We start from the raw sequence: 57,671 nt of genomic DNA on the forward strand, positions 1-57,671 counted from the left end.
CTCCAACATGGCGTTACGAGTCGCCTCTGGAATTTCAATGAAAGCCTCGTAAGTTTGCGGCTCTGCCAGAGACTGCCAACGCACATAAATCAAACGAGGCACATCGGCGCGCCAGACGTGTTTCCCTGCCCCACTGCCAGGTCGCTTCGGCCACCCTGTTGGGTTACCCCTGAGATTCGGTGGGGTCTGGATAGCTGCCACGCCACTCATGGCGCGTCCAAATACCCGGCCTTTGACATCGAGTACATTGGCGGTCTCGATCCAGACCTCCATGTAATTGGGCGCCAGAAAACCCAGACGCCATGCGTCATACGGCAGCTCTGCACCATAGTCATTAACGTGGGTGCACCCGCAGAGAATAAAGCCAAGTGCGCATACCAAAAGCGTATTGAGCTTATTGATTGCCGTGGGCAAGCCGCTGGCTGGCGATAGCTCGTTACCAGGAGTCATAGGGGATGCCGAACTTGTCGATGTATGCCCGCGACTCCGGCTCTAGCTCCAATGCATATTGACCGTTAGTCCGTCCCAAATCTGGACCTTTCTCAACTATCCGGCCCTGCACGCGGCTGACTTCAATCGGATCAATGCAAACACCCATTAGCCAGGTTTTGACCACTCCACCCGGAGCCAATCCCATGACCAGATTCTTCCTGTAATCATCGATCCATACCCGGCTGGTATCGCAATAGGTTCTCCCACCCTCAAGCATTGAGCGTTGTATCGACTCAGGAATATCAATAAAAGCCTCGTAAGTTTGAGGCTCCGCGAGAGACTGCCAACGCACATAAATCAGACGAGGCACATCGGCGCGCCAGAGGTGTTTTCCCTTACCATCTCCCGGTCGTTTCGGCCACCCTCTTGGGTCACCCCTTAAATTGGGCGGAGTTTGAATAGCTGCCACGCCACTCATGGCGCGTCCGAATACCCGGCCTTTGACATCGAGCACATTGGAGGTCTCGATCCAGACCTCCATGTAGTTGGGCGCCAGAAAGCCCAGACGCCATGCGTCATACGGTAGCTCTGCACCATAGTCATTAACGTGGGTGCACCCACAGAGAATAAAGGCAAGTGCGCATCCCAAAAGCGCGTTGAGCTTATTGATTGCCACGGGCAAGCCGCTGGCTGGCGATAGCTCGTTACCAGGAGTCATAGGGGATGCCGAACTTATCGATGTATGCCTGAGACTCCGGCTCAAGCTCCAGTGCATATCGACCGTTAGTCCGTCCCAGATCTGGACCTTTCTCAACTATCCGACCCTGCACGCGGCTGACTTCAATCGGATCCAGACACAATCCTCTGATCCAGGTTTTCGCTATTCCGCCCGGCGCAAGGCCAATGACCAGAAGCTCGCGGTGGTCCGTGATCCATTCTTTCGTCCCCCTGCAATACGTATTCTGTTTGACCTCCAACATGGCGTTACGAGTCGCCTCTGGAATCTCAATGAAAGCCTCGTAAGTTTGCGGCTCTGCCAGGGACTGCCAACGCACATAAATCAAACGAGGCACATCGGCGCGCCAGACGTGTTTCCCTGCCCCACTGCCAGGTCGCTTCGGCCACCCTGTTGGGTTACCCCTGAGATTCGGTGGGGTCTGGATAGCTGCCACGCCACTCATGGCGCGTCCGAATACCCGGCCTTTGACATCGAGCACATTGGCGGTTTCGATCCAGACCTCCATGTAATTGGGCGCCAGAAAACCCAGACGCCATGCGTCATACGGTAGCTCTGCACCATAGTCATTAACGCGGGTGCACCCGCAGAGAATAACGGCGAGTACAGATCCCAAAAGCGTATTGAGCTTATTGATTGCCACGGGCAAGCCGCTGGCTGGCGATAGCTCGTTACCAGGAGTCATAGGGGATGCCGAACTTGTCGATGTATGCCCGCGACTCCGGCTCTAGCTCCAATGCATATTGACCGTTAGTCCGTCCCAAATCTGGACCTTTCTCAACTATCCGGCCCTGCACGCGGCTGACTTCAATCGGATCCAGACACAATCCTCTGATCCAGGTTTTCGCTATTCCGCCCGGCGCAAGGCCAATGACCAGAAGCTCACGGTGGTCCGTGATCCATTCTTTCGTGCCCCTGCAATACGTGTTCTGTTTGATCTCCAACATGGCGTTACGAGTCGCCTCTGGAATCTCAATGAAAGCCTCGTAAGTTTGCGGCTCTGCCAGGGACTGCCAACGCACATAAATCAAACGAGGCACATCGGCGCGCCAGACATACTTCCCCGCTCCATCCCCCGGTCGCTTGGGCCAACCTCTTGGGTTGCCTCTGAAATTCGGTGGGGTCTGGATAGCTGCCACGCCACTCATGGCGCGTCCGAATACCCGGCCTTTGACATCGAGCACATTGGCGGTTTCGATCCAGACCTCCATGTAATTGGGCGCCAGAAAACCCAGACGCCATGCGTCATACGGTAGCTCTGCACCATATTCATTAACGTGGGTGCACCCACAGAGAATAACGGCGAGTACAGATCCCAAAAGCGCGTTGAGCTTATTGATTGCCATGAATAATCCGTCGGTGATCATCAGCAGGCCGGTTGATGAACAGCGCTCTTATGTCCGTTCTGTGCCGGTCCTTCAACGCATTCCAATTCGCGGAGAGGTGTATGTAACGGCGGAGTAGCAGAGCCTCCTCAGAAGTGGTCAAGTCTGGCGCAGCGGTCTGCCCGAGCGCGTACGCCTGCAGTTTCTCGGCGATCACCGTCAACTCGGCAGGCAGCGCCAATGGGGAGGTTTGCGGGATTTCTTTGAAGGGTGCGTTATGTCGTAATCCCAGCGCGCGCATAACCCTCAAGTAGACCTTCGACAAATCCCCCTGCACCTCACGCTCAAGTGTGCTCATGACATACACCCGCTTGTAGGCGGGCATCTGATGATCCCGTGTACGCGCTTCATCCTCCGACCAGATGTGCATCTGCGGTTCGATGCCTTGTTCGATCAAGCGCCTGACCAGGGGGCCGACACTTTGCTGAGACCGGGAAACGGCCAGCGCGCGGTCGTTGGGCGTGGCCTTGCGTTCGACGCTGCTAGTGGGTTTTGCCACCAGCAATCGTTCGCGCATGCGCGGCCGGTAGCCACCGCCGATATCCGAGTGCGCACCGGGCAGCACGATGTCGTTCTCGGTGCGGATGAGGGCAAAATTCAGACGATGTTCGTCTCGGGCCACCAGTTGCACGATGTGCCGTGCGCAGCCTGTGGGCAATCCGAGGTCGAGGCCGGCGTTGCGCGCATTGCCGGGGCTGAAGTCCAACTGCAAGGGCGTGACGATGGCGGGCACGGTGTCGAAAAGGCCAATGAAGTTCAGGTGGACATCATGCTGAATGCGCCAGCCGAATCCCTCGACGAGTAGGGATGCATCGGCGGGCCAGGCTTTGGCCAGCAGGCTGTTCGCGCCTTTTCGTATGTCGTTGGCGAAATGACGGGCAGCTGCAGCGCCACGGCTGAAGCCGAATACATCAACTTCAAAACGGCGAATAGTGACCGCAGGGTTGTTATCTGTGAAGACCTTCAGACGCTTCAGAATCAACGATGGACTCTGTTCAACCCGAGCCACAACCCCGTTTTTCCCCGTTCCGGTGCCTTGCCCCCACAAGTCGTCCGCTCCGCCACTGACAGTTCCGATCCCATCCAGATACACCTTCAGGGCCGCTTCATCAGCTTCCGGCTCGATCGAAATGGCTGAGTGGTCCTTATACAAGTCATACAACCGCGCCACATTCGACGTGTCATTCCCATAACTGCTGTCCGGCGCACTTCCATCCAGGCCATAACCCTGTTCGAGACAGAACCGCTGAATGGCCTCGGACTCATGCTCCAGCCCGACATCCCGCGCCATGCAGCCTGCCACGGCGTCGCTGTTGGACTGGTTGTTGCCGGTACCGTCGAAGAATACGCCGAGCCTTAAGGTAATCACCTGCTCCAGCTCGACCTCTTCCTCTTCCTCCTCGATGTCGTCAGCCAAAGGGGACTGGCGGTGTGGCGGCTGCGTCGAGTTCGGCCCGGTCGGCGGGACATACGTCGAGCGGTGGGCAGCGCCTGGGACCGAGGGAGATGCATCGCCGTTGAAGTCGTAGGTGGCGTCCAAGAACGACGGCAACAGACGGGCCCTGCACAGGCACGGCACAATGCTATGAAGAGTCCCGGCCACTCGTCTGCCAAGGTCTTGCATGTGCGGGATGCCGCCGATGATGTTGAAGGTTTTACCGGTCGCCCCACAGGTCACCCGGTCCCCCTCGCGCGCCAGTGCAATGCCGCGGATGTTGAATCTTCCGTCGCCTTCGAGGACGACGCCGCCGCAGGTGGTTCGATCACCCGGACGAATGAAATGTCCTTTACTCACCTGTTCCAGTCCTTTGAGGCCAATCGAAGGGGTTGACGCACCCGGTATACCGTCAGCGAACGGGGAACCTGTTCGATGAACGTGCACTGCTGCAGGTTGGGTAGAAGATCCTCAGCGAGCGGGACCTCATCCCGAACGATGAAACGGAGGCTGACGGTTTTGGTGTGGATGATCTAACCGCCGTTTCTACCGTTTGGACGAGCATGATGGTGCGCGAGAGGAACGGCGTATGCCGGAACGTCCGACCGAGGAAGTCGGACGCGTGTGAAAATTGATTGGCCGTTTTCCTACAACAGCGGGCGACCGATAACGCCCGATCTGTGGGCAATGCGTCAGCACACGATACGCATTCCAAAGGTCATGCCACTCAGGCGGGTCAAAGCGCAAGGCGGAGAGTCAGGTAAGTCGGTGGTGATTGACACACCGCCCTGGCTGCGGAGGCGCCTCCAGCGTCTTCCACGAAATGTGCGTCGTACCGGGATTTATCTGGACGTGCGATCTGCTATGGGCCGGTTCCCATAAGGTTGGCGGGCTGTGGAAAACGACCGCCACTTTTAATCCACCACGCTGAACTCCACCCGCGCCGTCTGCCCGCTTTCGTCGAGCACGCTCAGTTGGTAGCGGCCCAGTCGGTTGAAGGTGTGGGTGTAGCTGTCTTGGTTGGCGGTGTCGCCCATCGGCGCGCCGTCGATGAACCACCAACGACGCCCGGTGCCGCCCAGTGCCGACAGTTTCAGTCGCAATTGCTGCTGGCTGCCGGTGGGCAATCGGAGTTGATCGCCTTCGCGCACACCAACGATGGAGATTGGAGCGGCCAGGTTCAAGCCTTGCGGTGGGCAAGCAGGGTCGATGGCAGGTAAGCGGGCCTCGCGGCGTTCGCTTTTCGGCAACCACGGTTCCAGCGGGGCGGGCCACAGCGCGATGTTGCGGGGTTGCGCTTGCGGGCAACCGGCGCCGACCCGCAGCCCCTTGTCATTGACCCAGACCGTTTCCAACAGCCCCAATCCCAACGGCTGCTCGGTGGCCTGCAGGGTCGGCGGGGTGGTGCCGTCGAGTGTCCAGGCGAAGCGCTGACGCCGACAATTGGGGTCGGTCTTGCTCAGGGTTTGGCCCAGCGGCCAGCAGATCGCGGCCACGCCAACACTGAGCGGCACGGCTTGCACAGGCGGCAGGATGTTGCGCTGGGCATCGCGATTCACCAACAGATCATGCACCTGCAACATCAGCGGCGCCGCCGAGGCCAGACCGAACTGCCCCGGCACCGGCGTACCGTCAGGCCTGCCGATCCAGACGCCGATGAGGAACCGCGGCCCGACGCCAATCGACCACGCATCACGGAAGCCATAGCTGGTGCCCGTTTTCCACGCTAGCTGAGGGCGCTGCACCAGCTCGGCGTGGGGGTCCAGATCGGGCCGCGACTGGCCGCTGAGAATTCGCCGAATGATCCAGGCCGCACCGCGCGACATCATCGGTCGGTCACGCAGCCGATCGTCCGGTTGCAGGCGGATGTCCGCGCTACGACCTCCTCGCGCGAAGGCGCTGTAGCCGCCCACCAGATCCTCCAGCCGACTGCCCGCGCCACCGAGGATCAACGCCAGGTTCGGTTCAGCCAGCGGCGGCAGGGTCAGCGGCACCCCGCCGTTGCGCAACTCGGCGGCGAAGCGTTTCGGGCCGTACGCCTCCAACAGTTGCACGGCGGGCAGATTGAGCGACATCGACAACGCCGAACTGGCCGCCACGGCGCCGTTGAAACCAGAGGAAAAATTCCCCGGCCGGTAGTCGCCATAGCGTCGCGGCACGTCTTGCAGCAACGACTCAGAGTGGATCAGCCCGGCGTCCATCGCCTTGCCATAGAGAAAGGGTTTCAGCGTCGAGCCGGGGGAACGTAGCGCAGTGACCATATCAACGTGCCCGAAGCGTTTGTCATCGCCAATGTCCACCGAACCAACATAGGCGCGCACGGCCATGTTCTCGGCCTCGACCACCAGAATCGCCGCCGATGTGCGCTCCGGCAAACGCGCACGCCAGCCCATCAGCAGGTCTTCGAGACGCCTCTGCAACCCGGCATCCAGCGTGGTGCGAATCAGCGGCGGGCTGTTCGGTCGGTTCAAACGCCTCGCCAGCAGCGGCGCAAGGCTGGGCTCTTGACGTGGGGCGAGGACCAGCGGTTCTTCCAAGGCTTCATCGACTGACTGCTGCGGCCATTGGCCGAACTCGGCGAGGCGCCTCAGGACCTTGTCGCGAGCCGCTTGCGCACGGTGAGGATGACGATCGGGACGCAGGCGGCTCGGCGCCTGCGGCAACACAGCCAACAGCGCGGCATCGGCACGGGTCAGTTGCTGCGGCGACTTGCCGAGGTACGCCCAACTGGCCGCCGCGACCCCTTGCAACGTGCCACCAAAGGGCGCGCGATTGAGGTACAAGCCGAGGATTTCTTGCTTTGACAGATGCCATTCCAGCTGCAGCGTTCGCCATAACTGACGCAGCTTGCCGGGCAAGGTTCGGGCGTGAGGGTCGAGCAAACGCGCCACCTGCATCGACAGCGTGCTGCCTCCCGAGACGACGCGACCGCCGCTGAGGTTCTGCCACGTCGCCCGCACCAGCGCCATGGGGTTCACGCCGGGGTGCTGATAAAACCAGCGATCCTCATACGTCAACAGCGCTTCGAGGTAATAGGGCGAGACCTGATCCACGGTGACCGGGTAGCGCCACACGCCATTGGCATCGGCGAAGCGCCACAGTGGCGTGCCGTCTTCGGCCAGCACCACGCGGGCGAGGTCGTCTTTGGGCAGGGGCAACGGCCAGATGCGATCAGCAAGCCAGAGCAACACAATGAGCACGATCAGGCTAAACAACAGCCCTCGGACTATGCACACAACCTGTGGGAGCGAGCTTGCGCGCGAAAGCGTCGTATCCTTCGCCTCAAACGTCACTGGAGCACCCAATCGCGAGCAAGCTCGCTCCCACAGGGTTTTGCGGCGCTCTGGAGGATTTCCGCGCGTCATGCCATAGAGCCTTTATGCTTCAGGGAACTCACCCTGCCAATCGACAGCCAAAGCGAACACTCCCTTATCCGTTTCATCCTCTTCATCAGGAAGCAGACATGCAGGTAGAAAGCGTTTTCGAATGGCTGGGCCAGGTCATCGGGGCGGTGATCCGCTTCGTCGTCGACGGGTTGAGTTGGCTGTTCAACATGTTCACTCATGCCGGTGGCAATTTCGTCGACGGATTGTCGCGCACGCTGGGGATGGACACTTCATTGATCAGCATCGTCGCCCTGATCATCGGCCTGATGCTGCTGTATTCGGCGATCCGCGCCTTCATGCGCGCCTCGATCATCATGGGCATCATCTGGCTGTTTCTGGGGTTGTGGTTGTTGAGCTGGATTATTCATTGAGCCAGCGTCGCCGCCAGCGCCATGTGGGAGCCGCCTGGGTGGCGAATGCGTCGGGGCAGTGCCGATGATATCGACTGACACTGCACTTTCGCCCCCAAGGCGGCTCACACAATCAATGTCCCCTCACTTCTTCGCTTTCACCACCAACTGCGCAGGCGCGTCGCCCAGTGCTTGCCAGTTCGGCCGGTACATCGATTCGACCTGCGGCGGCGGCACGCGATACGTGCCCGGCGTCACCGCCCGCGACAGGTACAGCAGGTGCACCGTGTTGAAGCCTTGCAGGTCCACCGCAGCCACGTAGCGATCGCCCCGGAATTCCTGGTGTTTCAACCCGGCGTTTTCCATCGACTCGCGCCACTGCTTCACCGACTCGCTGGCGTCTTCCAGACTGGCGGCACTCTGCGCGAGGTTTTGGTTTTCGATTTCCAGGCCCGCGGGCAACAGGTCGACCACCAGTGCATCCGGCACGCGCTCTTTGGATTTCAGCTCCAGGTGCACCAAGACCAGCTCGCCGCTCTTCAGCGCATTGAGGTTCAGCGCCTCGCCGTCCATGCCGAGGTATTCACGACGGATCGCCAGGTTCTCGCCACCGGCCACTGGCGGCTGCGACGGGTAACCGGAAATCGTCATCTGCTGATACAGCGTGGCATCGCCGGTGTTTTGAACCGTCAACGGCGACGCCAGCACCGAGCTGTCGAGCTTCACCCCCGGCTGGTCGTTGCTCAGTTCGCGGTTGTTGCTGCCGCTGTTCAAGGTGGCCGCCCACTTCGCCTCGGGTTTGCCGAGCAGATCACGCCCGGCGAGGAACAGCGAATTACGCTCTTGGGTCGACAGATAGCGACTGGCCGCGACCTGATCGGACAGCGCGAACAGCCGCTCTTCAACCTTGTCCGACGCCAGTTTGTTCTCTTCCAGCAACGACAGAATCAGCGCCTGATCGCGCAACGGGCTGCCGTAATCAGCCAGCCAGTCGTTGGCCTTGCGACCGGCCGCGAGGCCTGCCAGCAACGCCTGATCGGCACGAGGCTTGTCGCCCATTTTTTCCAGCGCGATGGACAGCTGCACCAGCGGCAGACCGGAACGCGCATCGCTGCGTCGGTCGAACAGGCTGCGCAACGCCCCCAACGGCGCCTGCTGACTGCGCGACAACACAAGGCCCGCATAGGCCTGCACGGCAAAACGCGTGTGGTCGGCGTTTTCGCTGTAATTGACCTCGATCTGATTGCGCTCCTGCAGGTAACGCAGCAGACGTTCGTTGGCCTTCTTCAGCGCATCCGGCGGCACGGCAAAGCCTTGATCGCGTGCGCGCAGCAGGAAGTCGGTGACGTACGCCGTCAGCCAATACTCTTCCTCGCCGTCCGCGCCCCACAGGCCGAAGCTGCCGTTGTAGCGCTGCATGCCCAGCAGACGCTCGATGCCGATCTCGATCTTGCGTTTGCGCTCGGCGTCCGATTCGCCTTCCAGGCCCAGCCGTTTGAGGGTCGCGGCGTCGGCGTAGAGCGATGGATACAGCCCGCTGGTGGTCTGTTCCAGGCAGCCATACGGATAGGCCTTGAGCGCGCGAATCTGCTCGCCGAGGTTCAGCGGCGGACGGCTCGACACGGCCAACAGCGCTTCGCGCCCCGCCGGTTCGAAGGCGTCGAGCACGCCCTCCGGCAGACTCCACGTCTGATCCTTGAGCACGGCGCGGTACTGCCGCAGCATCGCCGGGTACGCCGGACGCACACCGATGGTCCACTCGCGGCTGAACGCAGGCAGGCTCTCGCCCGGCAAGTCCAGACCGTTGACCGTGACTCGAACCACGCCTTTGCCGAAACCGCCCTGAGCCTTCACCGGAATCTGCAGCGTGGTGCGCTGGCCCTGATTGAGGCTGATCGCCTTCGTGCCCTCCCCTTCGCCCAGGCTCAACTGGCCCTCAGCGGTGACTTGCACGTTGAGCTTCTGCGCCTTGCCGGAGAGGTTCGACAGGTCCAGCGCCACTTTGGTCTGGTCGCCACCGGCGAGGAAGCGCGGCGCCGACAGCTCGGCAATCAGCGGCGCCGCCACGACGGTTTTTGCTTCGGCCATGCCATAGCGCTCATCGGTCCAGGCTTGCGCCATGATCCGCAATTCGCCGTTGAAATCCGGAATATCAACGCTGACTTCGGCGTCGCCTTGCTCGTTCAAGGTCACCGGCGCACTTTGCAGGGCGACGATGGTGACGCTGGTTTCCGGACGCTTGCCGCCTTTGGCCAACGCCGCGTCGCCACCGAAGGCAAGGCTGGCCAGACGATTACGCCCCGCCTCAATCAACTGCCCATAAACATCGAGCTGATCGGCGCCGTATTCCTTGCGCCCGAACAGGCTGGCGAACGGGTCCGGCGTTGGGTATTCGGTGATGTTGAGGATGCCGACGTCCACCGCTGCCACCAGCACATGCACGTCTTTCGGAATCGAGCCGTCGGCGTTCCTGGCGTTGACCTTGAGTTTGAGTGGCTGCTTGGGGCGCATCTTCTCAGGCGCCGTGACTGTCAGCGCCAGCTTGCGTTGCGAGCGGTCCAGCGGCAGGTGCAGCACGCCGACCGCGCGTTTCGGCGTGACATTGGCCTTGCGTTCGCCAGGACGAATCACCAGCGCGCTGACGTACAGATCATGGCGCGCCCATTTCTTGTCCACCGGCACGTCGAAGGTTTTGCCCTCGGCCGGCACGTCGATCTCCTGCCACCACAGCGGTCCTTCGCTGGATTCCACCAGCAGATAGCCCTTGCCCGCCGAAGGCGGTGTGACGGTGACCTTGGCCGTGTCGCCATCGGCATAGGCCGGTTTGTCCAACGCGAGCTTGACCTGATCGGGACGCACCGCTCCGCCCTCGGCGTTGTCCTGCCAGCGGTAACCGGCCCAGAAACGCAGGCTGCTGACGATGCCGGTGGCCGGATCTTCGACCTCGACGCGGTACGGGCCCCATTCAACCGGGAAGCTGACCTTGGCGGTGGAATCCTTCTTCACGCTCAGGGTTTCTTCGGACAGGTTCAGGTACTTCTCGTTGTAGTGATAGCTCCAGCCATCGCTCTCCGAGTAGTTCCAGTAGTAGTCGCGGCGTTCGCGGATCAGCCGGACCTTGAGGTTGTCAGCCGCCAGCTTGTGGCCTTCGGCGTCGGCCATCAGGACCTCGAATTCCACCGGGCCATCGCCATCAGTGGCTTCGCCGTCGAACAGGCCACGCAGGCCGGGCATTGCGTCCGCAGGCCAGACCGGCTGGGCCAAACGACGGGTGATAGGCCGCCCGCCCGACTCTTGCAGGCTGGCTTGCAACACCAATTGCAGCGGAGACCGGGCCTTGGCCCATTGGCTGTCGATGCTCAGGTCGAGCTGACCATTGGCATCGAGGGTGCTGTCTTCGATTTCCAGATCCTGCTTCAGATCCTCTTCTGTGATCGAACCGAATTGATACCCCGGCAATCCCGGCACCGCTTCGCGCAACGGCCGCACATAGAGTTGGCCGGTCAGGCGATTGCCCGACGCAGGGGCGCCATAGAGGTAGCGGCCATTGATGGAAATGTCGAACGGCGCGTCCGGCGCCAAAGGCGTTTCGTTGCCCTTGAGTTCGAGTGCCATGCGTTCGGGGAGGAAATCCTCGACCTGGACTTCGTACAGCTGCGGCTTGCCGTCGCCCAGGTCAAAGACCAATTGCCAACGTCCGGTCGGGGATTCGTCCGACAGTTGCAGTTGATATTGGTAGAGCCCACTGGCGTCGGCGTCCCACACGAATTTGCGGCTGACCTGCTCGTCCGGGCGGCGCACTTCCACGCTGATTGGCTGAGGGTTCACACGCTTGCCATCGTTGTCGCGCAGCAGACCGTTGAGCAGCACGACCTCGCCGGGACGATACAGGTCACGCGGACCGAAGATGAAGAACTGCAACGGGTGAGCCTGTGGCCCGGTGATGTCGAACTCGGCGAGGTCCAGCGCCGCACTGTTCAAGCGCAACATGCTGGTCTGTTCAGCTTGTTTGGCCAGTAGCACTTGCGCCTTGGCGGGCAGCGGCAATTCGGCGTGACCGGCATTGTCGGTCTTGCCCTGGCCGACCACACGGCCCTTGTCGTCGTACAGTTCCACGTCGACGCCACTCAGCGCCTTGCCGCCTTCGAGTGCTTGAGTGAAGACGTCCAGGCGATTGCTGTAGCGGTGCGCGGAAAGACCGATGTCACTGAGGGTGAACAGCGTCGCTGGCTGCGAATAGTTGTAGGTCCCCGAGGCGCGCATCACAGCCAGGTAAACGCCCGGCTCTTGCAGCTGCTTGAGCCCGGCGATTGGCAGCAGCACGGTTTCACGGGTGTTGCGCGCAGGGTTCAGGTCGAAACGGCCGCCGTAGACCAGATCGGCCATGGGCAGTAGCTCCTTGGACTCATAGCTTTGCAGGCTCGACGAACCTTCCCACGCATTGAGGAACTCGGGCAGCGAATCGGGCTTGATGCGGAAGAATTCGACGTCGACCTTGTCGACGTTGAGCGCAATCACCGGCAGACCTTCGGCCAGACGAGTCGGCAGCAGGCTGCCACGGCTGGCGAAACCGACCGTGGCTTGCAGGTCGGAGGTTTCCAGCCGCGCGGAATATTCAGCGGCCAGGGTGTTGTTGTTCACCGCCAGCAGACCGGGGTCGATGGTCAGCACCAACTTGCGCTTTGGCTCAAGATGGCGAAGGCGCAGCTCCATGAGGTTGTCCGACAGTTCCCACGCGCCATCGACCTTGCCGTTGACGCTGTCGACCAGATGCACTTTCTCGGCAAATTTCTGGTCGGGGTTCAGCGGCACGGAAAAACTCAGCGACAGCGTGCTGGCGCCGTCGAGCTGAACTTCCGAAACGTCCACCACGGTCAGCTCACGTCCGGCGTAGCGTTTGCTCAACCCAGGCAGGTCGACCGCAGGTTTGGGTTTGCCCGTGTCCACCGCCGCCGCTTGAGGCGTGGCAGGTTGCGCAGGGGCAGGCGCGGGTTTATCGGAGGTGGAGGAATCGCAGGCACCGAGCAGTACCAGCGCGCAGGCCAGGAACAATCCTTTGTTAAGCATGAGGCACTCATTGGCAGCAATTGGGGTGAGGAGCAGCAGTTATAGCACTGCAATCATGGACGTACAGCGCGGCGCCGAGATAGACCGTGGGTTTGTGCGTTTGTTCGCAGGCCGCAAAATCACTCTCCGGTAGAAGTCGTACGCAAACTCTGCGGGAGTGAGCTTGCTCTCGAACGTTGACTTCCAGACGCAGAGACGGGCCGCGTCGCAATCGCCAATTCGTGAGCAAGCTCACTCCCACCGTTGAATCTGCGCTGTTTCTGCCGAATCGTTACAATGCCGCCCTTCCCGCTCACTGAATCCATAGAGCCTCCATGTCTCATTTCCTCTCCGACTGGCGTCAGCGCGTCACCCATCGACAGGTGTGGGCGCTGGCGGCGCCGATGATTTTGTCGAACCTCTCCGTGCCGCTGGTCTCGCTGGTGGACAGCACAGTGATCGGGCATTTGCCCCATGCCCACCAGCTCGGCGCGGTGGCGGTCGGCGGTACGCTTTACAGCTTTCTGGCCTGGGCGATGGGTTTTCTGCGCATGGGCACGACGGGGTTTGCAGCGCAGGCCGCAGGACGTAGAGACGGTACGGCGTTGCGTCAGGTGCTGTTGCAAGGCCTGTTGCTCGCGCTCGGGTTCTCTGTGTTGCTGGGGCTGATCGGCTTGCCGTTCCAGCACCTGGCGTTGCAGATCATGCAACCCTCCCCTGACCTCAACGATTTGACCCAAGACTTCTTTCACACTCGCCTGCTGGGCCTCCCCGCCGCGCTGGCGAGCTATGCGCTGGTAGGCTGGTTTCTCGGTTTGCAAAACGCGCGGGCGCCGCTGGCGATTCTGCTGACGACCAATCTGGTGAACATCGCGCTGAATCTGTGGTTCGTCCTCGGGCTGGAGTGGGGTGTCGTCGGCTGCGCCCGTGCTTCGGTGATGGCGGAGTGGATCGGCGCGCTGCTAGGACTGGCGCTGACCCGCAAAGGCCTTCGCGATTACCCCGGCCAACTGATCCTCTCGGCGCTCAAACGCTGGCACAGCTGGCGACCGCTGCTGGGGGTCAACCGGGACATTTTCATTCGTAGCCTGGTGCTGCAATCGGTGTTTTTCCTGATCACGGTACAAGGCGCACGATTGGGCGATGCCACGGTGGCCGCCAACGCGCTGCTGCTCAACGGCCTGCTGCTGACCGCCAACGCCCTGGACGGCCTCGCCCATGCAGTGGAGGCGCTGTGCGGCCACGCGATCGGCGCCCGCGACCGGGAAGCCCTGCGACGCTCGCTGAACGTGGCCACCGGATGGTCGTTGATTTGCAGTGTGGCGTTTGCAGTGTTCTTTCTCCTGGCGGGGCATCTGTTCATCGAGATGCAGACCGACATCATGGAAGTCCGCGAGATTGCTTTCGTTTACCTGCCTTACCTGGCCGTACTGCCTTTGGTCGCGGTCTGGAGCTACTTGCTCGACGGCCTGTTCATCGGCGCCACCCGCGCCACCGAAATGCGCAACGCGATGGTCGTCACCGCGCTCATTTCCGCGCCCTTTGCATGGCTGGCCCACGGGTTTGGCAACCACGGGCTGTGGGTGGCATTTCTGCTGTTCATGGCATTGCGGGCCTTGACGCTGGGGGTGATTGCGCGGCGATTGAATCGCACAGGGGGCTGGTTTGTTTAGCCCACCCCAACATTCCTTTGTGGAGACGAGCAGTCAGTTGTCTTGTCCGTGAACGAACGCCACCACCTCATCCAACACCGGCGCCAACCCGCGCATGGGTCGGGAGAACGTCGCTACCAACGTCGCGTGGCCTGGCTTGGAGAAATACAGTTCACGCACGGGCACACCCTGCCGCCTCAGCCGTTCGGCCATACCGCCGGTGTTGCGCCGGGGATTGACGACGGTGTCGTCCTTCGCCGCTATTAACAAAGCAGGCGGCGACGCGGCGCTGACATGGTTGATGGGCTGTGAATCGGGCGGCGAATTCGGGAAGTAAAACACCGGCTTCACCTCCGGGTTCTCGATCGGCAGAAAATCGTACGGCCCTGCCAGGCCGATCCAGCCGCTCAGCATCGACGGCTTCATGTCCACAGTGGCCAGCCATTTCGGGGCCAGCGCCAGCATCGCTGCGTTGTAGGCCCCTGCACTGTGCCCCATCACATAAAGCCGGGAGGGATCGCCGCGGTACTCGTGAATGTGCTGGTGAGTCCAGCCCACTGCCTTGGCACTGTCATCGAGAAAACCCTGGTAATGCACCTGTGGATAAAGTCGATAATCCGCCAGCACCGCAACGATGCCGCGGGACGCGAGCGCCTCGCCGACGAAGCTGTAATCGCTGCGTGAGCCGCTGTTCCAGCTGCCGCCGTAAAAGAACACCACCACCGGCGCATCAGCGGCTGCATCGATTGGGGTGTAAATATCCAGCCGATTGCGCGGGTCCGGGCCGTAGCTCACGTCTGCGGTTTTGCTGAAGGTGCCCCCTGGCGTAAATGCATTGAGCACCTTCAGCGGCGAACAGCCCAGCAGAACGCCCAGCAGCCCAGCGGCAAGCAACAGTCGAAATACGGTTTTGATCATCAGGCTCGCCATAGCGTGGAACAGAGTGGGTAAACCTTACGACTCCAGCCCATTCATCGAATTCAGAAGGTTATCGACACCCTTCTCACCCTCTGCTTCGGCGATGGAACACAGCATCACCTTCAGCCCGCTCAGCGTCACGCTTTTCGAATCGATGGTGACGAGGCTGCTGCCCACCCTGAAGTGCATTTCATGGTGCGCGGCCATGCGCATGATGAACCGATCATCAATGGAAAATTCAGGGGAGTCGCCGAGAAACGCCGAAGTGTCGATCCGGGTGGTCAGCACCCGGCGCGGCAGCGAGGCAGGGTCGGGGCGAGCGCGTGGGTTGATGTCCGGGTCCCATAGCCGGTCGCTGATGTAAGGCAGATTGGGATTGCCATCGCGGAAACTCACCACCACTTCCATGCCGCCCCACCAGGCCTGCTCACGCTGGGTCAGCGCCAGGTCGATGGGAATCCAGCAGTCATTGAAACGCGCACCATCGCCCTGATTACTCCATTCGAAACGCACCTTGAGCCGGCCACGCGCATCGCGCCGCGCAGGTTCGAACAAGCCCCCCACGACGCAGGCCCGCTGCATGCACATCTTCGGTGCCAGCGGCGGTATTCGGGCTTGCAGGCTGTGGCTCGGCTCCTGAACCGCGACTTCGAACGGCTCGCTGACCATGCCTTCCGGCAGTTCCTCGGTGAAGACCACGACATGCCCGGACCGGGTGTGCAGAAAGTGATAGTGCATGCTCTCCTCTTCGCACAGGCGCTGGACCAGTTGCAGGTCGCTCTCGCAATACTGCGCACAGTAATCGCGCTCGGCGCAGGGCTGCTTGCGATGCCAGAAAAAGCCCGACTCGTCGATGCCGTGCTCACTCAGCACCTGCGTGATGATCTGCTCGGCGCACATTCCTTGAAAGATCCGCTGGTTGTGCCGATAGGCCATCAGCCCGAGCCGGGGCCCCACCGTGATCAGGTAGCGCGCAGGCGTCCGTTGCGAGAGGTCGCTGGAAGCGCGCTCGGTGGCACTGCGCATGATGGTCTGGATATGGCCGTGAATCCCTGTCGTCGATCCGGCGGGGTACAGAAAGCACGCGCTGAACAGCAAATCATGAACATCCAGCGAACCGACCGGGCTAAAAATTTCCAGTTGAAAACTGTAGGGACGGTCGGCGGATTCCTGCCCTTCGCAGGTCAATACCTCGAATGTGCGTTTGGGGCGGCTGATGTCCAGACGCAGGTGGGGCATGTCATTGAAAAGGTGCATGGCGCGGGGATTCCTCAGCGAGCGGTTTCAGGCGGCCGGGGATTCTGTAACAGAAGATGCGTCAAGTAGAGGGGGTAAATGCAGAACAGGAAATGACCTACAGCAAGGGACAGCAGGCTGTCGGGAATATGTAGGAGAGTGTCGGGTTATGCGCAATCAGAGACATTTTTCGAAGGCCGAGCCGCAGGCAAATGCGGAGGATCAGACAGCCAGTTGGCTGCTGGTTCAACGCATTCGCCCGCAATCCGGCGCAGGGTTCGCGACTCGTTGCCTTACGACGACAGGTACGAAGACCGGGTCAGCCCCAGACGCAACGCGTCCAGGTACAGCGTGCGCTCGCGCGGGCTGATCTGCGCGCTGGCGACTTTGTCGCGGTAGTGCGTCATCAGTTCTTCGGGAGACAGGTGCACGTAGCGCAGCATGTCTTCGATGGTGTCGTGGGTTTCGATCCCGGCCGAATACGCACTGCCGTCCTGATTCTGATAGATGTTCACCGAATCGGTGTCACCGAACAGGTTGTGCATGTCGCCGAGGATTTCCTGATACGCGCCGACAAGGAACACACCCAACAGATAATCTTCGCCTTCGTTCAGTGCATGAACCGGCAGGCTGGTTTCGATGCTCTGCTCGTCCACGTACTGATTGATCTTGCCGTCGGAGTCGCAGGTCAGGTCTTGCAGCACGGCACGACGCAGCGGCTCTTCATCCAGACGGTGCAGTGGAATGATCGGCAGCACCTGATCGATCGCCCAGGTGTCCGGCAGGCTCTGGAACACTGAGAAATTGCAGATGTATTTGTCAGCCAGTTTGTCGTTGAGCTCGTCCAGCACCTGACGATGAGAACGCTGACGGGCTTTCAGCGAGTTGTGCAGACGGCGGCAAACGGCGAAATAGCACTGCTCGCCCAAGGCTTTCTGGGCCAACGTGATCTTGCCGTCCGAATACTGGCTGGCGATGTCGCTCATGTAATGCGTGGCGCGCCAGTAGGTTTCGGTGACCATTTCGATGTCGGTCGGGCCGAGCAGGTCAACCAGCCATTGCAGGGTTTCCGGCAGGCTTTCTTTGTCTTCGATCAACGGCACTTCATCGTTATGACGTTCGACGTCGGTGACCTGAATCACCAGCATCGCGTGGTGAGCGGTCAGCGAACGGCCGCTTTCCGAGAAGATGTGCGGATGCGGCAGGCTCTGCGCGTCACAGAATTCCTTGAGCATGCCGACCACGACACCGGCGTAATCGTCCATGTCGTAGTTGATCGAACTGGCGTTGCGGGAATGCGTGCCGTCGTAGTCAACGCCCAGACCGCCGCCCACATCGATGTGATCCACCGGCAGGCCGAGGTTGCGCAGCTCGCCATAGTAACGAATCGCCTCCTTGAAACCGTGCTGGTAGTCGGCCAGGTTGGCGATCTGCGAGCCCATGTGGAAGTGCAGCAGGCGGATGCCCTGGTCCAGACCGGCTTTGGTGAAGCGATCCACCACCGACAGCAGTTGCGCAGCAGAGAGACCGAACTTGGACTTCTCGCCCCCCGTGTCGGCCCATTTGCTCGACGCCAACGACGACAGGCGAACCCGCAGGCCCACTTGAGGTGCGACTTTCAGTTCGGCGGCTTCTTCGATGACCAGTTCGACTTCGGATTCTTTCTCGATGACGATGAAGACGTTATGGCCGAGCTTCTGGCCCATCAGCGCCAGGCGAATGAATTCGCGGTCCTTATAACCGTTGCAGACGATGGTGCCGCCTTTCGGCGCCAGCGCCAGCACGGCCATCAGCTCAGGCTTGGAGCCCGCTTCCAGACCGATGGAGACATTCTGCGTCGCGATGATGTTTTCCACCACCGCTTCCTGCTGGTTCACTTTGATCGGGTACAGCGCGGTGTATTGGCTCTGGTATTCCAGACGCGCGATGTTTTCGTCGAACGCGCCCGTCAGTTGACGCACGCGGTCTTGCAGGATGTCCGGGAAACGCACCAGCAACGGCAGGGACAACCCGCTCTTGCGCAACTCGTCGACCTGCTCGAAAAGGTCGATGGGCGAACTGCCCGGGCCGTTGGGACGGACTTCGACACGGCCGGCTTCGTTGATTGCAAAATAACCAGCCCCCCAATGGCGGATCCCATAGACACTGCGGCTGTCCGCCACGGTCCATTGGCTACCATCGTCTTTGCGTGTGCGTCGTACGGACATTGAAGTCCCCTATATAAAAGTCATGGAGCCCCGGCCTGACCGGCTGGGCGCAGTGTATAGAGTGGAAATGACGGTTTGGCGCCAGCCCGCATGGCTCAGTAGACCCATGGCACGGACCAGAGTTTGTTCAGTGCGTTGTCTTTGGTCGCCACCCGACCGGAAGCGAACCGGCAGAGGTGCGAAAGGGCTGTTCAACCGCCCGACTTTTTCGCCTTGAAACCCTGTTTGACCAGTTCCGCCAGCAGCGTTTCTACGTGATCGCCCTGAATCTCGATCACGCCATCCTTGAGCACACCGCCGGTTCCGCATCGACGCTTGAGCGTCGTCGCCAGTTCCTTGAGTGCATCCTCGGCCAACGGCACGCCGGTGATGGTCGTCACGGTCTTGCCGCCGCGGCCTTTGCTCTCGCGGCGCACACGGGCGATACCATCCCCTTCCGGGATCGCGGATGTCTTGCAGGTACAGGCATCGACAGGCTGGCGACAGTCCGGACAATGACGGCCGGCGTCGGTCGAAAACACCAAGCCACCCAGGGCGGCGAAGGATGCGGCTTTTTTGGCCACTGGGAATCCTCTTCTTGAGGACCAAAGTCTGGTCGGCGATACCGACCGCGAAGCCCCACTCAGGCAGGGGCAGCGCAACCGGACCATGGAGACAGTCCGGCTTGAAAAGTCGCGCAGTGTAACGGCAAAAAGCGCAGATGCTAAGTGCCAATATGCGCCAATTTACGGAACATTTGCGACGCCGCTCAAATAGCGCTTCAACGCTGCCAGAGAGTCCGGGCAGTAAGGCTTTTCAGCCGTTTCGCGCAACACCTGTTCGATGCCGATGAAACGCGCTTCCAGAACTTCTTCCGGTTGCAGTTTCAACGGCCCGTCCCAGATCGCCGAGAACACTGCACACCAAAGTCGATTGCCCGGCTGATCAAAGAAAAACGATTCATGGGGAGTCAGTTCGACCCCCGCCACACCGAGTTCCTCTTCCAGCTCGCGCGCAGCGGATTCGACGTAGCTTTCGTCAGCCTGAACCATGCCACCGGCGGCCACGTCCCAAAAACCGGGATAAATGGCTTTGCTCAAGGTACGGCGGTGGACGCACAGCTCGCCGGAAGAGTTGAACAGCAGGATGTACGTTCCCCGGCCGATCAGACCGCGCTCGCGCAATTCGGCGCGGGGCAGCGAGCCCAGTAGCCGATCCTGACGATCGACCCAGGCGATGCGCTCGGCATCGGAAGCCGCGCGGTGCGCGACTTCGTTTTCAGAGACCGACACCGATCAACCCTGAGACAGCAACTGGCGCAGGTCGATGACCGCTGCGTTGGCCCGCGACAGGTAGTTGGCCATGACCAGCGAGTGGTTGGCGAACACCCCAAAAGGGCTGCCGTTGAGAATCACCGGGCTCCACATCGGCTCTTGCGAGGCTTCCAGCTCGCGAATGATCTGGCGCACGCTCACGGTAGCGTTCTTCTTGGCCAGCACATCGGCGAAATCCACTTCGATAGCGCGCAGCAAGTGAGACAACGCCCAGGCCTGACCACGGGCTTCATAGAAGACGTTATCGATCTGCATCCACGGGGTTTCGACGATTTCTTCGTCCACTTGCGGCACTTCACCCGGCTTGACGGTCACGGTGGACTGCGCTTCGGTTTTTAGCGTGCTGTTAAGTTTCACGCGGCCAACGCTGGCAGACAGGCGCTGCGACAACGAGCCCAGACGCGTACCAACGTCGCCCAGCCAGTTATTCAGGTTGTCGGCTCGGGTGTAAAACAGCGCGCCCTTTTGATTCGGGTCGGACAAACGCGCCTGATAACGGCTCAGGGCAGCAATGCCTTCGCGGTATTGAGACTCACTGGACGGAAGCACCCAACTCTTGTTGTCGAAGTTGAACAACGGCTCGGCGCGGGCCAGATCGCCGTCTTCGGCCGACTGAGACTGCGACCGGGCGAAATCCTTACGCAGCGCGCGGCTCAAGTCGCGAACCTGGACCAGCACGCCGTACTCCCAGCTCGGGGTATTGTCCAGCCAGAGACCAGGCGGAAAGCGGTCGTTGGAAATGTACCCGCCCGGTTTATCGAGGAGGGTCGAGGCGACAGTCTTGAGGGTTTCGACGGTGGTGTAGCCAATCACCATCTGCTTGCCTTCGCGTTCGGCCGCGGCCTGGGCCTGTTGCTGAACCGGAAACAAAGGCGGCTCGCTGCTCCACCAGATGCCGAGCGCCACGGTCACGACCAGATAGATACCGACCACAGCGCCCACCGCACGGCTGAACAACAATCCGCTCAAGTACCCACGAGACCTGCGAGGCGTGCGCGACTCCTTGCCCATCGGCTTCTCGTCAACCCGCTCGTTCGCGCCCGCAGCGCCCGAGCGCTTCTTCCAATCCAGCATGGCCTTGTCCTTTCAATCACGGAATTCAGTGCTTCTGACCGCAACCTTACAGCAAGGTGCGTTTGTCAGGAACGCGAAGGATGGCCCAAATGCGCAATCGGCGGGTCCGTGAGCGGCAATGTGTTTGGCTTCAATCTGGCGTGCTGAGAAACGCCTCATCCATTCCCCTATATCCGCGCCTGAGCCTTGGCACGCATTTGGCTTGCAAGGACAGAAACTTGACGTGAATAAATGACAACAAAATGACTTACGGCACACTTGCAGGGGACGAGTAGTGCTAGCATAGCGCCAGCATTTTTCTCAGGGTTTCCCCTAGAAGTAGTCAGGACATGACCGAACCAGAAGATCCGAGCCGCGATCGGCTCAAGCACCATTTCGCGCAGCGCGTCATCCACCAGGCACGTCAGATCCTGGAGGTCTGGCAGCGCTTGCAGCAGAGCGAATGGACAGCTGCGGATCTGGAAGAACTCAGCGAATCCAACCAGCGTCTGCTGCGGTTCGCCGAACGTTTCGAACAGGAAGAACATGCGCATCTGGCGCGCGGTATCGCCCAGTCGTTGTTGGAAGTCGAAGCCAATCGAGGGCGGCTCAGCAGCGCGCTGATCACCGACCTTAACCGCCTGATGCAGCGCCTTTCCCGCACCGGTTTGCGCCATGGGGATCGGCTCGAGAACACATCACTGCCACCGCTGCGCAAACCCATCTACGTTGTGCTGCAGGATCACGACCGCGCCGAACGCCTGGCCAAACAGTTGGAATTCTTCGGTTTGAGCGCCCAGTCCCTCGAAAAACCACATGCGTTTCACACCGCGTTGGCCGAGCGTCTGCCCGCCGCCGTGGTGATGGACGTGGATTTTGGTGGCATGGGCGAAGGGCTGAAACTTGCGGCCAAGATGCAGGAAGGCCTGGAACAGAAACTGCCGCTGCTGTTTTTCAGTCATCACGAGACCGATACGCCAACACGACTGGCCGCCGTGCGCGCCGGGGGCGAGGAGTTTCTGACCGGTACGCTTGAGGCGTCCAGCCTGCTGGAAAAGATCGAGATCCTGACGCGAGTCGCGCAATACGATCCCTATAAAGTGCTGATCATCGACGACTCCCGCGCCCAGGCCACCCACACCGAACGGTTGCTCAACAATGCGGGCATCGTGACGCGCACGTTGTTGGACCCGATCCAGACGATGTCCGAGCTGGCTGAATTTCAACCGGACCTGATCATCCTTGACATGTACATGCCCGGCTGCACAGGTACCGAGCTGGCCAAAGTGATTCGCCACAACGATCGCTACGTGAGCGTGCCGATCATCTACCTGTCCGCCGAGGACGATCTGGATAAACAGCTGGATGCGATGAGCGAGGGCGGCGATGACTTTCTGACCAAGCCGATCAAGCCGCGGCATTTGATCACGACCGTCCGTAACCGCGCCGCCCGGGCTCGCAACCTGAAGGCCCGGATGGTCCGCGACAGCCTGACCGGCCTGTACAACCACACACACATTTTGCAATTGCTGGAAGATTGCAGTTTCCGTGCGCGCCGGGAAAACAAGCCGCTGAGCTTCGTGATGCTGGACATCGACCACTTCAAGAAAGTCAACGACGGCCATGGCCACCCCATGGGCGACCGGGTGATCAAGAGCCTCGCGCTGTTCCTCAAACAACGTTTGCGCAAGACCGATTACATCGGCCGTTACGGCGGCGAAGAATTCGCGGTGGTCATGCCCGATACCGACCTCAAATCCGCCTTCGGCGTACTGGACGAAATCCGCCGCCGCTTCGCGGAGATCCACTACCCTGCGCAACCGGTGGACCTGTTCTGTACGTTCAGTGCAGGCGTCGTGGAACTGGAAGACGGCGACGATGCGCTGACGCTGGCATCTCAGGCAGACAATGCGCTGTACCGTGCGAAAAAGGCAGGGCGCAATCAGGTCCACACGTTGCGGGAAGACATCATGCAGGCGAAGCGGCATTCGCCCATGGATGTCGTGAACTGAGGGCGGGACGGACCTTCGCTCGACCGGCGCGCAAGGGTGAGAAGGCATGTGCGCGAGGGGCCGAGTGAGGATGCCTGATCATTTGGAATGCTCAGGCGGCCAAGGCGCTCAGCACTCCGAGCGCGGCGAAGCAAAGAGCGGCTGTGACTAACGGCACCACCGCTAGCAACTTCAGGCCCTTGGGAAAATAAGCCACATCTTTCGGATCCAGAAGCCCGCGCCTTATCCAGAATTGAGAAAAGAGCAAACATCCGGCGACATTTCCAAACCGCGCCAACCGACCGTAGTAACCCGTGCCCAGAAGACGCAGATTAATATCCCTGATGTATTTGCTTCGAATTAAATATGCCTCCATTTTTTCCAGTTTGAAGTGCGATGCGTATAAACCGATGCAACTGTTGACGATGAACACTGCTAACACGACAAAACCTACTATCTGACTGGTTTCCATCTTCATTCTTCAAATGTCGAGAAAAGCACCGACCCCGCATCCGCCCCAAAAGGACTCAACGCTTTCCCCCCACCGATAGCACCCGCCACACTCCCGACAACAACGCAGCCAACGGTAATTGCGCCGCTTGATGCAAGGCCAAGCCCAAGACAAATCCCACCGGCAGCTCCCCCACCCAGCCACGCTCCACCAGCAGCCCCCGCGATGCCGGCCGCCGCCCTCCCACTCTCCACGTACTTCGCCCTAGTGCAAACATCCTCCCTCCCCAGCGAGCACGCCTCCTGAATCTCCAGCGCTGCCACTCCAACATCCAGCGCAACGCCTACATAAGTGCCTCGACTCAACACCTTGGCCGTCGCGGAAATCCGCCTCACGTTGTACGCGTACCCCCTCAACTCCCCGGTGTGCAGGAAGCGTTTGGTGGAGATGCCGAGGATGTCCTTGATCTTGCCTTGGTTGCCGAGCCCGGAACCCAGGCGGCCGATGTTCTGCAAACGGGTCTCAATCTTTGTAAACAGCACCTGCCGCTGAGCGAAGAACTGGTCGTTAGTGAGGGCGCCTGATCGCCAGCGCTGCATCGGGTTTTCGACTGCCTTCAGCAGTTTTTCCAGTTCTCGTAAATGCGCGCTCCACGCGCCGGTGGTACTGCCAATACCGATGGACCCGTAGCCCATGATGCTTTGCAGGACGTCGTAATTCTGGACCATGACCCGCTGCTGTGCGGGTCATGGCCCACCATCGACAGGCGGACATCGCTTGCCAGCATCATCAGCTCGTTTTCTTCAGGTGTGCACAAGTGTGACGGTCCATCCGTCATCACCACGACCTGGCCGGGCAGGATCGGATGAGGGCGAAGGTGGGCGTTGAGCTGGTCGAATTTCGCGCGAGCGCTGGCGGGCACTTTCAGCGTGTAATCCCGGAACTGGTAATAGTCTCGAACTTCGTCATTGATGAACGCATAAGGCCTGGACAATGGGCTCCCTCCTCCGGTGTGGGCTTGAAGGAGAGTGAGCGGGAATGGCGGTGCTGTCAGTAAACAAACCGTTCAATCCGGCCCGACTACGACATATTCAGAAAGGGCCTACAGCCTGCTGGACCATCTTCTTAATCACCCGAGGTGTCGACGGGATCAGCGGCTCAACGCGCGCCTGCATCCCTGCACACCCTGCGTTATCATGCGCCGACTTTTGTGATGCGAGACTGCCATGCGCCGGCTGCTTTGTCTGATGTTGCTGCTCCTTGCCCTGCCTGCTTTCAGCGCGAGCCTACTGGACAGTCGGCCTGGCTCGGGGCTGGGAAGTCCGGCGCTGGGCAACAGCTCCTCATTGGGCAGTTCCAGCCTCGACAACAGCAAGGATTTCCTGCCCGTTAGCCAGGCGTTCCAGTTGAACCTCATCGACACGTCAGCTGACTCGATCAAGCTGCAATTCGTCGCTGCCGAAGGCTACTACCTGTATCGCCACCGTTTTCAGTTCCGTACCGAGCCCGCGGACATGGGCCTGGGCGCGGCGCAGCTGCCAGAAGGCGAGAAGAAACACGACGAATATTTTGGCGACGTCGAGGTGTACCACGGCATTCTCGATATCAATCTGCCGCGCAAGGCGAATGACGCGCGGCCCTTTACGTTAGTCGTGACCTATCAAGGCTGTGCCGATAAAGGTCTTTGTTACCCTCCGGAAACCCAGCGCTTGAGCGTTGGCGAAGCGGCATCGGTCGCCGACGTTTCGGCATCGCCGAGCGCCGCAACCCAGAGGTCTTTCAGCTGGGAACAACTCGCGCTGTTCTTCCTCGCGGGCATCGGTCTGACCTTCACGCCATGCGTACTGCCCATGCTGCCGATCCTCTCCGGCGTCGTGTTGCGTGGGCAGATTGGCGGGCTGCGGGGGTTTTCACTTTCCTTGGCGTACGTGCTGCCGATGGCGATTTGCTTTGCAGCGCTCGGCGCACTGATGGGGATGTTCGGCGCCAGCCTCAATCTCCAGGCGCGGCTTCAATCGGCGTGGGTGCTGGTGCCGTTTGCGCTGTTCTTTGTGGTATTCGCCATCGCCATGTTCGGCGCGTTCGAACTGCGCCTGCCGCGCGTCTTGAATGACCGACTCGACCGCATCGCGGGCAACACGCAAGGCGGTTCGTTGTGGGGCGCGGCGGTGCTGGGCGTAGTGTCGAGCTTGTTGGTGTCGCCCTGCGTATCGGCGCCATTAGCGGGCGCCCTTCTTTATATAAGTGCCAGCGGCGACACACTGGGCGGCGCGCTGAAATTGTTCGCCCTCGGCTTGGGCATGGGCGCTCCGCTGGTATTGGTTGCCACGGGCGGCGCGGCCTGGCTGCCGAAAAGCGGTCCTTGGCTGGTCACGGTCAAGAACGCGATTGGGGTATTGCTGCTGGCGCTGGCCATCGGCCTGTTGAGCCGCGTGATTCCGGGCGAAGCCACGCTGCTGCTGTTTGGGCTGTTGTGGGCAGGGGTCGCGCTGTTTCTCGGCGCGCTGGAGTTCACGATCAAGTCCACGCGGGAGCGGCTCGCGCAGTTACTGGGGCTTTTCTTGCTGGTCTACGCGCTCGCCTGCTGGTACGGGGCGTTCAGCGGCCAGACCGATCCGCTTCGACCACTGGGACGTACGCCCCCTGCGCAGATCAAAGGCCGGGAAAGTGGTCAATCCACGCAGGCGTGGCAGACCGTGACCGATGTATCCGCGCTGAAGCAGATCCTCGCCGATGCAAAAAACGCCGAAAAACCGGTGTTGGTGGATTGGTACGCGGACTGGTGCATCAGCTGCAAAGTCATCGAGCATGAGGTGCTGCCTGATCCGAAAATCGTCGGTCAACTCAAGGGTTTTCGTCTGATCCGCTTCGACATGACCGACAGCAACGCCGAGCAACGCGCATTGCTCGACACTTACAAGCTGTTTGGCCCTCCCGCTCTGCTGTTTTTCGGAAAAGACGGGAACGAGCTGACAAATGTGCGTGTTGTCGGCGAAACCAACGTACAAGCGTTCTCTGAGCTGCTTTCTAGAGCTAATGACCAAATTTAGCCGCTGAGTCACAAACTTTGCGCGAACATCGGTCATCGTGCTGTCATTGTCGATATCTGGGCTGGTAACTGGACAGTCCAATGCGCTTTCCGGCATAGTCGCTCCGCATCAACGGCTTGCACTGGCTTGTGAGCGTCGACACTGCACACAACAAGGAACACACGATGGCGACCTTTCTGGTTCTTCACGGACCTAACCTGAACTTGCTGGGCACCCGCGAACCGGGGATCTACGGCTCGATCACGTTGGCCAACATCAACCAGGATCTGGAACAGCGCGCGCGCGAAGCCGGCCACCATTTGATGTACCTGCAAAGCAATGCCGAGTACGAGTTGATCGACCGCATTCACGCTGCTCGCGATGAAGGCGTGGATTTCATCCTGATCAATCCGGCTGCTTTCACTCACACAAGTGTCGCAATACGTGACGCGTTGCTGGGAGTGAGCATCCCATTCATCGAAGTGCACCTCTCGAACGTGCACAAGCGCGAACCTTTCCGCCATCACTCCTACTTTTCAGATGTCGCTGTAGGTGTGATCTGCGGCCTTGGCGCCAGCGGTTACCGACTGGCCCTGGAGGCTGCCCTGGAACAACTGGCCACCCGTTCAAAGGCATGACCGGCACAGTCTCGCACTGAGCCCCATGACCTGAACCGGCTACCGAATACCCCTGACCGTCCCCTTGGGAGTTGATGATTAATGGATATCCGTAAAGTCAAGAAACTGATCGAATTGCTGGAAGAGTCCGGCATCGACGAATTGGAAATCCGTGAAGGCGAAGAGTCCGTACGAATCAGCCGTCACAGCAAGACTCCAGCACAGCAGTACTATGCGCCGGCCCCGGTTGCAGCCCCTGCCGCCGCCCCTGCTCCAGCCGCCGCACCGGCCGCTGCCGCCGAAACCCCGTCAGCACCGAAACTAAACGGCGCTGTGGCCCGTTCGCCGATGGTCGGCACGTTCTATCGCAAGGCATCGCCTACTTCGCCAGCCTTCGTTGAAGTCGGCCAGACCGTGAAGAAAGGCGACACCCTGTGCATCGTCGAAGCGATGAAAATGATGAACCACATCGAAGCCGAAACCAGCGGCGTGATCGAGTCCATCCTCGTCGAAGACGGCCAGCCGGTTGAGTATGACCAGCCGCTGTTCACCATCGTTTGAACCGCGGAGTGCCTTTGATGACGAATCCTGCGAAGTTGGAAAAAGTGCTGATCGCCAACCGCGGTGAAATCGCTCTGCGGATTCTGCGCGCCTGCAAAGAGCTGGACATCAAGACCGTCGCCGTTTACTCCAAGGCTGACAAGGAGCTGATGCATCTGGGTCTGGCCGACGAATCCGTCTGCATCGGTCCGGCATCGGCCTCTCAGTCCTACCTGCACATCCCGGCGATCATCGCGGCAGCCGAAGTGACCGGCGCCACGGCCATCCACCCGGGCTATGGCTTCCTGGCGGAAAACGCCGATTTCGCCGAGCAGGTCGAAAAATCCGGTTTTGCGTTCATCGGCCCCAACGCTGACACCATTCGCCTGATGGGCGACAAGGTTTCAGCCAAGGACGCGATGATCCAGGCGGGCGTTCCGACCGTGCCGGGCTCCGACGGCCCGCTGCCGGAAGACGAACAAGAAGCCCTGCGCATCGGCCGTGAAGTCGGTTATCCAGTGATCATCAAAGCCGCTGGCGGCGGTGGTGGTCGTGGCATGCGTGTCGTGCACAAGGAAGAGGATCTCATTTCCTCGGCCAAGCTGACGCGTTCGGAAGCAGGTGCCGCCTTCGGCAACCCGATGGTGTATCTGGAGAAGTTCCTGACCAACCCGCGCCACGTCGAAGTGCAAGTGCTGTCCGACGGCCAGGGCCAGGCGATTCACTTGGGCGACCGCGATTGCTCGCTGCAACGCCGTCACCAGAAGGTGCTTGAAGAGGCGCCGGCTCCCGGCATCGACGAAAAAGCGCGCGCTGAAGTGCTGGCTCGCTGCGTCAAGGCCTGTATCGATATCGGCTATCGCGGCGCGGGTACGTTCGAATTCCTGTATGAAAATGGTGCGTTCTATTTCATCGAAATGAACACCCGCGTTCAGGTCGAGCACCCTGTTTCGGAAATGGTCACGGGTATCGACATCGTCAAGGAGATGCTGAGCATCGCCGCTGGCAACAAATTGTCGTACACCCAGGACGACGTGAAGATCCACGGTCACGCGCTCGAGTGCCGGATCAACGCCGAAGACCCGAAAACCTTCATGCCGAGCCCGGGCACGGTCAAGCATTTCCACGCTCCAGGCGGCAACGGCGTTCGCGTCGATTCGCACCTGTACAGTGGCTATGCCGTTCCGCCGAACTACGACTCGCTGATCGGCAAGCTGATCACGTGGGGCGCGACCCGCGACGAGGCCATGGCTCGGATGCGCAACGCCCTGGACGAAATCGTGGTCGACGGGATCAAGACCAACATCCCGCTGCACCGTGACCTGACCCGTGATGAAGGCTTCTGCAAAGGCGGCGTCAACATTCACTACCTGGAACACAAATTGGCCGCCGAGAAACACTGATCGGTCAGATTGTGCGTCACAACGACAAAGCCGCTCTCGAGCGGCTTTGTCGTTTTTTTTATGCCGCCGCAGATCCCCTCCTGTGGAAGATTCGATGCTCCCGGCAAACCGCATTCGCCAGCACGCTGGCTCCCACAAGGCTCATGCATAGGTCATAAACGTTGCACCGACGTCGCATCCGTGGGAGCCGGCTTGCTGGCGAATGTGGCGGATCATTCGACACATCAGCGTCTGATCCATTGCATTCGCCAGCACGCCGGCTCCCACAAGGGTCATGCATAGGTCGTAAAATCTGCACCGACGTCGCATCCGTGGGAGCCGGCTTGCTGGCGAATCTGGCGGATCATTCAACACATCAGCGTCTGATCCATTGCATTCGCCAGCAAGCCGGCTCCTACGGCCTTCGGCAAGAATCAAAAGCAGCGCTATGCCCACACCCTCTTTGTTGTTTCCCCCCGAACCCCGTAAACTTGCCGGTCTTTCGCGGCGCTGTGCCGCCCTGACATTTTTCAATTCGAAGGTAATCCGCCATGCCTTGGCTGCAAGTCCGTCTCGCCATCAGCCCAGAACAAGCCGAAACCTACGAAGACGCGCTTCTTGAAGTCGGTGCCGTGTCCGTGACCTTCATGGACGCCGAAGACCAGCCCATCTTCGAACCTGAACTGAACACCACGCCGCTGTGGTCTCACACGCATTTGCTCGCACTGTTCGAAGCCGACACCGACGCGAATCAAGTCCTGGCTCACCTCACCCTGCTCACCGGTGCGCCATTGCCTGAACACACCCACGAAGTGATCGAAGATCAGGATTGGGAACGCAGCTGGATGGACAATTTCCAACCCATGCGTTTTGGTCGGCGGCTGTGGATCGTGCCGAGCTGGCATGCAGCGCCCGAGCCGGACGCGGTCAATTTGCTGCTCGATCCCGGCCTGGCCTTCGGCACCGGCACCCACCCGACCACCGCCTTGTGCCTCGAATGGCTGGACGGCCAGGACCTGACCGACGCCAATGTGCTGGATTTCGGCTGCGGCTCGGGCATCCTCGCGATCGCCGCCCTGCTGTTGGGCGCGAAACATGCAGTGGGTACCGACATCGACGTGCAGGCACTCGAGGCTTCGCGCGACAACGCCGGACGCAACCAAGTCCCGGCTGAAAAATTTCCCTTGTACCTGCCTGAAGATTTGCCAAAAGAGCCAGCTGACGTATTGGTGGCTAATATTCTGGCTGGACCGTTGGTTTCCCTGGCACCGCAGCTGGCGACCCTGGTCAAACCCGGTGGCCGTCTGGCGTTGTCCGGCATTCTGGCTGAGCAAGGCGAAGAAGTGGCAGCTGCGTACGCTGACACGTTCGAGCTGGACCCGATCGCCCATCGCGACGGCTGGGTCCGGATCACCGGTCGCCGTCGCTAACGGCCATTGATCACACCCCTTTTAGGCGCTCGCTAACCCCCGGATACCCGCATGACCGACAGTTTCGTCACTCAGTGCCCCCACTGCCAGACCAGTTTCCGCGTCAGCCACGCTCAACTGAGCGTTGCCCGAGGCATGGTTCGCTGCGGCTCCTGCCTGCAAGTGTTCAACGCTGCGAAACAACTGTTGGAAAAAAGCGCCGAGGCCCGAGCCGCCGGCCAGCCTGCAGCAGAGCCCGTCCTACAGCCCCAGGCGCCAGAGCCCCCTCCGCCAACACCGGCGCCCACGCCGGCGGTTGAAATCCTCGCCCCTCAATCCGTGGTCGTCGCCCAACCTGCGCCACTGCCAGTCCAGAGCGAACGTCGCGCGGTAGACCTCGACAGTCTTGACCTCGACGATCTGGACGTTGAACTGGCCCGGCTCGAACAACGGGAAATCCAGCTGCCGGAATCCTTCGGCCACGCACGCGGCACTCGCGACCACGATGAAGTGGAGTCTTTCAGTGCCCGCCGCGACGAGCCTGAAGTCACTGGCGAAACCTGGGATCACAGCCCGAGTCACGACGACATCAGCCAGTTGCCGGAACTCCGTGCGGAGGTCATCGAAGAGCGCGAGATCCACCACGAGCCGGATTCGCTGATCGAACCTCTTGATCGCGACGAAATCGAGCACGACGACCCTCGCACGGAACCCTCGTTTTCCTCGACGCCTGCCGATTTCGATGACGAGCCGCGCGCCGAAGACAGCATGCGCGCCGAAGCCGCTTCCGACGAACGGCCCTCATCAGAACGTTTCTCGGCGCTCGACGGTGACGATACCGATGGCCGTCTTCAGCCGGACGAGCTTGACGACGAAGACCGCCGTCCGCAGACGAAAGGCAAGCGCGGGCGCAACGAACCCGGCCTGCGCGACCCTGCTCTGCTCGACCTGACGGACGACCCGCTGCAACTGGCCTGGCAGAAACCCAAGCCCCGCTGGGGGCGTCGCCTGCTCTGGATACTGCTGGTGCTGATCGCCCTTCTGGGGCTGGCAGGGCAATACGTCTGGTATCACTTCGACGAATTGGCGCGTCAGGATCAGTACCGCTCCTGGCTGCAGGACATCTGTCCGCAAGTGGGCTGCAAGCTGCCATCGAAAGTCGATATCAAGCTGTTGAAGAGCAGCAATCTCGTCGTCCGCAGCCATCCCGAATTCCAGGGCGCGTTGGTGGTCGACGCGATCATCTACAACCGCGCGTCGTTTTCTCAGCCCTTCCCGCTGCTGGAATTGCGCTTCGCTGACACCAATGGTCAGTTGATTGCCAGTCGTCGGTTCAAGCCTGGCGAATACTTGAGCGGCGAGCTCGCCGGCAAGGAGGAAATGCCGCCTCAGACGCCCATTCATATCGCGCTGGACATACTCGATCCGGGGCCGAAGGCAGTCAATTACAGCTTGAGCTTTCGTTCACCGGAGTGAACGCCCGGTGCAAGACTGAATCTGGGCCGCGAACCCCGCAACCGCACTGAAAAGCGGCACGCAGCAATCAGAAAGCTGGCGACAGTTTTATGACGACGCAGCCCAAAACCTAACGGTTTGCGATAAGAAAGCAGCTGTTCAGATTTTATCCAATTCAGCCTTTATCCAGTCACCGAGAGCGGGTATCATGCCCACCCTTTTTCATACTCTGGGTCCCGTCTGAATGGCTGCGAAAGCACTTTTCGGACCAGGCTTCGTGATTCGGCCCCACTACAGGTCACCCTATGTCGGCGGTACGCATCGGCCCCTATACATTGCAGAACGGCTTGATCCTCGCCCCCATGGCGGGCGTCACCGACCAGCCCTTCCGACAGCTCTGCCGCCAGCTTGGCGCGGGCCTGGTGGTCTCGGAAATGGTCACCAGTGACATGAGCCTGTGGAACAGCCGCAAGTCGCGGTTGCGCATGATTCATGAAAGTGATCCCGAGCCGCGCTCGGTGCAGATCGCCGGTGGAGATCCGCAGATGCTTGCGGACGCGGCACGCGCCAACGTCGAACTTGGCGCACAGATCATCGATATCAACATGGGCTGCCCGGCCAAGAAGGTCTGCAACAAGGCCGCAGGGTCGGCGCTGTTGAAAGATGAGCAATTGGTGACCGAAATCCTGCACGCGGTGGTCGCGGCAGTCGAGGTACCGGTCACCCTGAAGATTCGTACCGGCTGGGACCGGGCGAACAAGAACGGGCTGACCGTCGCCAAAATTGCCGAGCAAGCGGGCATTCAGGCGTTGGCAGTCCACGGCAGAACCCGGGCGGACCTTTACACCGGCGAAGCCGAATACGACACGATCGCTGCGATAAAACAGGCGGTGTCGATCCCGGTGTTCGCCAATGGCGACATCGTTTCACCGGAAAAGGCTCGGCACGTTCTGGACGCAACCGGTGCTGACGGGCTGTTGATAGGCCGGGCCGCTCAAGGGCGCCCATGGATTTTTCGCGAGATAGAACACTACCTGCGCACCGGGGAGATACTTCCCGCGCTGGCGCTGGAAGAAGTGGAACGCATTCTGCTAGAGCATCTGGCCGCGCTTCACACGTTCTATGGCGACGTGATGGGCGTGCGGATCGCCCGAAAGCATGTCGGCTGGTACCTCGCAACCTTGCCGGGGGCCAAGGAGTTTCGCGCCCGGTTCAATCGTTTGGAAGATACGGAAGCACAGTGCGCCAACGTTCGGGAATTCTTTGCCGAACGCGATAAAAGCCCGGAAGCAGGGAACGAACAAGAGGTGGCCGCATGACGATGATGACAGAGACTTTAGTGAGTGGAACAACACCCGTGAGCGACAACGTCAATTTGAAACAGCACCTCAACACGCCGAGCGAAGAGGGTCAGACCCTGCGCGGAAGCGTCGAAAAGGCGCTGCACAATTATTTCGCTCATCTAGAGGGTGCTGACGTCACTGATGTCTACAACCTGGTGCTCTCGGAAGTCGAGGCGCCGTTGCTCGAGTGCGTGATGAACTACGTAAAGGGCAACCAGACCAAGGCCTCTGAGCTGCTGGGTCTGAACCGTGGAACCCTGCGCAAGAAACTCAAGCAGTACGACCTGCTGTAAGCATCCAAAACAGAAAAGCGACCCACGTTGATGCGGTCGTTTTTTTTGCTGAATTCTTTTGCTTTTGATGGAAGTTGAGATGACCGACCAGACTACCCGCCTGCCGATCCGCCGCGCTCTGATCAGCGTTTCCGACAAGACCGGGATCCTTGAATTCGCGCGTGAACTCGAAGCCCTCGGCGTCGAGATTCTCTCCACGGGCGGTACGTTCAAGCTGCTCCAGGACAATGGCGTTGCAGCGGTAGAAGTCGCGGATTACACCGGTTTCGCAGAAATGATGGACGGCCGGGTCAAGACCCTGCACCCGAAAATCCACGGCGGGATTCTGGGTCGTCGGGGCACTGACGACGCAATCATGGCCGAACACGGCATCAAGCCGATCGACCTGGTGGCTGTTAACCTGTACCCATTCGAAGCCACCGTCTCCAAGCCTGGCTGTGACCTGCCGACTGCCATCGAGAACATCGACATCGGCGGCCCGACCATGGTCCGCTCGGCCGCGAAAAACCACAAAGACGTCGCCATCGTCGTCAACGCCAGCGACTACAGCCAAGTGCTGGAAAGCCTGAAAGCCGGTGGCCTGACCTACGCTCAGCGCTTCGACCTGATGCTCAAGGCGTTCGAGCACACCGCCGCCTACGACGGCATGATCGCCAACTACCTGGGCAGCGTCGATCAGCGCGCCGAAACCCTGTCCACTGAAGGCCGCAGCGAATTTCCGCGCACCTTCAATACCCAGTTCATCAAGGCGCAGGAAATGCGCTACGGCGAAAACCCGCACCAGAGCGCGGCGTTCTACGTGGAAGCCAAGCCTGCCGAAGTGGGCATTGCCACCGCGACGCAACTGCAGGGCAAAGAACTGTCCTACAACAACGTGGCCGACACCGACGCCGCGCTGGAATGCGTCAAGAGCTTCGTCAAGCCCGCGTGCGTCATCGTCAAGCACGCCAACCCGTGCGGCGTTGCGGTGAGCCCGGACGCCGAAGGCGGCATTCGCCAGGCGTACGAACTGGCCTACGCCACCGACAGCGAATCCGCCTTTGGCGGCATCATCGCGTTCAACCGTGAGCTGGATGCCGAGACCGCCAAAGCGATCGTCGAGCGTCAATTTGTCGAAGTCATCATCGCCCCGAGCGTCAGCGTCGAAGCCCGGGCCATTGTCGCCAGCAAAGCCAATGTGCGTCTGCTGACCAGCGGACAGTGGGATGCCGAGCGCGCGCCGGCGTGGGATTACAAGCGCGTCAACGGTGGCCTGCTGGTGCAGAGCCGGGACATCGGCATGATCACGGCCGACGATCTGAAAGTCGTGACCCAACGCGCCCCGAGCGAGCAGGAAATCCACGACCTGATCTTCGCCTGGAAAGTCGCCAAGTATGTGAAATCCAACGCCATCGTCTACGCCAAGAATCGTCAGACCATCGGTGTCGGCGCCGGCCAGATGAGCCGTGTCAACTCCGCTCGTATCGCCGCGATCAAGGCTGAGCACGCCGGTCTGCAAGTGCAGGGCGCGGTCATGGCCTCGGATGCGTTCTTCCCGTTCCGCGACGGCATCGACAACGCCGCCAAGGTCGGCATCACCGCGGTGATCCAGCCGGGCGGTTCGATGCGCGATGCAGAGGTCATCGCGGCGGCCGATGAAGCCGGTATCGCGATGGTGTTCACCGGTATGCGCCACTTCCGCCACTGATATGACAACGGCCGCACTGTAGCAGGCGTCTGCTGCGTTGGATGGGGCTCCGCTGATGCTCATTGCCAGGAGGCAACTCCGCTCAGCAAAGCCCCATCCGCCTTGCATCCACCTACTCCATTGCGACCTCGTATCGCAGTTTTGAAAAGATCCAAAACAAAGCGTTACGAGCGACACCCACAGAATTAGCGTCATCGAGGTTTTTTGAATGAATGTTTTGATCATCGGCAGCGGTGGCCGTGAACACGCGCTGGCCTGGAAGGTCGCGCAGGATGCTCGCGTGCAGAAGGTATTCGTCGCACCGGGCAATGCCGGGACGGCCATCGAGGCCAAGTGCGAGAACGTTGCTATCGACGTACTGGCCCTTGAGCAATTGGCTGACTTCGCCGAGAAGAACGTTTCGCTGACCATTGTCGGCCCTGAGGTCCCACTGGTCGCCGGTGTCGTCGATCTGTTCCGCTCCCGTGGCCTGGACTGCTTCGGTCCGACTCAGGGCGCTGCCCAACTGGAAGGCTCCAAGGCCTTCACCAAGGATTTCCTGGCGCGTCACAAGATCCCGACGGCCGATTACCAGAACTTCACCGAGATCGAGCCTGCGTTGACCTACCTGCGCGAGAAAGGCGCGCCGATCGTGATCAAGGCCGATGGCCTGGCCGCCGGTAAAGGCGTGATCGTTGCCATGTCTCTGGAAGAAGCCGAAGAAGCAGTACGCGACATGCTCGCGGGTAATGCGTTCGGCGATGCCGGTTCGCGCGTGGTCATCGAAGAATTCCTGGATGGCGAAGAAGCGAGCTTCATCGTCATGGTCGACGGCAAGAACGTTTTGCCAATGGCCACCAGTCAGGACCACAAACGCGTTGGCGACGGCGACAGCGGCCCTAATACGGGTGGCATGGGCGCGTACTCCCCGGCCCCCGTGGTCACCGCCGACGTGCACCAGCGCGTGATGGATCAGGTGATATGGCCGACCGTCCGAGGCATGGCCGAAGAAGGCAACGTTTACACCGGCTTCCTCTATGCTGGGCTCATGATCGACAAGGCAGGCAATCCGAAGGTCATCGAATTCAACTGCCGTTTCGGCGACCCGGAAACCCAACCGGTGATGCTGCGCCTGCAATCGAGTCTGGTCTTGCTGGTCGAGGCTGCTTTGGCGCAAGCTCTGGACAAAGTGGAAGCCCAATGGGACCCACGCCCGAGCCTTGGCATTGTGCTGGCCGCTGGCGGATACCCGGGCGATTACGCCAAAGGGGCTGCGATTACCGGTCTGGACGCGGCTGCGGCGTTGCCGGGCAAGGTGTTCCACGCGGGGACCGCGTTAAAGGATGGCCAGGTCGTGACCTCCGGTGGTCGCGTCCTGTGTGCGACCGCGCTGGGTGACACCGTGGGCGATGCGCAGAAACAGGCGTACGCACTGGCTGCAAAGCTTGACTGGGAAGGTTGTTTCTACCGCAAGGACATTGGCTACCGCGCCATTGCCCGGGAACGCGGCGAACACCTGGAGTAAGTTCTCGGTTCGGACGGCCTTTCTCGAGGGAGGGCTGTCCAGACGTCCGGTGCCTATCCAGAGTTAATTGGCTTCATTCATGAAGGGATTTCGCCGTGCGCTGGCTCAGGATTGCCACTTGTTCGATCATCGCGATGATCACCCTCCTCTGTGTGCCCACGGCCTTTGCCGAGGTCAGCGAGGGATGGTCGACCCTTGTCGACGATCAGGCCAATCTGCAGCTCAGCGACATTCGCTCTCCGCATTACGATTCTCAATTCAGCCCTGTCGAACTCGACAAGGTGCGCGCCGTCAGCCGTGACGCCGCCCTGTGGCTGCACTATCGGTTGCCCCCGACCGACCACGAACAGCTGGTGCGTATTTTTGCGCCGGACCTGGCCACCGTTGACATGTATGTACTCGATGGCGAGGCGTTGATCGATCACTCGCGCTCCGGCAACAAAGTCCCACGCGCCGCACAACCACTGCCTTCCATCGATTTTCTCCTGCCTGTTCCGCAAAGCGATCGGCCGCTGGATCTCTACTTGCGTCTGAAGTCCGAGCAAGAACTGCGTCCGAACATCTCGCTGGAGTCCGCGGTGTCCAGCGCGGCAGACGAACGTCGCCCCCTGCTGCTGGGTTTGTTCTTCGGTTCGTTGTTCATGCTGATCGTGCAGAACATCACCCGCTACGCCCAATCCCGCTCGGTGAGCAGCCTGTGGCTGGCCGCGTGTGAAGCGTGTCTTGGCCTGAGCGGGCTGTTGCTGCTGAACCTGCAGGCGCCGTGGCTACCACGATGGCATATCGCTCAAACCCCGAGCGCGCATCTGGCGCTGCTCATGGCGGCTGCGACTGGGCTGATGTACGCCTACTGCTTCTTCATCCAGCGCGGCGCTGAAACCCTTAATCGCCTGCTGATGAGCGTGCTGCTGATCGTCGGGTTTGGCGGGCTGCTGGTGCTGTTCGTCGACACCCTGCCGCTGAACATCTTGACCTTCCTGCTGGTGGCCCTGACGACTCTGACCATCACGCTGGTGTCGATCTATCACCTGCAAAAAGGCTATCGACCGGCCAGGCCGTTCGTGATTGCGATGATTGTGTTCAACCTCGGCAATCTGGTGATTGTGCCTGCGATGCTCTGGCTTACGACCATCGCCGCGCAAACGCTGATCATCGCGGTTTTGGGCATGTTTTGCCTGTGCGGCCTGCTGATGAGCATTGCCCTGAGCGAGCGCCATCGCAGCATTACCGAAGATAACTTCAGCATCAGCCGTGAGCTGGCGGCCAGCACCGCCGAAATCAATGCCAAGGCCGAGTTTCTGGCCAAGATCAGCCACGAAATCCGCACGCCCATGAACGGCGTATTGGGTATGACCGAATTGCTGCTGGGCACCCCCTTGTCGGTCAAGCAACGGGACTATGTGCAGACGATTCACAGCGCGGGCAACGAGCTGCTGACCCTGATCAACGAGATCCTCGACATCACCAAACTGGAGTCCGGGCAGATTGAGCTGGACGACGTGCAGTTCGACCTCAACGCGATGATCGAGGACTGTCTGAGCATCTTCCGGGCGAAGGCGGAACAACAGCGTGTCGAGCTGATCAGCTTCATTCAGCCGCAAGTGCCCCGTGTCATTAGCGGCGACCCGACCCGCTTGCGTCAAACGCTGCTCAGCTTGCTGGAAAACGCCCTGAAGAAAACTGACGAGGGCGAAATCCTGTTGGTCGTTGCGCTGGATTCGCGGGGCGGCAAACCGCGTCTGCGGATTGCCGTTCAGGACAGCGGCACCCCGCTGACGGCCAAGGAACGCGATGCCCTGCTCCATGCGGAACTGCACAGCAAAAATTTCCTCGCCGCCAGCAAGGTCGGCGGGCACCTTGGGTTGGTGATCGCCCGTCAGTTGATCCTGCTGATGAATGGCGAATTCGGCATTCAGAGCGGCAGCCATCACGGCAGCACCCTGTGGCTCAGCTTGCCCCTGGACCCGGAGCGCCTGGAGCAACCGCCATCTGATTTGGACAGCCCGCTCAAAGGCGCTCGGGTACTGGTGGTGGACGACAACGACACTTGCCGCAAAGTATTGGTGCAACAGTGCAGCGCATGGGGGCTGAACGTCAGCGCTGTGCCATCGGGTAAAGAAGCGCTGGCCCTGTTGCGCACCAAAGCGCACCTGCGTGATTACTTCGACATCGTGCTGCTGGACCAGAACATGCCCGGTATGACCGGCATGCAGCTGGCCGCCAAGATCAAGGAAGACCCGAGCCTCAATCACGACATTTTGCTGGTCATGCTCACGGGCATCAGCAATGCGCCGAGCAAGGTCATTGCGCGCAACGCCGGGGTCAAGCGCATCCTCGCCAAGCCCGTCGCGGGTTACACGCTCAAGACCACGCTGGCCGATGAATTGAATCAACGTAACAAAGGTCAGGCGCCGTATTCACCCGTTCCGGCGGTGATCAACGAAGTCGATGTGCCCAGCGATTTCCGAATCCTCGTGGCAGAAGACAACAGCATTTCCACGAAGGTGATTCGCGGCATGCTCGGCAAGCTCAATCTGCAACCGGACACCGCCAGCAATGGCGAGGAAGCCCTGCACGCCATGAAGGCTCAGCGCTACGACCTGGTGCTGATGGACTGCGAAATGCCGATCCTCGATGGCTTCTCGGCCACGCAGCAATTGCGCGCCTGGGAATTGGGCAATCAGCGGGAGCGCACTCCCGTGGTGGCGCTAACGGCGCACATCCTGACGGAGCACAAAGACCGCGCGCGCCAATCGGGCATGGACGGCCACATGGCGAAACCGGTGGAACTGTCGCAGCTACGGGAACTGGTCGAATACTGGGTCGAGCAACGGGCGCGTCGTCAGGCCGGTGATGAGCCCGACGATGAAGACCGCTATCAGCAAATCTGACCCGCTCTCCTGCTCGGCGCCTGATAGACTTCCTCCCGTCCGAGTCTGCCGCCACGAGCTCAAACCATGCTTCATGTGCTGTTCAGCGTTTACCTGAAGATGCTGGTGCTTTACAGCCCGTTCTTCGTCCTGTCGTGTTTCATCAGCTTGAGCCGTGGTTATTCGCGCAAGGAACGCCGGTACCTGGCGTGGAAAATTGCCTTTGCCACGCTGGTCTCCAGCGTATTGCTGTACCTGTTCGGACGGGTCATTTTCGGTGTCTTCGGCATCACCGCCGATGCCTTCCGTATCGGCGCCGGCAGCGTGCTGTTCATCTCGGCACTGGGCATGGCCCAAGGCAAGTCCGGCGTGCAGACCGATAACGTGCAGCAAGACGTCGCCATCGTTCCTCTGACCATCCCCATCACCGTTGGCCCCGGCACCATTGGCGCGCTGCTGGTCATGGGCGTCAGCCAGCCACATTGGGACGACAAACTCACGGCCATTGTCAGCATCGCGCTGGCGAGTTTCACCGTGGGGGTCGTGCTGTATCTGTCCCACAGCATCGAACGTATTCTGGGCGATCAGGGTTTGCAGATCGTCAGCCGGTTGATGGGGTTGTTCGTTTGCGCGCTGGCGGCTCAAATCATTTTCACGGGCATCAAGGGCTATCTGGTGCCCTGAAGCCTGCTCACCCGCGACAGCGTCATTAATCAGATCGGGTATTTCTGCATGACCCGGTCGCCTTGGGCATCCAGTTGCTGCAGGATGTCTTCGCGGTATCTGGCGTACGTGACGCGGTCGAAACGATACACCCCGCCACTGATGCGCAGCAGCATTTCACGCTGGGTCACGGTCCATAAGTCGAAGTCACGGGTATCCACCGTGCCCGTCAGCCGAATGCAATACGTCAGCAAAGTGATGTCGCCATTGGCATCGAGTGCGCAGGGTATCAACTGCATTCGCCCCAACTCCCCGTTGCGGTGCCCGCCGCTGAAGAACCCTCGCGCAAGGCGGTTGGTTTTCAAGGACGACCACGCTGCCTGTGCGAGCTTGGCCAATCGCCGAGAATTGACCGAATCGAAGATTTTATAGGTCACATTTTCTAGCTCCGAGGCATCGAAAATGACCTGTGGGGTGTGCTGTATCGGATTGACCAATGTCCAGCCGCGCTGTTGCAAACGCGTGTGATACCGAAACAGCCAATTCTGATATTCCCTCTTCGGATCAAAGTACCGACTGGCGAAGTCGTCAGCGTGGGCCAGACAACTGAGCACATCTTCACGGTCCGATCCGGCAGGGATGCCCTCGTGCAGAGCAATCATCGTGTTACCGATGACCATGCCAGAGACTTCGCTCATAGGCCCACCACTGTCACGGGAAACACCAGGCCAGGCTGTTTGGCTTGAAGGGCTTTGTTGACCCGGGTTCTCAGCGGGGCGTATCGAATGCCGTCGAATTGGGCGATCACCCGTGAACACATCATGTTCCCGATCAATTGATGGCGTGAGAAACACTGATTGAACGGGTTTTCCGCCAGCGTCTCGCGCGTCTCAAAGGCCAGAGACAGCGAAACACGCTCACCGGTCGGCCCCATGAAGCTGAGCCGCATGACCACAGTGCAAGCGTCGCCGGACGAGGACGTGCGGAACATGCCCTGCTTGAGCAGGCGAAACGCTTCGCCGTTGCCGGGCGCCGCGCACAGCTGAGTGAACAATGAGCGAAGCGGGTCGCCTTGCCAGTGCGCCAGTGAAGCGGGCAGCAAAGCGCCAAAGACATCGGCAGGTATCAGCGTTCCGGTGGTTTCTGCGCGCTCTTGAGTATCGGTCACATCGAGCCGCAGCCAGCCGAACTTGCTCGACGCATTGAGCAGGATGTCTTGCCACTGGCTGAACGTGTCGAATTTGTTGAATTGATGATCGGCAGCCAACTGCGTATACAACGTTGAGGCCATCATGTCGTCGCTCATCGCTTGATCGGGACATCCCCGCAACACCAGCAACTCAGAGCCATTGACGTGCACCTCGAGCAATTCCTTCGCCATAGGTCAACTCCTGTAAAAAAGGGCCGCAGTACGCACTGCGGCCCTTGAAATCAATCGATCGGATACAGCTCTACGACCGCGTCGGCAGATTTCTCCAGCGCATCGCGCACTTTCTGACGCCGGCCTCGGGCATACAGGGACTGATTGAAGACAAACACGTCCGAAGTACGGTGAACGTCTAGCGTCACCGAGTTCCAGTTGAAGAACAGGACATTGCCGACGGTCAGATCAGTCTTCAATTCCACTGCGCCAACCGCCAGGACGATCACGCCATCGGCGCTCTCTCTGCAGCCACCGACCATGGCTCGACCGCCGTTCAGGGGTTTGGTGGAGTTGTAGTTGAACAACCGAAGCGGCTCATCTCGCTCCTTCAGCTTTTCGATAGCAGCGGCGGCCGTGTCCAACAGCTGCGGCGCGCCTATCGCACCGACACCGGCGGCGTACAGCGAGTTGGCCAGAATTTGCATGACCACCTGATCCAGCGTCAGCACACGTTCGCGGCTGGAATAACTGCTGTAGGCGGCGTCTTGCGAAGTCCAATGCATGACTCGGGTCATGACTTCGCGAAAGACTTCATACCACTTCCCGGGCTCTTTGGTAGAGCTGTAACGCCGGTCGGCGGCAAGGGTGGCGTAGGAGTAGCTGTCGAGTACGTCATCCTTTGCTTGCTGGGTCATGCCTTCCACGAAACCGATGACGCCCGCACCGGACACCGCAGCCCCCGCAGGCACGATGGCCTCTGATGCAGGCAGGTCAACCGCGCGAGCCTCAGAGATCGAGTCCAGCGGCGGTACGGTGATCATGCTTTCAATAAATGTGTCGTTCTTCATTTCCAAATCCTTTTGGGTCAACGTCCTCACTGGACGATGAACACCCTAACGCACTTCGACAGGCATGTTTGGCAGTCAATCGGGAACAGGCGCGGTAACATTTGCTTATGAAAATAAGACGCGGCATTCAACTGCCGTTACGCAGGACCAGAACGGTCGAGGGTCTGGCTGAGCATTCGGAACATTGCCTACAAGCCAAGGTAACTCTCGGGGGATGTTGGACGCGCTAATGCGGATACATCCCCATCAGCGGGTGGCGATTTCCTGATTTTTTGAGGAGCCTTCCTACTGGGAGCGACGGAAACTCAGACGATGAGTTCCCATCGAGCCTACAAAGCGATCAACGCAAAGGTTTCGCGCCATACCAACGCGGCGTGTACACCCACTGCCCTCCTCCCACGCGAGGAAAGGTCGTGGTCAGCGACGAGCCGATCAGCACCATGGTGCGCATGTCGACCTGCTCCGGGGTGAGTTCGCCTAGCGTGACAACCTGCAAGGTCTGCCCCGGACGTCCGATGTCACGTCCCAAGGTCACTGGCGTTTCGGGCGTGCGATGTTGGCGGACGATTTCGAGGGCGCGGCCCAATTGCCAAGGGCGAGAACGGGAGATCGGGTTATAGAACGCCAGCGCCAGATCAGCCTGGCAGGCCAGGTCGAGGCGTTTCTCGATGACGTCCCAAGGCTTGAGGTTGTCCGACAGCGACATCACGCAGAAATCATGCCCCAAGGGCGCCCCGGCTTGAGCCGCCGTTGCCAGCGAGGCAGACACGCCTGGCAGGATTTCCAGATCGACCGAATGCCACAGCGGGTTATCCGATTCGTGCAGCGCTTCCAGCACCGCCGCCGCCATGGCGAACACGCCCGGATCGCCCGATGACACCACTACCACCGAACGCCCTTGAGCGGCCAGTTCGAAGGCGTGACGCGCGCGCTGCATTTCTTCGCGGTTGTCAGTGCAATGCAGGACTTGGTCGGCCCGAAACGGTCCGGCCATGCGCACGTAGGTTTCGTAACCCAGCACATCGTTGGCCCGCACCAGCTCGGCTTTGACCGCCGGAATCATGAACTCGGCAGCCCCTGGACCAAGGCCGATGACGGCGAGTCGGCCCCGCCCGTGACCGATCTGTTCAATGTCCAATGGTTGCGGCGCGACGACGATGGCGATGCCTTCAATCGGCGTAATCGGTGACAGCAGCTGCGGCAAGACCTGTTGCGCCATGTCACCCGGCGAGCCCGCTGCGGTGAAGCGTAACGGCACGTTCAGGGTCTCGGCTGCGGCATGCAAGGCGGGGTTCGCCATGTCGTGTTCACTGACCAGCAGGCATGCCAGTGATTGCAGCGCGATGCGCGATTCGTGCAGCGCCGCTTTCACGGCGTCGGCGACGTTGTCGACCTTTGCATCCACCGCCACTAACACGTTGCGTGGATAGATCAACAGTTCGTTGGCCGACGGCTCACGCTCGGCATAGCCCACGCGAATCGCCAACTCTGCACGATCATCTTCCGGCAACTGCGCTTGCGCGAGCCAGGGTGCTTCGCCTTCGATACGCACCCTTTCGCCTGACAGCAAATCGGAGACGAATCGCTTGCCCAGTTCCAGATCGCCCAGCGCGTATCCTGACGGCGGGTTGAGCAGGCAGGTGCCGAAACGCAGCTCGCCACTGGTGGTGATCGCCGGGGTCGTTTCCAGGCCCGACGCAATCTCGCGGGCCATGACGTTGACGCCCCCCAGTCCACCCAGCAACGGCACTACGGCGCTGCCATCCTCGGCGACCGCGAGCACGGGCGGCTCGGCGCCCTTCTCCAACAACACCGGGGCCAGGGTGCGAATGACGATCCCTGCCGCGCACAACGCGATGATCGGCGTGTCGTGTTGATAAAGCTGACGCAACGTTGCGCCAAACTCGGAATAGCTGCGGTCTGCGCCTGCAACGCGCCCGACCAGCCCGTGAATCAGCGCGTCCGGGTACAGCTGTTGAATGCGCCGCGCCGTGTTCAACGCGCCCTTGCCCAGAATGACAATCGCAGGGGCTTTCTGACTGGAATCTCCCATCAGCCTTGCCACCTTTCGCCGGGGACAATGATCAGCGAGAAATACGGCGATGACATCGGATCAACATCGGCCAGCGGCACGATTTTCTGATTGCTCATGGTCGCGCGTTCGACATACAGCGCGCGCCCGGCAAGCCCGGTTTCGACCAGCACCTGACGCACTTTCGGCAGATTGCGGCCCAACTTCATGATGACCGCCGCGTCAGCGTCCACCAGTTTGCGTTTGAGCTCATCGGGGGACAGCACGCCCGATAGCACCGACAGGCTTTGGTTGCGATACACCAAGGGCGCGCCTAGCACGGAAGCACCGCCAAGCATTGAGCAGACGCCGGGCACCACTTCGGCCTCGTAGCGCGCGGCGAGGCGGTCGTGCAGGTACATGTAGGAACCATAGAAGAACGGGTCACCCTCGCAGATGACCGCAACGTCGCGACCGGCATCCAGATGCGCGGCGACGTCGAGGCTGGCGCTGTCATAGAAGTCGCTGATGATCTGCTCGTAGGACATCGGCGCCGGCAGCGCTTCGGTGGTCACCGGGTACACCAGCGGCATCAGTGTCTGCGCGGCTTGCAGGTGCGCTTCGATGATGCCGAATGCGTTGCCTTTCTTACCCTTGGCAACGAAATAGGCCACAACGGGCGACTCACGCAGCAGGCGCAAGGCCTTGACGGTAATCAGCTCGGGATCACCAGGGCCCACGCCCAGGCCTATCAGACGACCACGAACCTGCATCATTCGATCTCCGTGGCGAGGGCATTGACCGCAGCGGCGGCCATGGCGCTGCCGCCACGACGGCCCTGCATGATCACGTACGGCACACCGCGGCTGTCGGCAGCGAGCATGTCCTTGGATTCCGCCGCCCCGACGAAACCGACCGGAAAGCCAAGGATCAGCGCAGGTTTCGGCGCGCCAGCATCGAGCATTTCCAGTAGATAGAACAATGCGGTGGGTGCGTTGCCGATGACCACGACTGCCCCCTCCAGATGCGGACGCCACAGTTCCAGCGCAGCGGCAGAGCGAGTGTTGCCCAGCTCGCGCGCCAACTCAGGCACGCCATCGTGCTTGAGCGTGCAGATCACCTGATTGTTGGCGGGTAACCGAGTGCGAGTGACACCTTCGGCGACCATGTGCGCATCGCAGAGGATCGGCGCGCCGGCGGCCAGGGCTTGTCGTCCCGCCGTACCGGCACCCGGCGAGTAGCGCAGCCCTTCGACCGCATCGACCATGCCGCAGGCGTGGATCACGCGCACGGCAAGTTTTTCCAGGTCGGCCGGGACGGTGTCGAGACGGGCTTCGGCGCGAATGATCGCGAAGGAGTTGCGATAAATCTCCTGGCCGTCGCGGATGTAATCAATCATCGGTGTTGCTCCGTGAGTCGGCGGTCAACAACGCACCGACTGCTTCTATAGTGAGGTCACGCCCACGCAGCGCGCCGAAACCCGGCTGCCCTGCGTGGCGAAAATACAGGTCATAACGTCCGGCAGACACCGCCTGCAACGTGACCGGGGCCGCGTGAGCGGCGGCGCAGGAACGGCTGCAACCGGACAGATGAACCGCTCGGCTCACCCCCTGTTGCTGCAGGTGCGTGGCCAATGTAAGCGCGTCGGCCTTGGTGTCGGCCAAGCCTTTGCCGCAGGCGGCTGAACCGGTGCAGGCGATCATCTGTGTCAAGGCTTGATTGGCGTCGCACAACAGGCCCACCGCGCCCAGCCCGTCGATAACACGAGGTGTGCTTTCAGTGCGCACGTTGCGCAGCATCAGGCTTTGCCAGGGAGTCATCGCCAGCCAGCCATCGCCCAGTTCAACGGCCAATGCCGCCGCGCGGCGCAACATGGACGGACTCAAGCGCCCCAACGGCACGACAGCGCCGACCGCAGTAAGTCCGGCTTCTCGTAGTGGATAACACCCGATGTGCGCGTTGGGGGTGACCGGCGCGCGACGCCATGTGGTGACTTTTTGATCATGCAGGACCGGATGCCGCAACCGCTCGGACAAGCGCTCAAGCACCCACGCCGGGGATCGCTCTTCAAGCAAATGACGCATGCGGGTCTGCTCGGACCGCGCATTGTCAAGGAACAACTCCAAGACCGCGACCACCAGATCATGACCCGCCTCCACTGACACCGCCGCCCATGGCGAGTCGGTCGCAGGGCAACCGGCCAGACCGAAGCCCAACAGCGTCTTGCCATCCACCCTCAACGCCGAGAGCCACAGATCGTGGGGGTGTTCGAGCATCGACAGACCTTCGCCCGCGTCCAGAGACACCGCGAACTTCGGCGACAGCTCGTGAAAGCGGGGATGGGTTTCCAGGGTGTGCAGAAGCTGCTCAGCCAGCGGGCGGGCATCGAACAGTTGATGAGGGTCGATGCCTGCGGTAGGGCTGAGCATCAGGTTGCGCACGTCATCACTGGCGAGATTCTTCGGCCCCAGCCCGGCATCGAGCAAGCTCGTGATCAGTCCCTGATGATCCTCACCAATCCCGCGAATCTGCAAATTGCCGCGGTTGGTCGCCTCAATGACACCGCTCGCGAACTGCTCGGCCGCATCCGCCACTGCCTGCGCCTGTTGCGCGGTAATCGCCCCCCCTGGCAACTTGATCCGGCAAATCCCGCCATCCAGCGCCGGAACGATACGCAACAACCCCGGACAGGCCGAGGGACGCAGGGGCGCAGCAGGGATTCGAGCGGACAACGGCTCGGCCAAAGGGTCACCTGATGTGAACGGAATGAAGGGGCAGAAGGCAGGTTCTGCAAGGCCGGTATTATGCCTGCTTTGGCGGGGGGCGGGAAAAGGCGGTCTGTCGGATGAGCGATACGCGCTACCTGAATGCGCCGGTAAGCTCCCGCCGGCCCATGCGAACGTCTCGGGAACAGATGCGCGCCCACAGGGGCATGCGCTTGCATTTCCGACAGGGCCACGGACGACGAGACCCTGCCAGCGGGGTATCATGCCGAGCTTATCCACAGGTCGCCCAAGCCGGCCTGTCGCAAGCATTGGGTCTGAGGGCAATACATGTCGCCGTGGCTGACAGTCGTGGGAATCGGTGAGGACGGCTACAAGGGGCTGGGCAAGAATGCCCGGCACGCGCTGTTGCAGGCGCGGCAGGTGTTCGGCAGTTCGCGCCAGCTCAATCTATTGCCGCCGTGCATTCAGTGCGAACGGCGTCAGTGGCCGAGCCCGTTTTCCCTGCAGCCCGTACTGGAGCAACGCGGAGAACCGATTTGCGTGCTTGCCAGTGGAGACCCGATGTTATTCGGCGTTGGCGTCAGTCTGTCGCGTCAGGTGCCGATCGAGCAGATGCGCGTGATCCCGGCGCCTTCTTCTTATTCGCTGGCTGCTGCGCGCCTGGGTTGGGCGTTGCAAGATGTCGTGACCCTTTCGGTCGTCGCTCGCCCACTGGCGGCCCTGAATGCGCAGCTGCACCACGGCCTGCGCCTGTTGGTGCTGAGCAATGACGGCCACAGCCCCGCAGCGATTGCCGCGTTGCTGCGTGAGCGGGGTTTCGGGCCTAGTCATATGACCGTCCTCGAACACCTCGGCGGCGCGACCGAACGTCGGGTGGAGGGTATCGCGCAGGATTGGTCGGACCTGGACATCGCCCCCCTGAATCTGGTGGCCATCGACTGCCGCGCCGAGCCGAACACCCTGCGCTTGTCGCCCCTCGGCGGTCTGCCGGACGACGCGTTTCGCCATGACGGTCAATTGACCAAACGCGATGTGCGAGCCATTACCCTCGCCCGCTTGGCCCCTGTGCCTGGCGAGCTGTTGTGGGATGTCGGCGCGGGCTGTGGCTCCATCGGTATCGAGTGGATGCGCGCCCATCCCACGTGCCGCGCGGTAGCGATTGAGTCGAATGAAGATCGCCAGGCGTTGATCGAATTCAACCGGGATGCGCTGGGCGTTCCAGGTCTGCAATTGGTGCGTGGCAAAGCCCCCGATGCCCTTGAAGGGCTTGAATGCCCGGATGCGATTTTCATCGGCGGCGGCGTGACCCGGGATGGAGTGCTGGACAGTTGCTGGGAACAGCTGCGCTCGGGGGGGCGCCTGATCGCCAACGCCGTGACGGTGCAAAGCGAGGCCATGCTGATCAACTGGCGCGAGCGCCACGGCGGTGAGCTGACCCGAGTCCACATCGCTCACTCCAAGCCTTTGGGAAAATTCGACACCTGGCGTCAGGCATTGCCCATCACCTTGCTCGAAGTGATCAAACCCTGATGCGCGACGAAACCGCCGAGCAACCTGCTCCCCTGCGCAGCGGCCTGACCACGGGCAGCTGCGCGACGGCTACCTCACTGGCGGCGGCGCAGTTGCTGTTGGCCGGTGAGGTCAGCGACGCCATCGACATCACGTTGCCCAAGGGCAGGCAGGTGCAGATGCGTCTGGAGTTCTGTCGCTTGATCGAAGGCGGCGCGGAGGCAGGAACGATCAAGGATGCGGGCGACGACCCGGACGTCACCCACGGCGCGCTGCTGTATTCACAAGTCCGCCTGACCGAAGCGCCCGGCGTACGGTTCGTCGCAGGGCCTGGCGTCGGCACGGTAACTCGACCCGGCCTGGTGCTGGGCGTTGGCGAGCCTGCGATCAACCCCGTGCCCCGGCGCATGATGACCGAACACCTGTCGCGACTGGCCGCCGAGCAAGGTTATGCAGGCGGCTTCGAAATCACGGTTTGCGTCGACAAAGGCAGCGAGCTGGCCCTCAAGACCATGAACCCGCGTCTGGGCATTCTGGGCGGGCTTTCTATCCTCGGCACCAGCGGCATCGTCCGGCCGTTTTCCTGCGCGGCGTACATCGCGTCGATTCATCAGGGCATCGACGTGGCCAACACCAACGGCTATCGACACATTGCTGCCTGCACCGGCAACGCCAGCGAAGACACCATGCGCCGGGTCTACGACCTGCCTGACATCGCCCTGATCGAGATGGGCGATTTCGTCGGCGCTGTCCTCAAGCATCTGCGCAAGGTGCCTGTGGATAAACTCAGCCTGTGCGGCGGTTTCGGCAAGATCAGCAAGCTCGCCGCTGGGCACATGGACCTGCACAGCCGGCACTCAAGCATCAATCTGGACCAGCTGGCGCAATGGGCGGCCGACGTGGGTGCTGACGCCGGTTTGCAAAAGCAGATTCGCGAAGCCAACACCAGCCAACAGGCGCTGGCCATCGCGGCGGCGGTCGGCGTGGCGCTGGGGGATGCGGTGTGTCAGCACGCGCTGGATTTCGCCCGCAGCGTGGTGCCGGCGCAGGTTCAAGTCGAGGTCTTTGCCATTGACCGGCAAGGTGGCATCGTCGGCCATGCGGGTGCGTTCCAGTGACGCGCATTTTATTGTTGGGCGGTGTGACGGAAGCGCTGGCCATCGCCCGGACGCTGGAGCCACACCACATCTACAGCCTTGCGGGCGTGGGCCGCGTGCCAAGCGACTTACATTGCCAAGTGCGAGTCGGCGGTTACGGCGGCGCGGAAGGCCTGGCGCAATTCGTACGCGATGAAGGTATTGGGCTGATCGTCGATGCGACGCATCCTTACGCCGCGCAGATCAGCCAGAACGCCGCAACCGCCGCGAAACTCACAGGCATTCCGTGCTGGGCCTTGCGTCGTCCAGCGTGGCAGGCCGGTCCTGAAGACGATTGGCGAGAGGTCTCGGACTGGGCCGAACTCATCACAGCGCTCGCGCCCTTCAAACGCCCGCTTTTCACCCTGGGACGCGAGCCTTTGCAACACCTGCACGAAATTCCGGAGCAGCAGTTCTGGACCCTCCGCGCCCTTGACCCCTATCCCGGTAACGAACGCTGCGAAGTCATCGGCGCCCGCGGCCCGTTTCATCTCGAAGACGAGCGCGGGTTGTTCGAGCGTCGCGACATTGATGTGCTGATCAGCAAAAACAGCGGGAGCAGCGCGACCGAGCCCAAGCTGGAAGTCGCGCGGGAGCGTGGGGTGCCCGTGCTGGTGTTGAAGCGGCCGGTATTGGCGGGTGCAGATCGGGAGTTCTGGAGCGTCGCGCAGGCGTTGTCCGCTCTACAAGACATTTCCTGATCCAGACCCAAATCGTCGTAAGTTCGCCAGAAACACGACGAACGCTCCGACTTTACTCGTCTGCTACGCCTGACTTCGGAAAAAAGCCTGACGGAATACCTTTTCCGCATGATTTTTTTCGAGCGTTCCACCTCATTCTCGAACTGGCTAAAGTTGTTAAAAGACAAAACTGGCCAACGACGCATATTTGCGCGACTTGATGCCGCTCAGGACGGGCATTTCGGGGATTGCCAACCGGTTGGCAGCGGAATTTATGAAATGCGAATACATTATGGACCTGGGTACCGGGTCTGCTTCACTCGCCGTGGCCCTGTCTTTTACCTCCTGCTGATTGGCGGCGACAAATCCACCCAGGCGCGTGATATCGATCAAGCCAAGGAAATGGTAAAGAACCTCGGCATGAGGACATGAAAATGAAAGTTAAAGAAGAATTCAAACCGTACGATGTGGTGGACTACCTCGATACGCCGGAAGACATGGCGGGTTATCTGGATGCTTGCCTGAAAGAAGATCAAGGCGATGGCGCCCTGGTTCTCAAAGCTCTCTGCAACATCGCCCGAGCGCATGGCATGACCCAAATCTCCCGAGACATGGGAGTGGATATGGACAGCCTATCCCAAGCGCTGAGCAATAAAGGTAATCCAGACCTTGCAACAATCATGAAAGTCATCAAAGCCTTGGGACTCAAGCTCCACGCTTCGACCTGACCCCCCGCGACACATCGCCGCACCCGCGCTTTTTACATCTTGCGACCATTCAGGCTAAATGGCCGACATGAAAGAACAACAACGTACCCTCATCAGCCTCAAGCGACGCCGGGCCTTTGCCTGGGTGGCGTGTTTTGCGCTGCTGTTCGGCATGTTGGCGATGCCCATGACGCCGACGATGCCGCGCACGCAAGCTGAGCGGGTGGTATGGGGGAGTTTCTGCACAGGCAGCGGCACGCGCCTGGTGGCAACGGCCCTTTTGCCTGCCGACCAAGGAACCCCGGAGCGTAACGATCACGCCCTGCTGGAACACTGCCCGTGCTGTTCTGGCGCGATGTCGATGGTGGCGATTCCCGCCGACAATCAGCCGGGCTTTATCGTCTTCATCCAGCCTATTCGGTTGCCGGACGCCATTCTGGTGTTCCATGCCCCGCCCCGTGTCTTATGGCCCAACCTCAACCCACGAGCCTCTCCGCGCGTCTGATCGTTCGTTCACGCTTTATCTCGCGTATCTGAATGACTTGGAGAGGCCTGCCCCATGTTGAAAAAAATCCTGCTACTGACGGCATTGTTGCTGTCCACCTGCGTGGTTGATGCCCACGAATACGAGAAGGGCCCACTGGCTATCGCTCACCCGTGGTCGATGGAGTTACCGCCCAACGCGCCCACCGTTGCGGCCTATTTCGTGATCAAAAACGGCGGCGCGGACGCCGATCGTCTGCTCAGCGTCGACAGCCCCATCGCGGGGACGGCTCAATTGCACGAGCATGTGCATCAGGACGGCCTGATGAAGATGCAGCAAGTCGACACGGTATCGATTCCGGCAAACGGAACGGTGACATTTGCCCCGATGGCGTACCACGTCATGCTGCTGGACTTGAAGGACCGCTCGAAGCTGACCACTGGCCAGCGCTTCCCGTTGAGCCTTCATTTCGAAAAGGCAGGCGATGTGACCGTTGAGGTAGCGGTGCAGAAAGAGGCACCCGACATGCCAGCACATGCTCATTAATCGTCCTTGCTGATCGACGCCGAATGCCCTTGAGCCGCTTATCCGCGAGACGCCGCCTTCACGCTCACGCTCCCCGTAAAACGTCGGGTGCGTGGCTGAGCCTGTTCGCGATGCTGATGATCTTCATCGGCCCGCTGATTTCGCAATCGATGCCAATGGAGCACCACGCGGGCATGCCGATGCCGGTCTCTATGGCGGCCGACATGAACATGCCCGCATCGATGGACAGGCCGTCTGGCGAACACAGCGGACACCACGCGAAAGCTCAGGACCCAGCCGGCGTCGACCATGTGATCTGGGCCAAGTGCGGCTATTGCACCCTGCTGTTCAGTTGCCCCGCGCTGACTCAAACACTCGCCGTCATTGCACCAGTTCCGCCGAAGCCCGCCGACTTCTACCGTGCGGCCCCGCGGGAGGGTCACGCACAACGCAAGGTCTTCCCCAACGCCCGCAGTCGCGCCCCGCCCTTCGCTTCCGTCGCTTGAAACTTCAGAACATTCGCACCCGCTGACGGCCATGCAGCCGTCAGCGGGCTGCGCCGTGCTTATCCCTGACGGGAGCGTTTCACTGTGTCCAAGCCCAATCTGTCTTTCTACAACCTGGCGTGGCGCTGGCATTTCTATGCCGGGCTGTTCGTGGCGCCGTTCATGATTCTGCTGTCATTGACCGGGATCGTTTATCTTTTCAAACCGCAGCTGGATTCACTGATGTACAGCGACCTGCTGACGGTCAAACCGGCCCATCACCTGCTGAGCGCCGACGAGCAGCAACAGCGTGTGCTCGCGGCCTACCCCAACGTATTGATCAGCAAATACCTGCCGCCTGTGAACGCGCAGAGCAGCGCGCAATTCGTGGTTAAACAAGACGGCCGCGACGTGAACCTGTTCATAGACCCCTATAGCGGCGAGCTCCTCGGCACCCAGGATGCGAAGAGCAACCTGCAAGCGATGGCCCGCGCGCTGCACGGCGAATTGATGATCGGCACGCTCGGCGATCGGCTCGTCGAGCTGGCGGCGGGTTGGGGCATCGTGCTGGTGGTATCAGGGCTTTATCTGTGGTGGCCGCGAGGACAATCACCGGCAGGCGTGTTATGGCCTCGGATCAGCGCCAAAGGCCGAGTGTTCTGGCGTGACCTGCATGCCGTGACCGGTTTCTGGGGCTCGGTGGCGCTGCTGTTCATGCTGTTGAGCGGCATGACCTGGACGGGCATTTGGGGCAAGGTCTACGCCGATGTCTGGAACACCTTTCCGGCCGCGATGTGGAATGACGTGCCGAAGTCTGACAAACAGGCCGGCGAGCTGAACACCGCCGCCGTGCAGACCGTGCCGTGGGCGATGGAGAACACGCCAATGCCGGTGTCGTCTGGCGATCATGCCGAGCACATGAACCACCGCGCCATGTCCAGCGCACCCGCCGCGCCGACGATCACCCTGCAACGGGTCGTGGACATCGCCAAGGAGCGGGAGATCGAACCCGGCTACAGCATCACCCCGCCGAAAACCGCCGATGGCGTGTTCACTGTCTCAGTGTTCGCCGACGACCCGCGCAACGACGCCACACTGCATGTCGATCAGTACAGCGGCAAGGTGCTGGCGGATGTGCGTTACGGCGATTACAGCCTGGTGTCTCGGGCCACGGAGCTGGGCGTGATGCTGCACGAAGGCAAGATGTTCGGCTGGGTGAATCAGCTGATCATCTTGTTCATTTGCCTGATGGTGCTGCTGAGCTCGGTCAGCGGAATTGTGATCTGGTGGAAACGTCGCCCGCAAAACCGTTGGGGCGTGCCGCCGCTGCGCCATGATTTGCCTCGCTGGAAAACCGCGACGGCAGTGATGATCCTGCTGGGCATCGCCTTTCCGCTCGTCGGGATTTCCATGTTGGCCGTGTGGGTGCTCGATCGGATAGCCCTTTCGCGCTTTGCCAAATCGACGACAACAGCTTAGATTGCGTCCTGCGGGGCCTGAGACCTTTTTTGGGTGGTTTAGTGATGAATTCCTCCTCATTTCCGGTTTCAGGCCCCGTCCTTCCATTCAGCTGCGTCATTGGCTTTTCCACATCCCACTCGTACGAACCCATTTGTGGGAGATTCTATGGCTGCGGGCAAACCGCATTCGCCAGCGAGCCGGCTCCCACAGGGGTCATGCATAGGTCATAAAATCTGCGACCGACATCGTATCCGTGGGAGCCGGCTTGCTGGCGAATCCGGTCTTACATTTATGAGAGTATTGACTGACCTACCACCTTCGCCAGCAAGCCAGCTCCTACAGATTCAGCGCGCGGCACATTTCTCGTAAAACCTGTCGACTCAGACAACTTCGTCGCACCACATCAGCGCACCTTGCGCACCATCACTCCGGTCCCATCCCACATTGGTGCAAGCCCTCCCCGCTTCGCGACGCTTTCATTCGATTTTGCGACGTTTTCGCCGTTGGCCCAGCCTTTGCTAAAGCCTAACCAGCCTCAACCTCTGCACAGCCAACCGCCGTCATTTCTAAAAAATCAAAGAATGGAGCTAGCCAATGAAGCGTCGTAGTTTGCTTAAAGCGTTCACCTTGTCCGCATCGATCGCCGCTATGGGTTTGACCTGGACCGCCCAGGCCGCTGACACCATCAAGGTCGGCATTCTTCATTCTTTGTCCGGGACCATGGCCATCTCCGAAACGTCGCTCAAAGACATGGCGCTGATGACCATCGACGAAATCAACGCCAAGGGCGGCGTGAACGGCAAGAAGCTGGAAGCCGTGGTCGTTGACCCTGCGTCCAACTGGCCGCTGTTCGCCGAGAAGGCGCGTCAATTGATCACTCAGGACAAAGTGTCCGTGGTCTTCGGTTGCTGGACGTCGGTGTCGCGTAAATCGGTGTTGCCGGTCTTCGAAGAGCTGAACGGCCTGCTGTTCTACCCGGTGCAGTACGAAGGGGAAGAGATGTCGCCGAACGTGTTCTACACCGGCGCCGCGCCTAACCAGCAGGCGATTCCCGCAGTCGAGTACCTGATGAGCGAAGACGGCGGCGCGGCCAAGCGCTTCTTCCTGCTGGGCACCGACTACGTGTACCCACGCACCACCAACAAGATTCTGCGTTCGTTCCTGCACTCCAAAGGCGTGAAGGACAGCGACATCGAAGAGGTCTACACCCCGTTCGGTCACAGCGATTACCAGACCATCGTGGCCAACATCAAGAAGTTCTCCGCTGGCGGCAAGACCGCTGTGATCTCCACCGTCAACGGCGACTCCAACGTGCCGTTCTACAAGGAGCTGGGTAACCAAGGCCTGAAGGCCACCGATGTGCCGGTCGTGGCGTTCTCGGTGGGGGAAGAAGAACTGCGTGGCGTCGACACCAAGCCGCTGGTGGGCAACCTGGCCGCCTGGAACTACTTCGAGTCGGTGAAGAACCCGGTCAACACCAAGTTCGTCGCAGACTGGAAAGCCTACGCCAAGGCGCACAACCTGCCGAACGCCGACAAGGCGGTGACCAACGACCCGATGGAAGCCACCTACGTGGGCATCCACATGTGGGCGCAGGCGGTCGAGAAAGCCAAATCCACCGACGTGGATAAAGTCCGCGACGCCATGGCTGGCCAGACCTTCGCCGCGCCATCGGGCTTCACCCTGACCATGGACAAGACCAACCATCACCTGCACAAGCCAGTGATGATCGGCGAGATCAAAGCCGACGGTCAGTTCAACGTGGTCTGGAAAACCAAGGAGCCGATCCGTGCTCAGCCTTGGAGTCCGTTCATTCCGGGCAACGACAAGAAGCCTGACTATGCGGTGAAGAGTAACTGACACCCTGTCGGGCTTGCGCCCGACATCTCCTGTAGGAGCGTGGCTTGTCCCGCGATCTGGCGCGAAGCGGCAGTGAATCCATCACATGCGGTGAGTCTGTCATACCGCGTTTGCGGGTTTTACGACGGGTCCCCCGCCGATCGCGGGACAAGCCTCGCTCCTACAGAGTTTCACGCATGACGTTATGTCATGCGGGTGCTTCCAGGACACCGATATGCCCATACCTCTCTACCGCTTCATCCTCGCGTTGAGCCTGTTGCTGCCTTTCGCGGCGCATGCCAGCGATGCCAGCGACTTTGTCGCGGCCGAATCTCCCGAACGCGCAGAATTGCTGGAAGCCTGGGCCGCCAAGCCCGATCCGGCGCGCGTCGAATTGTTGGTTGCCCTGCAGGAAGGTCGCGTGGCCGCCGACAGCAGCAACCGTGCGTTCATTCAGAACGGCGACACTTACACCGCCGTGGATCCCAACGCTCCGGCTTTAGCGGACGCCCCTAATCCCGACGAGCCACAGGCGATCAGCCTGAATAACCGCCTGCGCGGTCTGGTGGAAACGGCGCTGGCCAGTCACCAACTGCTCGCTGCCGACGCCAAGCTGCGTCTGGCCGCCGCGTTGACCCTGCAAAAAAGCGCACGTCCGGCGCAGCTTCAATTGCTGATGAAACAGGTCGCCGCAGAAAAAGACGACGCTGTTCATTCAGCCCTGAACCTGGCGCTGGCCAATCTGCAACTGGTCGACACCAGCCCGACGGTGCGCCTCGCCGCTGTCCGCCTGCTGGGTGAAACCGGCGATCCCTTGGCCCGGACGCGCCTGGAAAACCTGCTGGAACCGAACGTCGAAACCGATCCCTCGGTGCGTCTGGCGGCCGAGACCAGTCTGGCGCAAGTCAAACGCAAGCTAATGATCGGCGAAGTGATCGGTCAGGTGTTCAGCGGTATTTCGCTCGGCTCGATCCTGCTGCTGGCCGCGTTGGGTCTGGCGATCACCTTCGGCTTGCTGGGCGTGATCAACATGGCCCACGGCGAAATGCTGATGCTCGGCGCCTATGCCACGTATGTGGTGCAGATCATGTTCCAACGCTATGCCCCAGGCGCGATCGAGCTGTACCCGCTGGTGGCGCTGCCGGTGGCGTTCTTCGTCACGGCCTGCATCGGCATGGCGCTGGAGCGAACAGTGATTCGCCACTTGTACGGCCGCCCGCTGGAAACCCTGCTCGCCACCTGGGGCATCAGCCTGATGCTGATTCAGTTGATTCGCGTGGTGTTCGGTGCGCAAAACGTCGAAGTGGCCAATCCGGCCTGGCTGTCCGGCGGGATTCAGGTGCTGCCGAACCTTGTGCTGCCGTACAACCGGATCATCATCATTGGCTTCGCGCTGTTCGTGGTAGTGCTGACCTGGCTGCTGCTGAACAAGACCCGCCTGGGTCTGAACGTGCGCGCCGTGACCCAGAACCGCAACATGGCCGCCTGTTGTGGCGTGCCCACCGGGCGCATCG

The 57,671-nt window shown here is 60.7% G+C and carries 48 protein-coding genes (1 of these 48 running past the window's edge); 26 read left to right on the forward strand and 22 right to left on the reverse strand.

All coding sequences use genetic code 11. The features are described from left to right. The 6 genes from B3N48_RS24560 to pbpC all read right to left on the reverse strand — a co-directional run. Window positions 1–450 (reverse strand): DUF2931 family protein (locus tag B3N48_RS24560; protein WP_296188098.1); only part of this gene is annotated, 450 nt, incomplete at its 3' end. Next, window positions 437–1,150, reverse strand: a complete 714-nt coding sequence (locus tag B3N48_RS24565) for a DUF2931 family protein (protein ID WP_296188101.1) — start codon at window positions 1,148–1,150, stop codon at window positions 437–439. The genes B3N48_RS24560 and B3N48_RS24565, both read right to left, overlap by 14 nt. Beyond that, a complete protein-coding gene (locus tag B3N48_RS24570) occupies window positions 1,137–1,805 on the reverse strand; it encodes a DUF2931 family protein (RefSeq protein ID WP_296188331.1) in 669 nt (222 codons plus the stop codon). The genes B3N48_RS24565 and B3N48_RS24570 overlap by 14 nt, the downstream gene beginning before the upstream one ends. A 34-nt stretch (window positions 1,806–1,839) precedes the next feature. Next, window positions 1,840–2,514 carry a DUF2931 family protein gene (locus tag B3N48_RS24575; RefSeq protein ID WP_414704281.1) on the reverse strand — a complete coding sequence of 225 codons (675 nt, stop codon included), beginning with the start codon at window positions 2,512–2,514 and terminating at the stop codon, window positions 1,840–1,842. Next, complete coding sequence (locus B3N48_RS24580) at window positions 2,501–4,435, reverse strand: PAAR domain-containing protein (protein ID WP_296188104.1); 1,935 nt, start codon at window positions 4,433–4,435, stop codon at window positions 2,501–2,503. The genes B3N48_RS24575 and B3N48_RS24580 overlap by 14 nt, the downstream gene beginning before the upstream one ends. A gap of 467 nt (window positions 4,436–4,902) precedes the next feature. Then, entirely contained in the window at window positions 4,903–7,206 is a 2,304-nt protein-coding gene (gene pbpC / locus B3N48_RS24585; protein ID WP_414704283.1) for a peptidoglycan glycosyltransferase PbpC, read from the reverse strand. A 245-nt stretch (window positions 7,207–7,451) separates the two neighbouring features. Here pbpC and B3N48_RS24590 point away from each other — a divergent pair, with 245 nt between their 5' ends. Next, window positions 7,452–7,745 (forward strand): hypothetical protein, encoded by a 294-nt coding sequence (locus tag B3N48_RS24590; protein ID WP_092407437.1) that lies wholly within the window; start codon window positions 7,452–7,454, stop codon window positions 7,743–7,745. A gap of 123 nt (window positions 7,746–7,868) precedes the next feature. Here the strand turns inward: B3N48_RS24590 and B3N48_RS24595 are convergent, their stop codons facing one another. Beyond that, window positions 7,869–12,791: an alpha-2-macroglobulin family protein gene (locus tag B3N48_RS24595; protein WP_296188109.1), complete on the reverse strand. Its 4,923-nt coding sequence runs from the start codon at window positions 12,789–12,791 to the stop codon at window positions 7,869–7,871. Window positions 12,792–13,105: 314 nt separating this feature from the next. On the opposite strand from B3N48_RS24595, the gene B3N48_RS24600 reads away from it, so the two are divergent. Continuing rightward, window positions 13,106–14,443 (forward strand): MATE family efflux transporter, encoded by a 1,338-nt coding sequence (locus B3N48_RS24600; protein ID WP_296188111.1) that lies wholly within the window; start codon window positions 13,106–13,108, stop codon window positions 14,441–14,443. A gap of 33 nt (window positions 14,444–14,476) precedes the next feature. Here B3N48_RS24600 and B3N48_RS24605 read toward each other — a convergent pair whose 3' ends face one another. The 6 genes from B3N48_RS24605 to B3N48_RS24630 form a co-directional block, all read right to left on the reverse strand. Next, window positions 14,477–15,340 (reverse strand): alpha/beta hydrolase, encoded by an 864-nt coding sequence (locus B3N48_RS24605; RefSeq protein ID WP_296188112.1) that lies wholly within the window; start codon window positions 15,338–15,340, stop codon window positions 14,477–14,479. 36 nt (window positions 15,341–15,376) lie between these two features. Further along, complete coding sequence (locus B3N48_RS24610; RefSeq protein WP_296188113.1) at window positions 15,377–16,597, reverse strand: contractile injection system protein, VgrG/Pvc8 family; 1,221 nt, start codon at window positions 16,595–16,597, stop codon at window positions 15,377–15,379. 272 nt (window positions 16,598–16,869) lie between these two features. After that, window positions 16,870–18,783 carry an arginine decarboxylase gene (speA, locus tag B3N48_RS24615; protein ID WP_296188115.1) on the reverse strand — a complete coding sequence of 638 codons (1,914 nt, stop codon included), beginning with the start codon at window positions 18,781–18,783 and terminating at the stop codon, window positions 16,870–16,872. 191 nt (window positions 18,784–18,974) lie between these two features. Beyond that, window positions 18,975–19,346 (reverse strand): translation initiation factor Sui1, encoded by a 372-nt coding sequence (locus B3N48_RS24620; protein ID WP_296188117.1) that lies wholly within the window; start codon window positions 19,344–19,346, stop codon window positions 18,975–18,977. Between the two features lie 162 nt (window positions 19,347–19,508). Continuing rightward, window positions 19,509–20,054, reverse strand: a complete 546-nt coding sequence (locus B3N48_RS24625; RefSeq protein ID WP_296188119.1) for an NUDIX hydrolase — start codon at window positions 20,052–20,054, stop codon at window positions 19,509–19,511. A gap of 3 nt (window positions 20,055–20,057) precedes the next feature. After that, on the reverse strand, window positions 20,058–21,170 hold the full coding sequence (locus tag B3N48_RS24630) for a DUF2333 family protein (protein ID WP_296188120.1): 1,113 nt from the start codon (window positions 21,168–21,170) through the stop codon (window positions 20,058–20,060). 329 nt (window positions 21,171–21,499) lie between these two features. On the opposite strand from B3N48_RS24630, the gene B3N48_RS24635 reads away from it, so the two are divergent. Next, on the forward strand, window positions 21,500–23,161 hold the full coding sequence (locus B3N48_RS24635; protein WP_296188121.1) for a response regulator: 1,662 nt from the start codon (window positions 21,500–21,502) through the stop codon (window positions 23,159–23,161). A 91-nt stretch (window positions 23,162–23,252) separates the two neighbouring features. Here the strand turns inward: B3N48_RS24635 and B3N48_RS24640 are convergent, their stop codons facing one another. Together B3N48_RS24640 and B3N48_RS24645 are read right to left on the reverse strand one after the other, a co-directional pair. After that, window positions 23,253–23,612 carry a hypothetical protein gene (locus B3N48_RS24640; protein WP_296188124.1) on the reverse strand — a complete coding sequence of 120 codons (360 nt, stop codon included), beginning with the start codon at window positions 23,610–23,612 and terminating at the stop codon, window positions 23,253–23,255. A 2-nt stretch (window positions 23,613–23,614) separates the two neighbouring features. Next, window positions 23,615–24,319 carry a hypothetical protein gene (locus B3N48_RS24645; RefSeq protein ID WP_296188126.1) on the reverse strand — a complete coding sequence of 235 codons (705 nt, stop codon included), beginning with the start codon at window positions 24,317–24,319 and terminating at the stop codon, window positions 23,615–23,617. Between the two features lie 498 nt (window positions 24,320–24,817). On the opposite strand from B3N48_RS24645, the gene B3N48_RS24650 reads away from it, so the two are divergent. The 12 genes from B3N48_RS24650 (at window position 24,818) to B3N48_RS24705 (ending at window position 40,404) form a co-directional block, all read left to right on the forward strand. Continuing rightward, window positions 24,818–26,641, forward strand: a complete 1,824-nt coding sequence (locus tag B3N48_RS24650; RefSeq protein WP_296188127.1) for a protein-disulfide reductase DsbD — start codon at window positions 24,818–24,820, stop codon at window positions 26,639–26,641. Between the two features lie 164 nt (window positions 26,642–26,805). After that, the gene (aroQ, locus tag B3N48_RS24655) at window positions 26,806–27,258 is read left to right on the forward strand and encodes a type II 3-dehydroquinate dehydratase (RefSeq protein ID WP_296188130.1); all 453 of its coding nucleotides are present in this window, start codon (window positions 26,806–26,808) and stop codon (window positions 27,256–27,258) included. 81 nt (window positions 27,259–27,339) lie between these two features. After that, window positions 27,340–27,798, forward strand: a complete 459-nt coding sequence (accB, locus tag B3N48_RS24660; RefSeq protein WP_296188132.1) for an acetyl-CoA carboxylase biotin carboxyl carrier protein — start codon at window positions 27,340–27,342, stop codon at window positions 27,796–27,798. A 17-nt stretch (window positions 27,799–27,815) separates the two neighbouring features. After that, window positions 27,816–29,180: an acetyl-CoA carboxylase biotin carboxylase subunit gene (gene accC, locus B3N48_RS24665; RefSeq protein ID WP_296188135.1), complete on the forward strand. Its 1,365-nt coding sequence runs from the start codon at window positions 27,816–27,818 to the stop codon at window positions 29,178–29,180. 530 nt (window positions 29,181–29,710) lie between these two features. Then, the gene (gene prmA / locus B3N48_RS24670; RefSeq protein WP_296188137.1) at window positions 29,711–30,589 is read left to right on the forward strand and encodes a 50S ribosomal protein L11 methyltransferase; all 879 of its coding nucleotides are present in this window, start codon (window positions 29,711–29,713) and stop codon (window positions 30,587–30,589) included. A 51-nt stretch (window positions 30,590–30,640) separates the two neighbouring features. Next, window positions 30,641–32,044 carry a DUF3426 domain-containing protein gene (locus B3N48_RS24675; RefSeq protein WP_296188138.1) on the forward strand — a complete coding sequence of 468 codons (1,404 nt, stop codon included), beginning with the start codon at window positions 30,641–30,643 and terminating at the stop codon, window positions 32,042–32,044. A 284-nt stretch (window positions 32,045–32,328) separates the two neighbouring features. Continuing rightward, window positions 32,329–33,342 (forward strand): tRNA dihydrouridine synthase DusB, encoded by a 1,014-nt coding sequence (dusB, locus tag B3N48_RS24680; protein WP_296188139.1) that lies wholly within the window; start codon window positions 32,329–32,331, stop codon window positions 33,340–33,342. After that, a complete protein-coding gene (gene fis, locus B3N48_RS24685; RefSeq protein ID WP_296188140.1) occupies window positions 33,339–33,659 on the forward strand; it encodes a DNA-binding transcriptional regulator Fis in 321 nt (106 codons plus the stop codon). The genes dusB and fis overlap by 4 nt, the downstream gene beginning before the upstream one ends. 79 nt (window positions 33,660–33,738) lie before the next feature. After that, window positions 33,739–35,346, forward strand: a complete 1,608-nt coding sequence (gene purH / locus B3N48_RS24690; RefSeq protein ID WP_296188141.1) for a bifunctional phosphoribosylaminoimidazolecarboxamide formyltransferase/IMP cyclohydrolase — start codon at window positions 33,739–33,741, stop codon at window positions 35,344–35,346. A 208-nt stretch (window positions 35,347–35,554) separates the two neighbouring features. Further along, window positions 35,555–36,850 carry a phosphoribosylamine--glycine ligase gene (gene purD / locus B3N48_RS24695; protein WP_296188142.1) on the forward strand — a complete coding sequence of 432 codons (1,296 nt, stop codon included), beginning with the start codon at window positions 35,555–35,557 and terminating at the stop codon, window positions 36,848–36,850. Between the two features lie 95 nt (window positions 36,851–36,945). Beyond that, the gene (locus tag B3N48_RS24700) at window positions 36,946–39,741 is read left to right on the forward strand and encodes a hybrid sensor histidine kinase/response regulator (RefSeq protein ID WP_296188143.1); all 2,796 of its coding nucleotides are present in this window, start codon (window positions 36,946–36,948) and stop codon (window positions 39,739–39,741) included. Window positions 39,742–39,807: 66 nt separating this feature from the next. Continuing rightward, a complete protein-coding gene (locus B3N48_RS24705; protein ID WP_166595941.1) occupies window positions 39,808–40,404 on the forward strand; it encodes a MarC family protein in 597 nt (198 codons plus the stop codon). Between the two features lie 29 nt (window positions 40,405–40,433). Here B3N48_RS24705 and B3N48_RS24710 read toward each other — a convergent pair whose 3' ends face one another. From B3N48_RS24710 to cobG, 7 genes are all read right to left on the reverse strand, one after another. Beyond that, window positions 40,434–41,081, reverse strand: a complete 648-nt coding sequence (locus tag B3N48_RS24710; protein WP_296188147.1) for a hypothetical protein — start codon at window positions 41,079–41,081, stop codon at window positions 40,434–40,436. Then, on the reverse strand, window positions 41,078–41,764 hold the full coding sequence (locus B3N48_RS24715) for a hypothetical protein (RefSeq protein ID WP_296188149.1): 687 nt from the start codon (window positions 41,762–41,764) through the stop codon (window positions 41,078–41,080). Before B3N48_RS24715 ends, B3N48_RS24710 begins: the two co-directional genes overlap by 4 nt. Before the next feature lie 50 nt (window positions 41,765–41,814). Then, window positions 41,815–42,594, reverse strand: a complete 780-nt coding sequence (locus B3N48_RS24720; RefSeq protein ID WP_296188151.1) for a hypothetical protein — start codon at window positions 42,592–42,594, stop codon at window positions 41,815–41,817. Between the two features lie 340 nt (window positions 42,595–42,934). Next, on the reverse strand, window positions 42,935–44,647 hold the full coding sequence (cobJ, locus tag B3N48_RS24725; protein WP_296188153.1) for a precorrin-3B C(17)-methyltransferase: 1,713 nt from the start codon (window positions 44,645–44,647) through the stop codon (window positions 42,935–42,937). Beyond that, window positions 44,647–45,381, reverse strand: coding sequence for a precorrin-2 C(20)-methyltransferase (locus B3N48_RS24730; protein WP_414704282.1), 735 nt, complete (start codon window positions 45,379–45,381; stop codon window positions 44,647–44,649). The genes cobJ and B3N48_RS24730 overlap by 1 nt, the downstream gene beginning before the upstream one ends. Then, a complete protein-coding gene (locus tag B3N48_RS24735; RefSeq protein WP_296188156.1) occupies window positions 45,378–46,004 on the reverse strand; it encodes a precorrin-8X methylmutase in 627 nt (208 codons plus the stop codon). The genes B3N48_RS24730 and B3N48_RS24735 overlap by 4 nt, the downstream gene beginning before the upstream one ends. Beyond that, window positions 45,997–47,349 (reverse strand): precorrin-3B synthase, encoded by a 1,353-nt coding sequence (gene cobG / locus B3N48_RS24740; RefSeq protein ID WP_296188158.1) that lies wholly within the window; start codon window positions 47,347–47,349, stop codon window positions 45,997–45,999. The genes B3N48_RS24735 and cobG overlap by 8 nt, the downstream gene beginning before the upstream one ends. A 309-nt stretch (window positions 47,350–47,658) precedes the next feature. Here cobG and cbiE point away from each other — a divergent pair, with 309 nt between their 5' ends. From cbiE to urtB, 11 genes are all read left to right on the forward strand, one after another. Beyond that, window positions 47,659–48,861, forward strand: coding sequence for a precorrin-6y C5,15-methyltransferase (decarboxylating) subunit CbiE (gene cbiE, locus B3N48_RS24745; RefSeq protein ID WP_296188159.1), 1,203 nt, complete (start codon window positions 47,659–47,661; stop codon window positions 48,859–48,861). After that, window positions 48,861–49,958 (forward strand): cobalt-precorrin-5B (C(1))-methyltransferase, encoded by a 1,098-nt coding sequence (locus B3N48_RS24750; protein WP_296188162.1) that lies wholly within the window; start codon window positions 48,861–48,863, stop codon window positions 49,956–49,958. Before cbiE ends, B3N48_RS24750 begins: the two co-directional genes overlap by 1 nt. Beyond that, the gene (locus tag B3N48_RS24755) at window positions 49,955–50,677 is read left to right on the forward strand and encodes a cobalt-precorrin-6A reductase (protein WP_296188165.1); all 723 of its coding nucleotides are present in this window, start codon (window positions 49,955–49,957) and stop codon (window positions 50,675–50,677) included. The genes B3N48_RS24750 and B3N48_RS24755 overlap by 4 nt, the downstream gene beginning before the upstream one ends. 108 nt (window positions 50,678–50,785) lie before the next feature. Next, a complete protein-coding gene (locus B3N48_RS24760) occupies window positions 50,786–51,088 on the forward strand; it encodes a type II toxin-antitoxin system RelE/ParE family toxin (protein WP_296188167.1) in 303 nt (100 codons plus the stop codon). A 2-nt stretch (window positions 51,089–51,090) separates the two neighbouring features. Continuing rightward, on the forward strand, window positions 51,091–51,384 hold the full coding sequence (locus B3N48_RS24765) for an addiction module antidote protein (RefSeq protein ID WP_296188170.1): 294 nt from the start codon (window positions 51,091–51,093) through the stop codon (window positions 51,382–51,384). A 58-nt stretch (window positions 51,385–51,442) separates the two neighbouring features. After that, a complete protein-coding gene (locus tag B3N48_RS24770) occupies window positions 51,443–51,868 on the forward strand; it encodes a DUF2946 domain-containing protein (RefSeq protein ID WP_296188172.1) in 426 nt (141 codons plus the stop codon). A 54-nt stretch (window positions 51,869–51,922) separates the two neighbouring features. After that, window positions 51,923–52,393: a copper chaperone PCu(A)C gene (locus B3N48_RS24775; protein ID WP_296188174.1), complete on the forward strand. Its 471-nt coding sequence runs from the start codon at window positions 51,923–51,925 to the stop codon at window positions 52,391–52,393. A 23-nt stretch (window positions 52,394–52,416) separates the two neighbouring features. Further along, window positions 52,417–52,878, forward strand: coding sequence for a DUF2946 domain-containing protein (locus B3N48_RS24780; RefSeq protein ID WP_296188176.1), 462 nt, complete (start codon window positions 52,417–52,419; stop codon window positions 52,876–52,878). 84 nt (window positions 52,879–52,962) lie between these two features. Then, entirely contained in the window at window positions 52,963–54,336 is a 1,374-nt protein-coding gene (locus B3N48_RS24785; RefSeq protein ID WP_296188179.1) for a PepSY-associated TM helix domain-containing protein, read from the forward strand. 576 nt (window positions 54,337–54,912) lie between these two features. Further along, window positions 54,913–56,178: an urea ABC transporter substrate-binding protein gene (urtA, locus tag B3N48_RS24790; RefSeq protein WP_296188181.1), complete on the forward strand. Its 1,266-nt coding sequence runs from the start codon at window positions 54,913–54,915 to the stop codon at window positions 56,176–56,178. Between the two features lie 214 nt (window positions 56,179–56,392). Further along, a protein-coding gene (gene urtB, locus B3N48_RS24795) for an urea ABC transporter permease subunit UrtB (protein WP_296188184.1) crosses the window boundary here: on the forward strand, window positions 56,393–57,671 show its 5' portion. Its footprint extends 311 nt past the window's final position; 1,279 of the gene's 1,590 nt are visible here — the first part of the coding sequence; it begins with the start codon at window positions 56,393–56,395; the stop codon falls past the right edge of the window.

Source organism: Pseudomonas sp. UBA1879 (genome assembly GCF_002338065.1).
GTDB lineage: Bacteria > Pseudomonadota > Gammaproteobacteria > Pseudomonadales > Pseudomonadaceae > Aquipseudomonas.

Excerpts from the sequence above, each read along its gene's own strand:
- aroQ (WP_296188130.1), top strand. The coding sequence starts at position 26,806 with ATGGCGACCTTTCTGGTTCTTCACGGACCTAACCTGAACTTGCTGGGC.
- B3N48_RS24595 (WP_296188109.1), bottom strand. The coding sequence starts at position 12,791 with ATGCTTAACAAAGGATTGTTCCTGGCCTGCGCGCTGGTACTGCTCGGT.
- accB (WP_296188132.1), top strand. The coding sequence starts at position 27,340 with ATGGATATCCGTAAAGTCAAGAAACTGATCGAATTGCTGGAAGAGTCC.
- B3N48_RS24715 (WP_296188149.1), bottom strand. The coding sequence starts at position 41,764 with ATGGCGAAGGAATTGCTCGAGGTGCACGTCAATGGCTCTGAGTTGCTG.
- B3N48_RS24575 (WP_414704281.1), bottom strand. The coding sequence starts at position 2,514 with ATGGCAATCAATAAGCTCAACGCGCTTTTGGGATCTGTACTCGCCGTT.
- B3N48_RS24645 (WP_296188126.1), bottom strand. The coding sequence starts at position 24,319 with ATGGTCCAGAATTACGACGTCCTGCAAAGCATCATGGGCTACGGGTCC.
- B3N48_RS24765 (WP_296188170.1), top strand. The coding sequence starts at position 51,091 with ATGAAAGTTAAAGAAGAATTCAAACCGTACGATGTGGTGGACTACCTC.
- purH (WP_296188141.1), top strand. The coding sequence starts at position 33,739 with ATGACCGACCAGACTACCCGCCTGCCGATCCGCCGCGCTCTGATCAGC.
- B3N48_RS24720 (WP_296188151.1), bottom strand. The coding sequence starts at position 42,594 with ATGAAGAACGACACATTTATTGAAAGCATGATCACCGTACCGCCGCTG.
- B3N48_RS24675 (WP_296188138.1), top strand. The coding sequence starts at position 30,641 with ATGACCGACAGTTTCGTCACTCAGTGCCCCCACTGCCAGACCAGTTTC.
- B3N48_RS24760 (WP_296188167.1), top strand. The coding sequence starts at position 50,786 with ATGATTTTTTTCGAGCGTTCCACCTCATTCTCGAACTGGCTAAAGTTG.
- B3N48_RS24650 (WP_296188127.1), top strand. The coding sequence starts at position 24,818 with ATGCGCCGGCTGCTTTGTCTGATGTTGCTGCTCCTTGCCCTGCCTGCT.
- B3N48_RS24630 (WP_296188120.1), bottom strand. The coding sequence starts at position 21,170 with ATGCTGGATTGGAAGAAGCGCTCGGGCGCTGCGGGCGCGAACGAGCGG.
- B3N48_RS24750 (WP_296188162.1), top strand. The coding sequence starts at position 48,861 with ATGCGCGACGAAACCGCCGAGCAACCTGCTCCCCTGCGCAGCGGCCTG.
- cobJ (WP_296188153.1), bottom strand. The coding sequence starts at position 44,647 with ATGGGAGATTCCAGTCAGAAAGCCCCTGCGATTGTCATTCTGGGCAAG.
- B3N48_RS24780 (WP_296188176.1), top strand. The coding sequence starts at position 52,417 with ATGCCCTTGAGCCGCTTATCCGCGAGACGCCGCCTTCACGCTCACGCT.
- urtA (WP_296188181.1), top strand. The coding sequence starts at position 54,913 with ATGAAGCGTCGTAGTTTGCTTAAAGCGTTCACCTTGTCCGCATCGATC.
- B3N48_RS24710 (WP_296188147.1), bottom strand. The coding sequence starts at position 41,081 with ATGAGCGAAGTCTCTGGCATGGTCATCGGTAACACGATGATTGCTCTG.
- B3N48_RS24565 (WP_296188101.1), bottom strand. The coding sequence starts at position 1,150 with ATGACTCCTGGTAACGAGCTATCGCCAGCCAGCGGCTTGCCCGTGGCA.
- B3N48_RS24735 (WP_296188156.1), bottom strand. The coding sequence starts at position 46,004 with ATGATTGATTACATCCGCGACGGCCAGGAGATTTATCGCAACTCCTTC.
- purD (WP_296188142.1), top strand. The coding sequence starts at position 35,555 with ATGAATGTTTTGATCATCGGCAGCGGTGGCCGTGAACACGCGCTGGCC.
- B3N48_RS24775 (WP_296188174.1), top strand. The coding sequence starts at position 51,923 with ATGTTGAAAAAAATCCTGCTACTGACGGCATTGTTGCTGTCCACCTGC.
- fis (WP_296188140.1), top strand. The coding sequence starts at position 33,339 with ATGACGATGATGACAGAGACTTTAGTGAGTGGAACAACACCCGTGAGC.
- B3N48_RS24705 (WP_166595941.1), top strand. The coding sequence starts at position 39,808 with ATGCTTCATGTGCTGTTCAGCGTTTACCTGAAGATGCTGGTGCTTTAC.
- B3N48_RS24610 (WP_296188113.1), bottom strand. The coding sequence starts at position 16,597 with ATGCACCTTTTCAATGACATGCCCCACCTGCGTCTGGACATCAGCCGC.
- B3N48_RS24600 (WP_296188111.1), top strand. The coding sequence starts at position 13,106 with ATGTCTCATTTCCTCTCCGACTGGCGTCAGCGCGTCACCCATCGACAG.
- B3N48_RS24640 (WP_296188124.1), bottom strand. The coding sequence starts at position 23,612 with ATGGAAACCAGTCAGATAGTAGGTTTTGTCGTGTTAGCAGTGTTCATC.
- B3N48_RS24590 (WP_092407437.1), top strand. The coding sequence starts at position 7,452 with ATGCAGGTAGAAAGCGTTTTCGAATGGCTGGGCCAGGTCATCGGGGCG.
- B3N48_RS24635 (WP_296188121.1), top strand. The coding sequence starts at position 21,500 with ATGACCGAACCAGAAGATCCGAGCCGCGATCGGCTCAAGCACCATTTC.
- B3N48_RS24770 (WP_296188172.1), top strand. The coding sequence starts at position 51,443 with ATGGCCGACATGAAAGAACAACAACGTACCCTCATCAGCCTCAAGCGA.
- B3N48_RS24730 (WP_414704282.1), bottom strand. The coding sequence starts at position 45,381 with ATGATGCAGGTTCGTGGTCGTCTGATAGGCCTGGGCGTGGGCCCTGGT.
- prmA (WP_296188137.1), top strand. The coding sequence starts at position 29,711 with ATGCCTTGGCTGCAAGTCCGTCTCGCCATCAGCCCAGAACAAGCCGAA.
- cbiE (WP_296188159.1), top strand. The coding sequence starts at position 47,659 with ATGTCGCCGTGGCTGACAGTCGTGGGAATCGGTGAGGACGGCTACAAG.
- speA (WP_296188115.1), bottom strand. The coding sequence starts at position 18,783 with ATGTCCGTACGACGCACACGCAAAGACGATGGTAGCCAATGGACCGTG.
- dusB (WP_296188139.1), top strand. The coding sequence starts at position 32,329 with ATGTCGGCGGTACGCATCGGCCCCTATACATTGCAGAACGGCTTGATC.
- accC (WP_296188135.1), top strand. The coding sequence starts at position 27,816 with ATGACGAATCCTGCGAAGTTGGAAAAAGTGCTGATCGCCAACCGCGGT.
- B3N48_RS24605 (WP_296188112.1), bottom strand. The coding sequence starts at position 15,340 with ATGATCAAAACCGTATTTCGACTGTTGCTTGCCGCTGGGCTGCTGGGC.